The sequence below is a fragment of the Tenacibaculum salmonis genome, from assembly GCF_041053065.1.
Taxonomy (GTDB): Bacteria; Bacteroidota; Bacteroidia; order Flavobacteriales; family Flavobacteriaceae; genus Polaribacter; species Polaribacter pacificus_A.
The window spans coordinates 1,580,172-1,637,842 of the sequence record NZ_JBFCVV010000001.1 but is presented as its reverse complement, the minus strand read 5'-3'; the positions used below and the strand labels follow the sequence as shown (position 1 = coordinate 1,637,842).

The 57,671-nt window shown below is 28.9% G+C and carries 45 protein-coding genes (2 of these 45 cut by a window edge); 33 read left to right on the top strand and 12 right to left on the bottom strand.

Annotation, left to right across the window (positions count from 1 at the left end):
• The 4 genes from AB0T67_RS07120 to AB0T67_RS07105 all read left to right on the top strand — a co-directional run.
• Positions 1-24: the 3' portion of an MGMT family protein gene (locus AB0T67_RS07120; RefSeq protein ID WP_369219738.1), read on the top strand. 300 nt of this gene lie to the left of the window's left edge; only the last 24 of its 324 coding nucleotides appear in the window; its start codon lies off the left edge, out of view; the stop codon is at positions 22-24.
• A 290-nt stretch (positions 25-314) separates the two neighbouring features.
• Complete coding sequence (locus AB0T67_RS07115) at positions 315-1,445, top strand: Mrp/NBP35 family ATP-binding protein (protein ID WP_369219737.1); 1,131 nt, start codon at positions 315-317, stop codon at positions 1,443-1,445.
• A 9-nt stretch (positions 1,446-1,454) separates the two neighbouring features.
• Positions 1,455-1,691: a NifU family protein gene (locus tag AB0T67_RS07110; RefSeq protein ID WP_271231162.1), complete on the top strand. Its 237-nt coding sequence runs from the start codon at positions 1,455-1,457 to the stop codon at positions 1,689-1,691.
• A gap of 224 nt (positions 1,692-1,915) precedes the next feature.
• Positions 1,916-2,251 carry a 2Fe-2S iron-sulfur cluster-binding family protein gene (locus AB0T67_RS07105; RefSeq protein ID WP_369219736.1) on the top strand — a complete coding sequence of 112 codons (336 nt, stop codon included), beginning with the start codon at positions 1,916-1,918 and terminating at the stop codon, positions 2,249-2,251.
• On the opposite strand, the gene AB0T67_RS07100 is transcribed toward AB0T67_RS07105, so the two are convergent.
• Together AB0T67_RS07100 and AB0T67_RS07095 are read right to left on the bottom strand one after the other, a co-directional pair.
• Complete coding sequence (locus AB0T67_RS07100; RefSeq protein WP_271231164.1) at positions 2,248-2,769, bottom strand: flavodoxin; 522 nt, start codon at positions 2,767-2,769, stop codon at positions 2,248-2,250. The two genes, AB0T67_RS07105 and AB0T67_RS07100, sit on opposite strands and share 4 nt — an antisense overlap.
• A 16-nt stretch (positions 2,770-2,785) precedes the next feature.
• Positions 2,786-4,357, bottom strand: a complete 1,572-nt coding sequence (locus tag AB0T67_RS07095; RefSeq protein ID WP_369219735.1) for a PepSY-associated TM helix domain-containing protein — start codon at positions 4,355-4,357, stop codon at positions 2,786-2,788.
• 470 nt (positions 4,358-4,827) lie between these two features.
• Between AB0T67_RS07095 and AB0T67_RS07090 the strand changes: the two genes are divergently transcribed.
• The 12 genes from AB0T67_RS07090 to AB0T67_RS07035 all read left to right on the top strand — a co-directional run bounded on the left by AB0T67_RS07090 (position 4,828) and on the right by AB0T67_RS07035 (position 21,281).
• Positions 4,828-7,194, top strand: coding sequence for a TonB-dependent receptor (locus tag AB0T67_RS07090; RefSeq protein ID WP_369219734.1), 2,367 nt, complete (start codon positions 4,828-4,830; stop codon positions 7,192-7,194).
• 26 nt (positions 7,195-7,220) lie between these two features.
• The gene (locus tag AB0T67_RS07085; RefSeq protein ID WP_369219733.1) at positions 7,221-8,429 is read left to right on the top strand and encodes a DUF4374 domain-containing protein; all 1,209 of its coding nucleotides are present in this window, start codon (positions 7,221-7,223) and stop codon (positions 8,427-8,429) included.
• A 254-nt stretch (positions 8,430-8,683) separates the two neighbouring features.
• Complete coding sequence (locus AB0T67_RS07080; RefSeq protein WP_369219732.1) at positions 8,684-9,841, top strand: homogentisate 1,2-dioxygenase; 1,158 nt, start codon at positions 8,684-8,686, stop codon at positions 9,839-9,841.
• A gap of 234 nt (positions 9,842-10,075) precedes the next feature.
• Positions 10,076-11,239, top strand: coding sequence for a 4-hydroxyphenylpyruvate dioxygenase (hppD, locus tag AB0T67_RS07075; RefSeq protein ID WP_369219731.1), 1,164 nt, complete (start codon positions 10,076-10,078; stop codon positions 11,237-11,239).
• Between the two features lie 101 nt (positions 11,240-11,340).
• Positions 11,341-12,261, top strand: coding sequence for a tryptophan 2,3-dioxygenase family protein (locus AB0T67_RS07070; protein WP_369219730.1), 921 nt, complete (start codon positions 11,341-11,343; stop codon positions 12,259-12,261).
• Positions 12,262-12,365: 104 nt separating this feature from the next.
• A complete protein-coding gene (locus tag AB0T67_RS07065; protein ID WP_369219729.1) occupies positions 12,366-13,142 on the top strand; it encodes a DUF3108 domain-containing protein in 777 nt (258 codons plus the stop codon).
• 91 nt (positions 13,143-13,233) lie between these two features.
• On the top strand, positions 13,234-14,493 hold the full coding sequence (locus AB0T67_RS07060; protein ID WP_369219728.1) for a peptidoglycan DD-metalloendopeptidase family protein: 1,260 nt from the start codon (positions 13,234-13,236) through the stop codon (positions 14,491-14,493).
• A gap of 22 nt (positions 14,494-14,515) precedes the next feature.
• The gene (gene pgi, locus AB0T67_RS07055; RefSeq protein ID WP_369219727.1) at positions 14,516-16,084 is read left to right on the top strand and encodes a glucose-6-phosphate isomerase; all 1,569 of its coding nucleotides are present in this window, start codon (positions 14,516-14,518) and stop codon (positions 16,082-16,084) included.
• 138 nt (positions 16,085-16,222) lie between these two features.
• Positions 16,223-18,949 carry a TonB-dependent receptor gene (locus AB0T67_RS07050; protein ID WP_369219726.1) on the top strand — a complete coding sequence of 909 codons (2,727 nt, stop codon included), beginning with the start codon at positions 16,223-16,225 and terminating at the stop codon, positions 18,947-18,949.
• A gap of 123 nt (positions 18,950-19,072) precedes the next feature.
• Positions 19,073-19,483: a hypothetical protein gene (locus AB0T67_RS07045; RefSeq protein WP_271231176.1), complete on the top strand. Its 411-nt coding sequence runs from the start codon at positions 19,073-19,075 to the stop codon at positions 19,481-19,483.
• Between the two features lie 61 nt (positions 19,484-19,544).
• Positions 19,545-20,273 (top strand): lysophospholipid acyltransferase family protein, encoded by a 729-nt coding sequence (locus AB0T67_RS07040; RefSeq protein ID WP_369219725.1) that lies wholly within the window; start codon positions 19,545-19,547, stop codon positions 20,271-20,273.
• Positions 20,274-20,300: 27 nt separating this feature from the next.
• Positions 20,301-21,281: an acyl-ACP desaturase gene (locus tag AB0T67_RS07035; protein WP_369219724.1), complete on the top strand. Its 981-nt coding sequence runs from the start codon at positions 20,301-20,303 to the stop codon at positions 21,279-21,281.
• Positions 21,282-21,330: 49 nt separating this feature from the next.
• On the opposite strand, the gene AB0T67_RS07030 is transcribed toward AB0T67_RS07035, so the two are convergent.
• The gene (locus tag AB0T67_RS07030) at positions 21,331-22,116 is read right to left on the bottom strand and encodes a nitrilase family protein (RefSeq protein ID WP_369219723.1); all 786 of its coding nucleotides are present in this window, start codon (positions 22,114-22,116) and stop codon (positions 21,331-21,333) included.
• Between the two features lie 76 nt (positions 22,117-22,192).
• Here AB0T67_RS07030 and AB0T67_RS07025 point away from each other — a divergent pair, with 76 nt between their 5' ends.
• Positions 22,193-24,958 (top strand): PD-(D/E)XK nuclease family protein, encoded by a 2,766-nt coding sequence (locus AB0T67_RS07025; protein WP_369219722.1) that lies wholly within the window; start codon positions 22,193-22,195, stop codon positions 24,956-24,958.
• Between the two features lie 12 nt (positions 24,959-24,970).
• On the opposite strand, the gene AB0T67_RS07020 is transcribed toward AB0T67_RS07025, so the two are convergent.
• Complete coding sequence (locus AB0T67_RS07020; RefSeq protein WP_369219721.1) at positions 24,971-25,393, bottom strand: molybdenum cofactor biosynthesis protein MoaE; 423 nt, start codon at positions 25,391-25,393, stop codon at positions 24,971-24,973.
• A 118-nt stretch (positions 25,394-25,511) separates the two neighbouring features.
• Between AB0T67_RS07020 and AB0T67_RS07015 the strand changes: the two genes are divergently transcribed.
• The 3 genes from AB0T67_RS07015 to AB0T67_RS07005 all read left to right on the top strand — a co-directional run bounded on the left by AB0T67_RS07015 (position 25,512) and on the right by AB0T67_RS07005 (position 30,124).
• Positions 25,512-26,699: a phosphoglycerate kinase gene (locus AB0T67_RS07015; RefSeq protein WP_369219720.1), complete on the top strand. Its 1,188-nt coding sequence runs from the start codon at positions 25,512-25,514 to the stop codon at positions 26,697-26,699.
• Positions 26,700-26,750: 51 nt separating this feature from the next.
• Complete coding sequence (locus AB0T67_RS07010) at positions 26,751-27,791, top strand: NADP(H)-dependent aldo-keto reductase (protein WP_369219719.1); 1,041 nt, start codon at positions 26,751-26,753, stop codon at positions 27,789-27,791.
• A gap of 149 nt (positions 27,792-27,940) precedes the next feature.
• A complete protein-coding gene (locus AB0T67_RS07005) occupies positions 27,941-30,124 on the top strand; it encodes a DUF5723 family protein (protein WP_369219718.1) in 2,184 nt (727 codons plus the stop codon).
• Positions 30,125-30,221: 97 nt separating this feature from the next.
• Here the strand turns inward: AB0T67_RS07005 and trpS are convergent, their stop codons facing one another.
• The gene (gene trpS, locus AB0T67_RS07000; RefSeq protein ID WP_369219717.1) at positions 30,222-31,190 is read right to left on the bottom strand and encodes a tryptophan--tRNA ligase; all 969 of its coding nucleotides are present in this window, start codon (positions 31,188-31,190) and stop codon (positions 30,222-30,224) included.
• Between the two features lie 114 nt (positions 31,191-31,304).
• Here trpS and AB0T67_RS06995 point away from each other — a divergent pair, with 114 nt between their 5' ends.
• Both AB0T67_RS06995 and trhA read left to right on the top strand, forming a co-directional pair.
• Positions 31,305-32,090 (top strand): lysophospholipid acyltransferase family protein, encoded by a 786-nt coding sequence (locus AB0T67_RS06995; protein ID WP_369219716.1) that lies wholly within the window; start codon positions 31,305-31,307, stop codon positions 32,088-32,090.
• Positions 32,068-32,709, top strand: a complete 642-nt coding sequence (gene trhA, locus AB0T67_RS06990; protein ID WP_369219715.1) for a PAQR family membrane homeostasis protein TrhA — start codon at positions 32,068-32,070, stop codon at positions 32,707-32,709. Before AB0T67_RS06995 ends, trhA begins: the two co-directional genes overlap by 23 nt.
• 2 nt (positions 32,710-32,711) lie before the next feature.
• On the opposite strand, the gene AB0T67_RS06985 is transcribed toward trhA, so the two are convergent.
• Positions 32,712-33,182, bottom strand: coding sequence for a CYTH domain-containing protein (locus tag AB0T67_RS06985; protein WP_369220497.1), 471 nt, complete (start codon positions 33,180-33,182; stop codon positions 32,712-32,714).
• 113 nt (positions 33,183-33,295) lie between these two features.
• Here AB0T67_RS06985 and recO point away from each other — a divergent pair, with 113 nt between their 5' ends.
• The 3 genes from recO to AB0T67_RS06970 are packed head-to-tail and all read left to right on the top strand — an operon-like array spanning position 33,296 to position 36,769.
• On the top strand, positions 33,296-34,018 hold the full coding sequence (gene recO / locus AB0T67_RS06980) for a DNA repair protein RecO (RefSeq protein WP_369219714.1): 723 nt from the start codon (positions 33,296-33,298) through the stop codon (positions 34,016-34,018).
• Positions 34,019-34,021: 3 nt separating this feature from the next.
• Positions 34,022-36,484: a TonB-dependent receptor plug domain-containing protein gene (locus tag AB0T67_RS06975; protein WP_369219713.1), complete on the top strand. Its 2,463-nt coding sequence runs from the start codon at positions 34,022-34,024 to the stop codon at positions 36,482-36,484.
• Positions 36,485-36,496: 12 nt separating this feature from the next.
• Positions 36,497-36,769: a DUF3817 domain-containing protein gene (locus tag AB0T67_RS06970; RefSeq protein WP_271231188.1), complete on the top strand. Its 273-nt coding sequence runs from the start codon at positions 36,497-36,499 to the stop codon at positions 36,767-36,769.
• Positions 36,770-36,841: 72 nt separating this feature from the next.
• On the opposite strand, the gene AB0T67_RS06965 is transcribed toward AB0T67_RS06970, so the two are convergent.
• The 5 genes from AB0T67_RS06965 to AB0T67_RS06945 form a co-directional block, all read right to left on the bottom strand.
• Positions 36,842-37,084 (bottom strand): MoaD/ThiS family protein, encoded by a 243-nt coding sequence (locus AB0T67_RS06965; protein WP_369219712.1) that lies wholly within the window; start codon positions 37,082-37,084, stop codon positions 36,842-36,844.
• Positions 37,085-37,140: 56 nt separating this feature from the next.
• A complete protein-coding gene (locus AB0T67_RS06960; protein ID WP_369219711.1) occupies positions 37,141-39,606 on the bottom strand; it encodes a DUF5686 family protein in 2,466 nt (821 codons plus the stop codon).
• A gap of 99 nt (positions 39,607-39,705) precedes the next feature.
• Positions 39,706-42,342, bottom strand: coding sequence for an AsmA-like C-terminal region-containing protein (locus tag AB0T67_RS06955; protein ID WP_369219710.1), 2,637 nt, complete (start codon positions 42,340-42,342; stop codon positions 39,706-39,708).
• Positions 42,343-42,507: 165 nt separating this feature from the next.
• Entirely contained in the window at positions 42,508-43,152 is a 645-nt protein-coding gene (locus AB0T67_RS06950; protein ID WP_369219709.1) for a PAS domain-containing protein, read from the bottom strand.
• Between the two features lie 121 nt (positions 43,153-43,273).
• Positions 43,274-43,906, bottom strand: a complete 633-nt coding sequence (locus tag AB0T67_RS06945; protein ID WP_369219708.1) for a PAS domain-containing protein — start codon at positions 43,904-43,906, stop codon at positions 43,274-43,276.
• A 147-nt stretch (positions 43,907-44,053) separates the two neighbouring features.
• On the opposite strand from AB0T67_RS06945, the gene AB0T67_RS06940 reads away from it, so the two are divergent.
• From AB0T67_RS06940 to AB0T67_RS06905, 8 genes are all read left to right on the top strand, one after another.
• Positions 44,054-46,336 (top strand): NADP-dependent malic enzyme, encoded by a 2,283-nt coding sequence (locus AB0T67_RS06940; RefSeq protein WP_369219707.1) that lies wholly within the window; start codon positions 44,054-44,056, stop codon positions 46,334-46,336.
• Between the two features lie 54 nt (positions 46,337-46,390).
• Positions 46,391-46,972: a Holliday junction branch migration protein RuvA gene (gene ruvA, locus AB0T67_RS06935; protein ID WP_369219706.1), complete on the top strand. Its 582-nt coding sequence runs from the start codon at positions 46,391-46,393 to the stop codon at positions 46,970-46,972.
• A 6-nt stretch (positions 46,973-46,978) separates the two neighbouring features.
• Positions 46,979-54,124 carry a T9SS outer membrane translocon Sov/SprA gene (gene sov, locus AB0T67_RS06930; protein ID WP_369219705.1) on the top strand — a complete coding sequence of 2,382 codons (7,146 nt, stop codon included), beginning with the start codon at positions 46,979-46,981 and terminating at the stop codon, positions 54,122-54,124.
• A gap of 24 nt (positions 54,125-54,148) precedes the next feature.
• A complete protein-coding gene (gene gcvH, locus AB0T67_RS06925) occupies positions 54,149-54,529 on the top strand; it encodes a glycine cleavage system protein GcvH (RefSeq protein WP_271231197.1) in 381 nt (126 codons plus the stop codon).
• The gene (locus AB0T67_RS06920) at positions 54,495-54,878 is read left to right on the top strand and encodes a VanZ family protein (protein WP_369219704.1); all 384 of its coding nucleotides are present in this window, start codon (positions 54,495-54,497) and stop codon (positions 54,876-54,878) included. Before gcvH ends, AB0T67_RS06920 begins: the two co-directional genes overlap by 35 nt.
• 64 nt (positions 54,879-54,942) lie before the next feature.
• Positions 54,943-55,665 (top strand): energy transducer TonB, encoded by a 723-nt coding sequence (locus AB0T67_RS06915; protein ID WP_271231198.1) that lies wholly within the window; start codon positions 54,943-54,945, stop codon positions 55,663-55,665.
• 104 nt (positions 55,666-55,769) lie between these two features.
• Positions 55,770-56,534 (top strand): energy transducer TonB, encoded by a 765-nt coding sequence (locus AB0T67_RS06910; protein ID WP_369219703.1) that lies wholly within the window; start codon positions 55,770-55,772, stop codon positions 56,532-56,534.
• Between the two features lie 46 nt (positions 56,535-56,580).
• Positions 56,581-57,162, top strand: a complete 582-nt coding sequence (locus AB0T67_RS06905; protein ID WP_369219702.1) for an acyltransferase — start codon at positions 56,581-56,583, stop codon at positions 57,160-57,162.
• An 83-nt stretch (positions 57,163-57,245) separates the two neighbouring features.
• Here the strand turns inward: AB0T67_RS06905 and AB0T67_RS06900 are convergent, their stop codons facing one another.
• Positions 57,246-57,671: the end of a mannosyltransferase gene (locus AB0T67_RS06900; protein ID WP_369219701.1), read on the bottom strand. The gene runs 948 nt beyond the window's last position; the window shows 426 of its 1,374 coding nt (coding positions 949-1,374); its start codon lies off the right edge, out of view — the gene reads right to left on this strand; the stop codon is at positions 57,246-57,248.

Sequence of the window (57,671 nt, the reverse complement as noted above, 5' to 3'; positions counted from 1 at the left end):
TGGAACCCTATCGATGAGTTGTAACATTTTTTTTTCTTCTTTTTGAATATTACTGTTGATAATTCTCTTTTATCAGTATAAAAATCAGTAAATATTCAATTTATAGATATTTTTTGAAATGTAAAACAGCACTATTTTATTTTTAAATAGCGTTGTTAACCTGTTTATTTGTTTGATTTTAGCTATTGTTACAATAAAATCGTTCAAAATTGATATCTCTTATCTTACTATAAATAAACACAATCTAAACACTTTATTTTCTGACGGCTAAAATGTATCTTTGTACCTTAGAATCAATTAAATTGAATACTCTAATGAGTTTTAAAAAGCAAGATATTTACAAGGCGTTAGAAACTATAACGGCACCAGGAGAAGGTAAAAGTTTAGTTGAAAGCGAAAACATAAAAAACGTAGTTACTTTTGGTAAAGAAGTAATTGTTGATGTAACCATTTCAAACCCATCTTTACAAGCTAAAAAGAAGGTAGAAGTTGAAATAACCAAAGCAATTCATACAAATGTTGATGATACTATCGATGTAAAAGTGAATGTAAAAGTTGAGGTTCCTCAAAAAGAAAACCCAAATCAAATTAAAGGAAAAGAAATTCCTAATATCAAAAATATTATAGCGATAGCTTCAGGAAAAGGAGGAGTAGGGAAATCTACTATTACTTCTAATATGGCGGTTTCTTTAGCTAAAATGGGCTTTAAAGTAGGTGTTTTAGATGCTGATGTTTACGGACCATCGCAACATTTAATGTTTGATGTAGAAAAAGAAAAGCCATTATCTGTAAAAGTAGATGGACGTTCTAAAATGAAACCTGTTGAAAATTATGGTGTAAAATTATTATCATTAGGATTTTTTACAGACCCTAATCAGGCAGTAATTTGGCGTGGACCAATGGCTTCAAAAGCATTAAATCAATTAATTTTTGATGCAGATTGGGGAGAATTAGATTTCTTATTAATCGACCTTCCTCCAGGAACAGGAGATATTCACTTATCAATAGTACAAGCCGTGCCTATTAGCGGAGCTGTAGTTGTAAGTACTCCTCAAAATATTGCCTTAGCAGATGCTAAAAAAGGAGTAGCAATGTTTCAACAAGAAAGTATAAACGTACCAGTTTTAGGTATTGTTGAAAACATGGCGTATTTTACACCTGCCGAATTACCAGATAATAAATATTATATCTTTGGTCAAGGCGGAGCTAAAAACTTAGCTGAAGATATTGAAACAAGCTTTTTAGGTGAAATACCATTAGTACAAAGTATTCGTGAAGCAGGAGACGTAGGTCATCCAGTTGCTTTACAAGAAAACACACCTTTAGAAAAAGCATTTACCGATGTAACTAAAGAAATGGTTGCACAACTATTAAAAAGAAATAACAATTTACCAGCTACTGAAGTAGTTCGTATAACTACAATGAGTGGTTGTAGCACAAAATAATCAAAGATTATGACAGCAACAGAAATAAGAGATAACGTAGAAAAAGCTTTAGAAGAAATTCGTCCATTTTTAATAAGCGATGGCGGAAATATTAAGCTTTTATCTATAGAAAAAAATATTGTAAAAGTTCAGTTAGAAGGTGCTTGTAGTGGATGTTCTGTAAATCAAATGACGTTAAAAAACGGAGTTGAAGCAACCATTAAAAAATATGTTCCAAGTATTGAAGAGGTAATAAACGTAGCTTAATAAACTTGTTTTAACTTTTTTTTTGGGCGTTCGGGCGTGCTTTCGCTACTCGCTTTTTTTAAATAGAAAAAATTTAAAAAAGAGCTCAAACAAACCGCTCAATCACTAACGCAACTAACAGACTTTAAAATAAAAACCTCACTATTTTTTTAAATAGTGAGGTTTAAAAAAATATATAACAAAATATACAATTTTAAAGGTATATAGTTTTAATCAAATTTAAAATGGAAAGTCAAGATATAACTCTAAAAATAACTGACAGAGAAGGAGTACTACACGAAATTGTTGCACCAACAGATATGGCAATGAATTTAATGGAAGTTATTCGTTTATATGAATTAGCTCCTGAAGGTACAATTGGTGTTTGTGGAGGAATGGCAATGTGTGCATCTTGTCAATGTTATATAAAATCTGACCATGAATTACCTGAAATGGGTGACGATGAAGATGCAATGCTTGCAGAAGCTTTTGATGTAGAAGACAATAGTCGTTTAGGATGTCAATTACCAATAAAACCAGAAATGGATGGTTTAGAAATTGAATTAGCTCCTGAGAGCTAATTCAATAATTTTGAAAATTCATTTTCTAAAATTGAAAGCCAATCTGTAATTCTTTTTTGTGTAAGTTCTGGCTGATTATCTTCATCAATTGCCAATCCATAAAACAAATCATTATTATAAATGGCTTTCGATTCTGTAAAATCGTAACCATCTACTGACCAAAAACCAGTGATTTTTCCTCCATTTTTTAAAATAACTTCTGCCAACATTCCTACGCCATCAATAAAGTATTCACCATAACCATATTGATCTCCTAGCCCATAAATTGCAACTGTTTTATTGGTGAAATCGATAGTTTTAAATTCATCAAAATAACTTTCCCAATCACTTTGTAAATCGCCATCATACCAAGTTGAAAGCCCTAAAAGAAGAATATCAAATTGCTCAAAATCTGATTTTTTAACTTCAGATACTTCCATTACTTTTATATCGCTAAGATTCCAGTTATCTACAATAGAATTGGTGACTTCTTCTGTCATTCCAGTATCTGAACCATAAATTAAACCGATTGTTTTCATAGTTTATTTTTTAATATTATTGTTTTATAAAAGTTGTTTTTCTCCATTCGTTTAAGTTTACAACTAAAAGAACACTTGCAATTGCTGTAAGTAGTAAGACGAGTATTTTTGATAGTTCATCAGGATGCCCTATTATTTCTTCAATTACATGATAACAATTAAAAATTGCAACAATGATTCCCCATATTAAGGATGTTATTTTAAACCATTTTTTTGATAATTGAATTGTTAATAAAGCGAATAAAAAAGCAGTACCTTCCATTAAAATACGCCATTGATGTGCCCAAAATGGCGTTTCGCCAGTTGATCCATCAATAAAAACAGTTTGATTAAAAAATACGGTTGCTAATCCGTAAATATGATGAAAAATATATCCGAAGATAATTAACATCCAAAGGCTAATAATTTTTGTTTTCATAGGTATTGTATCGTTTTTAAGTGTGGTTTTTTTTGGAATGATTACTCTTTTCTTTTGTTTTTTCTTTCTGCTATGTAACCATAACATTGTTCCTGTTACAGGAAGTGAAGCGCCTATTAAACCTGCTAAAAAAACAAGAATTTTTCCACTGATACCTAAAATACTTCCTGTATGAATATCGTAGTATAAAGAATGTAGTTTTTCTCCTGTATTTTTTTCTTTATCAAGTTTACTTTTGATTAAATCGCCTGAGTTAGGATGTATGTAATAGTGATCAGAACTACCGTAACTATCATCATTAGGATATGCTGTTATTTTAAGAGGAATAGTGTCTTGTTGTGGTAAATAATAAATAAATAGATTTCTGTTTTTTTGATTTTTATTTAATTGATTTTTAGCATTGATTAATGAGGTTTTCAAAAACTTAGTACTATCGATACTAATTTTTTGTTCTTCTTTTTTACTTTCAAAAGTAACTAAGGTATATAGTGCGTCATCCACCCAAGTAAAAGACCAAGCAACACCTGTAATTGCTAATATCAATAAAATAGAAGCGCCATAAAAGCCTAAAACACTATGTGAATCAAAAACTACTTTTTGTTTTTTTGCGTTTGTTTTTATCGAAAATTTAGATTTCCTTCCTTTTTTAGTTTTAAAAACTTTGCTGTTTTTGGGAAACCATAAAATCAATCCTGTAATTAAAGAAATAATAAACAATATTACAGACCAACCTATAATTTGAGCCCCTAATTGACCAAGTAATAAATTTTGATGTATGTATAATACGATTATAAAAAAATCATTATTTAGGTTTTTTTCTTTGAGTAATTTCCCTGTGTAGGGGTTTATGTAGCTGAAATAATAACCACCTTCTTTTTTGGAAAGAAGAATGGTACTTCTATCGGTTTCAGTAAAATCATATATTCTAAGAACATCGTTATCTGATTGCTCTTTATAAATTGTAATTATGTTGTCTAACGGTTTTTTCTGTAGATTTTTAGCAGTGTTCTTAACGGTATAATAAGGATACGCTGCTAATCGAATTTCTTTTTGAAAAGCATAAATACAGCCTGTAATACAAACTATAAAAATAATTAAACCTGATGATAAGGCTATCCATAAATGGATTTTTCGAATGGTATTTTTAAAATTCAATTTTTTCAATTTCATTTGTTTTAAAGACAAAACTCTGACTTTTACATCAGAGTTTTGCTGTATTTAAAAAACTAGTAATTCAAATAGAATACAACACAATAAAAAAGTTGGGGGACTTTATTATTTTATAAAAACAATATTATTTTTTTAATACTGTTCAATTACTTATTAAGATTAAATAACAATAATAGTTGACAAAAGTATTTACAAAAAATGGAATACAAAAATTATTTAGAATAATTTTAAATAAATTTATTGAAAATAAAATAACTATTATATATTTTATTTAGAATTAAAATAAATAGATTTGAAAGTATGATTATTATATTTTAATACTTATTTTATTATTAATTCATCATATTAATGTTGTTTTTTGTTAGTTTAGTTGAATTGTTTCAAAAAAACAGAAAACAATACTACCTAATAAAAATATTATTTTACTTTTGCTATTATATTTATTAAATCTAAATAAGCTTTTAATTGCAATGAAATATATAATAATATTCTTAATCTATTTTTTACAAATAATATCATTAAATGCTCAAAATGATAAAATATCAGGTTGTGTATATAACGAGTTTAAAGAACAATTAGCAAATGCACATGTAACGCTTTTGGATCAAAAAAAAACGATTGTTACAGATACCAAAGGTTGTTTTGAATTTTCGATTTCTAATTTAAAAAATTTCACATTAAAAATACAATATGTAGGATATAAACCTTTTTATAAAAAATTCACAAGTACTTCTAAAAAAACAAAGCTCTCTTTTTATCTAGAAGAAAACGATAGTACTTTAGATGAAGTTGTAATTCAAGGAAAATCTAAAGCTGAAAAAATAAGAGATAAAGCCTATGCTGTAAATGTTATAGAAACCAAAGTTTTTAAAAACACAGCAACAAATATCAGTCAGGTTTTAAACAAAGTACCTGGTATTGTTATTAGAGAAGAAGGAGGTTTAGGCTCTGATTTTAATCTGTCTTTAAATGGGTTTTCAGGAAAGCAAATAAAAATATTTATAGACGGTATTCCGATGAGTTATTTCGGAAAATCATTAACCTTAAATAATTTTCCGTCTAACATTATAGCATCGATAGAAATTTATAAAGGAGTAGTTCCTATTTATTTATCTTCAGATGCTTTGGGAGGCGCTATTAATATTATTACAAAAAAAGGAGTAAATAATTATTTAGATGCATCTTATTCTTTGGGTTCATTTAATACACATAAAGCAGCTGTTAATACTCAGTATTACGATAAAAATAGTGGATTCACAGCACGATTAAAATCATTTTATAATTATTCAGATAACGATTATGCAATAGATATAATTGTACCAGGCGAAGGAGGTAAAATAACAGATGAAACGACTAATGTAAAAAGGTTTCATAATGCATATACTTCAAAAATGGGGCAATTAGAAGCAGGGATTACCAATAAAAAATATGCCGATGAATTATTAGTTGGTATTTTATTTTCTGATAATTATAAAGAAATACAACACGCAAGGTTTCCTCTGAAAATGATCAAACCTTTTGGAGAAGTTTTTGAAAAAAATAAAAGTAGAATCAGTACTTTAAAATATGCCAAAAAAGGTGTTTTTAAAAACTTAGATGTTCGTTCTTTTATAGCTCTTGTAGATAACGAACGCAGATATGAAGATAAAAGTAATCATAGATATTTTTGGAATGGTGAAATTGAATACGATGACCATTTATCCACAGGAGAGCAAAGTAGTAGAAAAACCGAATTAACCTTATCACAAGAAAATATATTATTAAATTTTAATTTACAATATCACCTTCCAAAACAGCAAATTATTGCGGTAAATTTTTCTTCGGATAATTTTAAAATGGAAGGGAATGACCCTTTACACCCTAGAAACAATACGCAATTTGGTGAACCAAGTACAGTTGATAAAAAAGTAGCAGGATTGTCTTATTCATTTAATCTTATTGATAAAAAATTAAAAGGAATTGCATTCGGAAAAAGATATAATTACAGCATCAATTCTTTAACGACTAATTATTCAGGAACTACAAAAGAAAAGAAAAATATTTTATCTAATTACACAGGGTATGGAGGTGCGCTAACTTATTTATTTACAAAAAATACACAAATAAAAACTTCTTTTGAAAATGCAATTCGTTTTCCTGAAAACTCAGAAATTTTAGGAAATGGAATGGCAATTTTAACCAATATTGATTTAAAACCTGAAACAAGTACGAACATTAATCTTGGCTTTAGAACAAATCAATATTTAAGCGATAAACATAAAATTCATTTTGAAACCAATACTTTTTTAAGAAGCTCTAAAAACTTTATCTATTTACGTCCAGAGTTGGTTTTTCAAGTAAACGATAATTTAGAAAAAGTACTAACAAAAGGTATAGAAGGAGCGCTTGAATATACCTTTAATGATGCCTATAGTATTGGAGTAAATGCTACTTATTTAGATATTCGAGATAAAAGTAAATATGTGAAAAATAGCACACAACCTAATCCATATTTAAATTCTAGAATACCCAATGTACCTTATTTATTTGGAAATATAAAGTTAAATTATAACACCAAAAATTTATTTAGAAAGGATGATATGTTTTCTATAAGCTCTTTTCAAAATTATGTACATGGCTATTCGTTATTTTTTGCTAAAATCGGAAATAGAGATAGAAAATTAATTAAAAATCAATTTACACAAAATATTGAAGCTATTTATTCTCTTCAAAATGGAACTTACAATATTTCGGTAGCGGCTAATAATATTTTTGATGCTAAAGTTACCGACAATTACAATCTTCAAAAACCAGGACAAAATTTCAGTTTAAAGTTAAGATACTACTTATCAAATTAAATCAATATTATAAATTAAAAACAATTATGAAACAATCAATTTTATCAATAGGGTTATTATTTACAATGAGTTTTTTTATCTCTTGTAATGATGATTCGCCAATGCAACCAAATAGTACTTCAAACTTAGCCGTTGCTGTTGAAACGACAGGAGAATCTCCTACGGATGTAGTTTTAGGTGTCGATAATTTTATAAATTCTGAAATATCACCAATAGGAAAAGGTATTCAGCAAGATGGAAAAAGAAGTTACTATTTTTTAAATGAAACACTTATCAGCTCAGGATATAAGGCTACAAACTGTATAGGTTATAATATTCAAAATGGAGAAATTACTAAAAAAGGAGAGTTTGCTTTTCCTGTATCTTTTGATTTATTAGGAAAAGGAGATGATAATACGATGATTGCGGTAGAAAGTCCTAGAGCTGGTTTTGAAAATAAAACTATTTTTTTAGTAGATACTGACGAAATGCTAATCACTAAAACATTAAAAACAAAAATAGATGAAAGAACTGAGGAAGGTTTAATGTCTTGGCCTACTGGTATTGCAGTAAAAGGAGGTAAATTATTTTTATCGTACTATTTAACTAGTTCTGATGGAAAATGGAAAACACCAAATTCGAATGAAGCAAGAATTGCAATATATAGTTACCCTGAGTTAGTTTTTGAAAAATTAATAAAAGATACTAGAGGTTCTGATATCGGTTTTTATGGAAATTATAACGGATTGGTAAAAGATGAAAATAATAATATTTATACAGCATCTACTTCTTCTTTAGCTTGTGGATTTGAACCTGCTCCAACAAATAAATCAGCAATTTTAAGAATTAAAAGCGGTGCTACTGATTTTGATACCGATTATTATTTCGATTTTGAAGCTGCTTCAGGAGGAAATAAAATCAACTTTTTACATTATGTAGGAAACAACAAGGCTGTTGTAAGAATGATTACAGATGATTCTGTAAAATGGAGTGCATTTGCTCCTACATCAGAAAATCCTAATTGTAAAATTGCAGTGGTAGATTTAATTGCCAAAACGGTAACAGAAGTTACAGATATTCCATTACACGGAGGTCAGTGGGCTACTCCTGCATTAAATAGCAATGGAAAAGTATATATGAATGTAAGTGATAATAATGGTGCTTACATTTATGAAATTGATGTAAATACAGCAACTGCTAAAAAAAGCCAAAAAGTTGAAGCTGCTGCTGTAAAAGGAATTTTTGATTTAAATTAATCAGTATTTTTTATTTTAAATTTGTAAAAGTCGTCTTGAAACATAATGTTTTAAGACGATTTTTTGTGTTTAAATTGTTTTTTTTATTTGTTATATTTGTAAGGAGGCAATAAAAAACAGATAAATATGCATTATTGGCAAGGTCTTTTACCACATTTAAAATATATGATAAAACGCAAACCTGAATAACTGTTTTGTGTAGTAATTAAAGAGTTTAAAATATTTTTAATTTCATTTTAATTAAATCATTTCAAATGCCATTTTATCATAAATTAGGAAAAATACCACCAAAACGTCATACACAATTTCGCAAAGAAGACGGAACGTTGTATTACGAACAATTATTTGGAACTATTGGTTTTGACGGAATGTCAACCAATTCTTATCATGAGTACAGACCTACTATGGTCAAAGAAATTCGCAAACAATATTCCGTAAAACCAAAAATTGCTAAGGCAAATAATATTCAATCGTATCGCTTTCGCGGATTTCAAGTTCCGTCAGAAAATGATTATCTAGAAAGTAGAAAAATCGTTTTAACAAATACTGATTGTAACATTATTTTATCAGCTCCAAAAACATCAACAAAAGAATATTTTTATAAAAATACAGATGCCGATGAGGTAATTTTCATCCATAAAGGAACTGGTAAATTACGTACCATGTTAGGGAATATCAATTTTAAATATGGCGATTATTTAATAATTCCAAGAGGTATTATTTACAAATTAGATTTTGATGATGAAAATAACAGACTTTTTATTGTCGAATCTTATTCGCCTGTTTACACGCCTAAACGATACAGAAATCATTTTGGACAATTATTAGAACACGCTCCATTTTGTGAACGAGATTTAAGAAGACCAGAAGAATTAGAAACCTATAATGAGTTAGGCGATTTCTTAATCAAAGTAAAAAAACAAGGCGAAATTATAGAAATGATTTATGCTTCGCATCCTTTTGATGTGGTTGGTTACGATGGTTATAATTTTCCGTATGCCTTTTCAATTCACGATTTTGAGCCTATCACTGGGCGCATTCATCAACCGCCACCAGTGCATCAAACTTTTGAAACCAATGCCTTTGTAATTTGCAGTTTCGTGCCTCGTTTGTACGATTATCATCCAAACGCAATTCCTGCGCCTTACAATCATAGTAATATCGATTCTGATGAGGTTTTGTATTATGTTGATGGCGATTTTATGAGTAGAAACGACATCGACCAAGGACATATTTCGTTGCATCCTTCAGGAATTCCTCATGGTCCACATCCAGGAGCAACCGAAAGAAGTATCGGACATACCGAAACCGAAGAATTAGCCGTTATGGTTGATACTTTTAAACCCTTGAAAATTACCGAAGAAGCCATGAAAATTGCCGATGAAAATTATTATAAATCGTGGTTAGAATAATAAAATCAGATTCATAAAAATAATTATTAGAAGCTAATCCTGCTTTCACTACTCGCTTTTTTTTGAAGAAAAATCAAAAAAAGAGCTCAAACAAACCGTTCAATCAGGGCTAAACTCATTTACGAAGTTTAGTACTAATTTAATAATTTATCATTTATAGAAAAATAGGCATCTATAAAAAAACAAAGATTTTACAGATTTTAAAAACCTGTGAAGTCTATAAAAACATAACGCATGAGTAAAAAAGAAGTAACATCAGTAAACTACGGTTTAGAAAAAATATTTGAAGGAGCACAAGATTTTTTACCACTTTTAGGAACAGATTACGTAGAGTTTTATGTTGGAAATGCAAAACAAGCGGCACATTTTTATAAAACAGCTTTTGGTTTTCAGTCACACGCCTATAAAGGTTTAGAAACAGGTTCGAAAGATTCTGTAAGTTATGTATTAAAACAAGATAAGATTCGTTTAGTTTTAACATCACCATTAAATAGTAAATCATCAATAAACGATCATATTGTAAAACATGGCGATGGTGTAAAAATTATAGCACTTTGGGTTGATGATGCTCGAAAATCTTATGAAGAAACTATTAAAAGAGGAGCAAAATCATATTTAGAGCCAACCGTTGAAAAAGATGAACACGGAGAAGTAATTCGTGCAGGTATTTACACTTATGGCGAAACAGTTCATATATTTGTAGAAAGAAAAAATTATAAAGGCGTATTTTTGCCAGGATTTACAGAATGGAAGTCAGATTACAATCCGCCAAGCGCAGGTTTAAAATATATTGACCACATGGTTGGTAATGTTGGTTGGAATCAAATGGATGTTTGGGTAAAATGGTACGAAGACGTTATGGGATTTGTAAATTTTTTATCATTTGATGATAAGCAAATTCATACCGAATATTCTGCTTTAATGAGTAAGGTTATGAGTAACGGAAATGGGCGAATTAAATTTCCTATTAACGAACCAGCAAAAGCAGCAAAACGTTCACAAATTGAAGAGTATTTAGATTTTTACGAAGGTGAAGGCGTACAACACATTGCAGTTGCTACCGATGATATTATTAAAACAGTATCACAATTAAAAGCAAACGGAATAGAATTTTTACCACCGCCACCACAAGCATATTATGATGGGATTCCTGAGCGTTTAGGGGAACATATGAGTATGATGAAAGAAGATATTTCTAAGTTACAAGAATTATCAATAATGATTGATGCAGATGAAGAAGGCTATTTATTACAAATTTTCACAAAGCCAGTTGAAGACCGTCCAACGTTATTTTTTGAAATAATTCAACGAATGGGAGCTCGTGGTTTTGGAGCAGGAAATTTTAAAGCCTTATTTGAATCAATAGAAAGAGAACAATCAAAAAGAGGAACTTTATAATTATAAATAGTAATTATAAGAAAAATAAATCACCATTTTAATAAGTGCAAGTACTTATTAAAATGGTGATTTTAATAATAATTTTTATATAAAATATAAAAATGGATAAAGAAGCGCTTTTAATAGCAATAGAAGATAAGTATAAAAAATTAGATGTTCCGTTAGAAACAATGCTGGAAGGCTTACTTCATAGCAAGCCTATTACTTATTGGGATTATATTCAAACGGATGCTTTATTAGCATTACAAACTCCTAGAACAACAGAAAAAGATGAAATGGTTTTTATCATGTATCATCAAGTAAATGAATTGTTGTTTAAAATGATTTTATGGGAACTTAATCAAATATCAGAAGCTGAAGATGCAATTACTGCTGAAAAATTTTCGAAACATTTAATGCGTGTTAGTAATTATTTTGACATGCTTTGCAATTCTTTTAACGTAATGCAAGATGGAATGGATATTGATCAATATTTGAAATTCCGAACTGCTTTAACGCCTGCAAGTGGGTTTCAAAGTGCACAATATCGTCAAATAGAATTTGCATCAACAGAAATTATTAACTTGATAGATGCGCGTTATAGAGCTACTTTTGATGTAGATTCTTCGCTTGAAAATACTTATAATCATTTGTATTGGCAAGCGGCAGGAGTAAACCATAAAACAGGAGAAAAATCAACTTTAATTAAATTATTTGAAAAAAAATATAAAAAGGAGTTTATCGATTCTATAGAAAATTATAAAAGTTGTAATCTTTCTAAAAAATTTAAAGAATTACCTAAAGAAGTACAACAAAGTGATGAGTTGATAAAAGCAATGCGTCATTATGATTATACCGTAAATATAAAATGGGTGATGGCTCATTACGATGCAGCAGGAAAATATTTAGGTGGTGGCGATAAAGATTTAGAAGCAACAGGAGGAAGTAACTGGCGAAAATATATGCATCCAAAATATCAACGAAGAATATTTTTTCCTTACTTATGGAGCGAAGAAGAATTAAAAAACTGGGGTGTTTCTTAATATCAAAATAACAATAAAAAAAGACTGTTAGAATTTTAAATTCAAATAGTCTTTTTTTAGTTTGGAACAATAATTGTCTAACTATTTTCATAAGTTTGAATATTATGAAAAAACTACTATTTTTTATTTCCGTATTATTTTTGACCTCAATTACGTTTGGTCAACAAAAAGTAAAACCATTTAAAGATGGTGAATGGCTTCAGTTTAAAATGAGTTATAGTGGTTTTTTAAAAGCTGGAAATGCTACTTTATCATTAAATGAAGAAAATTTAAAAGGAAAAAAAGTAGTGCATGCAACCGCTAAAGGTTGGACTACTGGTATGATTAAATGGTTTTTTGAAGTAAATGATAATTATCAATCTTATTTTGATAAACAATCAGGAAAACCTTATTTATTTAAAAGAAAAATAGACGAAGGTGGTCATAAAAAAAATAAACACATAACCTTTAATCAGGAACAAAATACAGCTCATGTTGAGGATTTTATCAAAAAAAAAGATACTGTAATTAGTGCTGTAAATGTGCAAGATATGATTTCTTCTTTCTATTTTTTGAGAAGTTATAATACTCAAAACATGGCAAAAGGAGAAGAGATAAAAATTGATATGTTTTTTGACAATCATACGTACCCTTTTAAATTGCGTTTTTTAGGGAATGAAACGATAAAAACGAAATTTGGAAAAGTTAAAACACAAAAATTTAGACCGATAGTAAAGGCAGGAAGAGTGTTTAAAGCGCAAGAAAGTGTTACGGTTTGGATTACTGCTGATCAAAATAAAATTCCAATGAAAGTAAAGGCTTCTTTATCAGTAGGTTCACTTCGTGCAGAGTTAGATGCTTATAAAGGATTAGCAAATCCGTTTGAGATTGTTTTTGATTAAACAGAATAAGTATTTTAGTTATTGCTAAAGTTCAATAATCAATAGTTTTTATTTGTACTTTTGCGAGTACACATATTTAAATTATCTTTTTTTGAAAAAATATATTCTTTTATTATTAGCTTTTTCTCTGTTTTTTTCTTGTAAAAAAGAAGATGAAAAAAAGGTGAAACTTCCTGTTAAAATATTAAAACCAAAATCAGTTTATGCCTATGGTTTTAATTTAGATAATTTTAAAATAATTAATGATACTATAAAAAAAGGAGAAAGTTTTGGTGTTATTTTAGATAGACATCATGTTATGTATCCTAAAATAAATCAAATAGCAACAACTATTAAAGATACTTTTGATGTTAGACGTATCCGTTCAGGTAAAAAATATACAGTTCTTACTTCAAAAGATTCTTTAGAAAAAGCACGTGTTTTTATTTATAAACATAATAAAGTAGATGCAACAGTTATAAATTTTAATGATTCTGTTGTATCAGCTTATAAGGTTCATAAAAAAATAACAACTCTTGAAAAAGAGGTTACAGGTAAAATTTCATCAAATTTATCAGTAACGATGGATAGTTTAGGTTTAAAAGCATCTTTAACAAATAAAGTTGCAGATATTTATGCTTGGACACTTGATTTTTATAATTTAAAAAAAGGAGATAGTTTTAAATTAATTTATGATGAAAAATATATAAATGATACTACTTTTGTTGGTTATGGAGCTATAAAAGCAGCTGTTTTTAATCATAAAGGAGAAGATTTATATGCTTATAAGTTTGTTGGAGATTCTATTACTAAAATTCCTGAATTTTATAATGAAAAAGGAGATATGCTTCGTAGAGCATTTTTAAAATCACCTATTAAATTTCAATATAGAATATCATCACGTTATAATTTAAGAAGAAAAATTGCCCTTTATGGAAGAGTTCGTCCGCATAAAGGAACCGATTTTGCTGCAAAATATGGTACTCCAATAATGACAACCGCAAGCGGAACTGTTGTTGCTTCTGCAAGACGAGGTGGAAATGGAAATTATGTGAAAGTTCAGCATAATACTACTTATACAACACAGTATTTACATATGAAAAAAAGAAAGGTAAAAGTAGGTGATTATGTAAAACAAGGTGACATAATAGGTTGGGTAGGTATGACAGGAAATACTAGTGGACCTCATGTTTGTTATCGTTTCTGGAAAAATGGTAAACAAGTAGATCCGTTTAAACAAAAATTACCTACAGCTGAACCTTTAGACGCTAAAATTAAACCAAAATATTTTGAGTTTATAAAGCCATTAAAAAGAAAATTAGATGTTATAACTTTATCTGAAAAAGATACAGTTTATAATTCTTCCAATTAAAAAAATTAGCTACACATTAATTATGCCTTTACAAAACATTAATCCGACTCAAACCGAAGCTTGGAGTAAATTAACAAATCATTTTAAAGAAGCTAAACTGTATGAATTTAAAGAACTTTTTCTTAAAGATAAAAATAGAAAAGAACGATTTTCTATTTCTTTAGATGAACTAGTTGTTGATTATTCTAAAAATCATATAACTCAAGAAACAATTGATTTATTGATTTCTTTAGCAGAAGAATCAAAATTAAAAGATGCTATTGATAAATATTTTTCAGGAGACAAAATTAATGTAACTGAAGAAAGATCTGTATTGCATACAGCTTTAAGGAGTAATTCTACTACAGCTGTTTTAGTTGATGGAGAAAATATAAAACCGAAGATACAAGCTACACTAAGAAAAATGGAAAACTTTAGTAATAAGGTTATTTCTGGTCAATGGAAAGGGTATACGGGAAAAGCAATTACTGATATTGTTAATATAGGTGTAGGAGGGTCTGATTTAGGACCGAGTATGGTGGTAGAAGGGTTACAGTTTTATCGAAATAAACTAAACTCACACTTTGTTTCAAATGTAGATGGAGATCATGTGTTTGAAGTTTTAAAAAAACTTAATCCAGAAACTACTTTATTTGTAATTGTCTCAAAATCTTTTATGACTGATGAAACTATTACAAATTCAAATACTATTAGAAAGTGGTTTTTAAAATCGGGAAGAGTTACTGATGTATCTAAACATTTTGTAGCGGTATCATCTAATATTGAAGAAGCAATAGATTTTGGAATTAATGAAGAGAATATTTTTCCAATGTGGGACTGGGTTGGAGGTAGGTTTTCATTATGGTCAGCAGTAGGACTTTCTATTAGTTTATCTATCGGATATGATAATTTTAAAGAATTATTAAATGGAGCAGAAAAGATTGATGAGCATTTTAAAACTACTGATTTTGATAAAAATATCCCTGTAATATTAGCTTTATTGGGTATTTGGTCTAATAATTTTTTTAAATCAGAAACTGAAGTAATTTTACCTTATAGTCAATATTTATATAAATTACCAGCTTATTTGCAACAGGCAATTATGGAGAGTAATGGAAAAAGTATTGATAGAAATGGTCAAGAAATTAGTTATCAAACAGGTGGTGTTATTTGGGGAGGTACTGGTACTGATATTCAACATGCTTTTATGCAGTTATTACATCAAGGAACAAAACGAATACCTGCAGATTTTATCGGTTTTGAAGAATCTTTACATGGTTTAATAGATCAACATAAAAAATTAATGGCTAATTATTATGCTCAAATGGATGCCTTAGCTTATGGTAAGACAAAACAAGAAATACATTTAGAGTTAAAAGTAGCAAATAAATTAGATAAAATAAATCAATTATTGCCTTATAAAATATTTGAGGGTAATCGACCAAGTAATTCTCTTCTCTTTAAAAAATTAACGCCAAAATCGTTAGGAATGCTTATTGCAACCTATGAACATAAAATTTTTACACAAGGTGTTATTTGGAATATTTATTCATATGATCAGTTTGGAGTAGAGTTAGGTAAAGAACTAGCAAAAAAAATGTTAATTAATTAGATAAAATATTTTAAAAAAAACAGCTTTATTTCTTTTTTTTAGTTAAGTCATAGTTAAAAAAGTTAACACTAAGTTAATATTTATAAAGTGTAAAAGGAACACCTTTGTACTTGCATTTAATAACAATTTAGATTTAAAATGAAGAAAATTAAAAATGTTTTATTAGTGGTAATGTTCTTTGTAGCAGCTACAGTTTTAGGACAAACAAAACTTACTGGAAAAGTAATTGACGAAACAGGTGAACCATTACCTGGAGCTAGTGTTGTAGTTAAAAAAACTACAAACGGAACTGCAACTGATTTTGACGGAAAATTTCAATTAAATACAAAATCAAATTCAGGTGTTATTATTGTGTCTTTTATAGGATATGTTAATAAAGAGTTGACTTATGCAGCTTCGAATGGTAATTTAGGAACTATTAAATTAGCTCCTTCAAATGTTTTAGATGAAATTGTAATTATTGGTAAAGGAGTTATTGATTTAGCTGGAGGTAGAAAAACACCAGTTGCAGTTTCTACAATTAAAGCTGCTGAGATTCAAAAAAAGATAGGAACTCAAGATATTACCATGACTTTAGTGAATACACCTTCTGTATATGTCGCTGGACAAACTGGAGGTTTTGGAGATTCAAGAATTGCGGTAAGAGGTTTTGGACAAGATAATACTGCATACTTATTAAATGGACAACCAATTAATGGTATGGAAGATGGTAAAATGTATTGGTCGAATTGGTCAGGAATTAACGATATTGCAGAAGCAGTACAGATTCAAAGAGGTTTAGGAGCTTCTAAATTAGCTATTTCTTCTGTTGGAGGTACAACAAATTTTGTTATTAAAACAACAGGTAAAAAAGAAGGTGGTTATGTTTCTGGTGCAATTGCAAATAATCAGTACTATAAAACTACAGCTTTTTATAATTCAGGAGTAAATGATAAAGGGTTTGCGGCTTCAGTAATGTTATCTCATTGGCAAGGTGATGGTTATATGGATGGAAATAAAGGAGAAGGACAAACTTATTTTATTTCTTTTGGATACAAACCAAATGAAAAACATAATTTCAACTTCTTATTAACAGGAGCTCCACAACAACATGATCAAGCTTTCAGTGAAAAAATTGAAACATATTTAGAAAAAGGTACAAGATATAATAGTAATTGGGGTACTTATAAAGGAGAATATAAAACTGAAAGAAGAAATTTTTATCATAAACCTATTGCTAATATTAACTGGGATTTTAATATTAATGAAACATCAAACTTATCTACAGTACTTTATGCTTCTTGGGGACGTGGTGGTGGAACAGGAGGTAGAGGTAATAAAATAAAAACTGATTCTGGAAATGTTGATTATGATGCTATTTATGCTAAAAATGCAACAGCTTTAAACGGAGCAGGAGGACTTTATGCTGCCGGAAATGGTTATGCTACCAGAGCTAGTATGAATATGCATGATTGGTATGGTATGGTATCTAATTTTGAAAAAGAACTTTCAGAGAACTTAACATTCAATTTTGGAGTAGATTTAAGAACTTACCACGGAAAACACTATAGAACTATTGCCGATTTTCATGGTTTAAAATCTTGGCAAGAAAATATTCAATTATTAGATCATACAATAGAAGGACATCCTAAAGTGGGGTCTTACGGAGATTATAAAAATGTAGTAGTTACAGAATCTTATGCTGCAAATCCTTATCAAGCTTTATTTAATTCTTATGATAAAAAACAAAGAATAGCTTGGGATTACGATGAAACTATTTCATATATGGGAGCATTTACTCAATTAGAGTACGCAACAGATAAATTTTCTGCATTTTTCCAAGGAGCAATTTCAAATCAATATCATGATAGAACAGATTATTATCAGTATGCTGATCAATCATTAGTTGATGGAACTTCTTCACAAGCTACAGGTGATTTACCAAGTCATATAACAACTGATGGTACAAAAGCTGAACGTGTTGAGAATTTAGGATATAACGTAAAAGGTGGATTAAGTTACACTATTAATGAAGCAAATAAAGTTTACGTAAACTCAGGATATTATTCAAGACAACCATATCATGATAATATTTATTTAAATTATTCAAATTACGTAAACCCTGCAACAGAAAATGAAAAAATATTAGGTATCGAAGCAGGTTATGCATATAGTTCTTCTAATTTTTCAGCAAATTTTAACTTATATAGAACTTCATGGAAAGATAGAGTAACTTCTGCAAGTAAAATTGTTGAAGATGTTTTACAACTTACAACAAATTATGGAGTAGAACAATTACATCAAGGGGTTGAAGTTGATTTTACATATAAGCCAATTGAAGATTTAAAAGTTAAAGGATTCGGTTCTTATGGAGATTGGAGATATAAAGGAAAAGGATTGACACAGGTTGTTGATGAGGATCAAAATTTAATTGATACAGGAGAGGTTGATTATGATGGAGGAGAAGTAGGCGATGCTGCTCAAACAACTCTTGGATTAGGTTTAGATTATAGAATCACTGAAAATTTATCAGTTGATACTGATTACCGTTATTATGATAGATTGTATGCTAATGTAGGAGCTCAAAAAGAAAACTTACAATTACCTTCTTATGGATTACTTGATTTAGGTATATCTTATCATTTACCTTTAGCAACCGAAACTCAAAGTATTGATTTTCGTTTTAATGTAAATAATGTTTTAGATACAGAATACCTTTCTGAATTACAGTCAAGTATTAAGGCAGATGATTTGATTGATTCAGATGATGCTTCTAAAGGAACTTATAGATCAAATAACATGTTACATAACGGAATTGCTACAGCAAATAAAGGTTTCTTCGGATATGGTACAACTTGGAACTTTAGTCTTAAATATAATTTCTAATAATCAGTTTTTTATTAAATATTATTATATAATAAAATTTTTAAAACCACCTCAATTGAGGTGGTTTTTTTATGCATAAAATTCACTAAATTTGTCATCAACAAAAACTAACACAAACACATCATGATTAAAACATTACACTCTTATTGGGCATATATAGTCGTAGCCGTATTGGTTTTTACGGTAATAAATGCGATTGTAGGATTAGTTCAGAAAAAAGAATTTACACACAAAGAGTTTCGTTTAGGCTTATTTAGTTTAATAACAACTCATATTCAATTATTACTAGGTTTTTTAGTATACTTTGTTGGAGGTTTTCAAAAAGGATTAGGAGATATGAAAGATTCTAGCGTAAGATTACTTGCTTTAGAGCATCCATTAATGATGATTATTGCTATTGTATTAATCACCATCGGATGGTCAAAACATAAGAAACAAGTAAAAAGTGAAACCAAATTTAAAACCTTTGCTATTTTTTACGGAGCAGCATTAGTACTAATATTATCAAGAATTCCTTGGAGCAATTGGTTTTAATTGAAAAATATACTCCCGCTATCGCGGGATTTTTTATTTTTGCAAACATTAAATTATAATAATGAAGCTTTTAAGTTATATCATCTCATCTATATTTGCGGTAGTTTTCTTTTCACTACTATTAATATTTCATCCTATACAATGGTTAGGACTGAAGTTGTTTGGTCAAAAAGGACATCAGAATGTTGTAAATATTATGAATTGGTTTTTAATTCAATCATTATTAGTTTTAGGAGTTCGTGTTCAAGTAGAAAATGAGCAAAAATTACCAGAAAATACTAGTTTAATATTTGTATCAAATCATCAAAGTACTTTTGATATATCGCCTATTATTTGGCATTTTAGAAAATACAATCCTAAATTTGTATCTAAAAAAGAATTAGGAAAAGGTATTCCAAGTATTTCATTCAACTTAAGACACGGAGGAGCTGCTTTAATTGATAGAAAAGATGCAAGACAAGCATTAACTGAATTGGCTAGTTTTTCAAAAAGAATAGAAAAAAATAATTGGTCTGCTGTTATTTTTCCTGAAGGAACAAGAAGTAAAACAGGAGTGCCTAAATCATTTTCACCAAATGGTTTAAAAATGATTACAAAATACAATCCTGAAGCATATGTTGTTCCGTTAACAATTAACAATTCATGGAAAGTATTTAAATACGGGAAATTCCCATTAGGATTAGGAAGTCCTATAAAAATTATAACACACAAGCCAATAAAATTAGATGGTTTACCGTTTAATGAGTTGATAGCTAGTGTGGAAAGTACTATTAAAGAATCAATTTTATAATCACTTATAAAATATAATTATATATTTATGTCAATACAAAATATCCGAAAGGAAGTTATGAAAACGCTCGAAAAGAACATCGATATTTTCGTAGATAAGTTTTTAATCCCTGCTGAAAAAATTTGGCAACCAACTGATTTTTTACCAAATTCACAACAAGATACTTTTATTTCTGAAGTAGAAGAAATCAGAGAATTATCAAAAGAATTAGATGATGATTTTTGGGTTGTATTAGTAGGAGATACTATTACTGAAGAAGCTTTACCAACTTATGAATCTTGGTTATTAGATTTAGACGGAGTTACACAACACCCTGACAATGGCTGGGCAAAATGGATTCGTGCTTGGACGGCAGAAGAAAATCGTCATGGAGATGTTTTAAATAAATATTTATATCTTTCAGGAAGAGTAAATATGCGTGAGGTAGAAATTACAACACAACATTTAATTACTGATGGATTTGATATTGGTACAGCTAGTGACCCTTATAAAAACTTTGTATATACAAGTTTTCAAGAGTTAGCAACTTATATTTCTCATTTAAATGTAGGAAAAATAGCAAAGAAACATGGCCATAAATCTTTAGCAAAAATGTCTAGAATTATTGCTGGAGATGAAATGCGTCATCATTTAGCATATACCGAGTTTGTAAAACAAATTTTTGCTATTGACCCTAGTGAGATGATGTTAGCTTTTCAACACATGATGAAACACAAAATTGTAATGCCTGCATATCATTTAAGACATTCTTTTGAAGCAAAAGGAAGTTTATTTGATGATTTTTCGACAGTAGCGCAAAGAGTAGGTGTATATACTGGTTTTGATTATGTAGATATTCTTAAGAAATTAAACGAAGCTTGGGAAATCGATAAAATTACAGGTTTAACACCTGAAGCAGAAAAAGCCCGTGATTATTTAATGAAATTACCAGCTAGAATGTATCGAATTACAGAACGTATTACAGTTCCTGATACAAAGTTCGAATTTAAATGGATGATTCCAGCATAAATAAAAAACAATTAAAAAAGCAACCTTAGGGTTGCTTTTTTATTAAAAATTAGTTAAAAACAATAGTATCTTTATCATTTAAAAATCCAAATTTATTACGGATTTTATTTTGTTCTTCTTTATTTAATTCGATGTGTAAAGATATTTCTTTACTGTTATTATTTTTATCGATACAGTTTCCAAGCATATCATAACAAACAGAATTTCCATTATATTCATGTCCATTGGCATCAATTCCAATTCTATTTACACCAATTGTAAAACTTATATTTTCAATTGCACGAGCTTTTAATAAAGTGTCCCAAGCGTCAATTCTTGAAGTTGGCCAACTTGCTACGTATAGTAATAAATCGTAATTTTCGGTGTTTCTTGCCCATGCAGGAAAACGCAAATCATAACAAATTAACAGACAAATTTTCCAATCTTTGTAATTAACAATATTTTTTTTAGTTCCAGCGGTAAATATTTTCTGCTCGCCAGCAAGGGTAAATAAGTGTTTTTTATCATAAAAATCAATCTTACCTGAAGGATGTACAAATAATAATCTGTTAAAATAAAGTTCATTTTCTTTGATAATAATACTTCCTGTAATGGCGCATTTTTTTTCTTTTGATATTTTTTGCATCCAAATAATGGTATCACCATTCATGGTTTCAGCTAATGAATTTGGATTCATAGTAAAACCAGTTGTAAACATTTCAGGCAAAATAATTAGGTCTATATCCGAAGAAAGTTTATTTATTTTTTCTTGAAAATTTTTTCTGTTTTCTTTCGGATTTTCCCATACAATATCAGATTGTACAAGTACTGTTTTAAGTTTATTATGAGTATGCATTATTCAAAAAATGAAGTGGTTATTCTTATCAAAAATAAGATAAAATTTGTACTTTGGGTTGATTAAAAAAAAAGCTATGAATTCGTTTATTTCTGAAACTTTAGAGGCAATTTTAGAAACCACTAAATCATTTGAAGATGTTGTATTTATTCTTCCTTCTCAAAGAGCAGGAGTGTTTGTAAAACAAACATTTAAAGATAAAATTTTTGCAGGTTTTTTGCCTGAAGTTATTAATATTGGAGATTTAGTTGAAGATATTTCTGAAATTACAAAAGTAGATTCGGTACAATTATTATTTCATTTTTATACGATTTATAAAGAAGCAGAAGAAAAACCAGATTCGTTTGATATATTTTCTACTTGGGCTTTTACTGTTTTGACCGATTTTAACGAAATCGATCAGCATTTAATTGATCCGACTAAAATTTTCGTGTATTTACGAGATATTCATCGCTTAGAAAAATGGTCGGTAAAAGGAGAATTTAAAGAAACAGAATTGATAAAAGATCATTTTTCTTTTATAGAAAGATTAGAGAAGTTTTATACAGTTTTTTATAAGTTTTTACTTGAAAATGAAATAGGTTATCAAGGAGTTTTGTATCGCGAAGCAACTAAAAAAGTTGTGAGTTTTCTCGAAAAAAATCAACATAAAAAATATTTTTTCATCGGATTTAATGCCTTAAATACTGCCGAAGAATTCTTGTTTCAAGCTTTTTTATCCGAAGGAAATACCAAGGTATATTGGGATGTAGATAAATCATTTTATCAAACAAATCATCAGGCGGGAAGTTTTCTTAGAAAGTATAAGAAAAACTGGAAATTTTATGAGAAAAACACAGGGAATAAGTTAGAAACAATCAAGAATTATTTTGCTGAAACCAAAAATATTCAAATTATAGGTGCTTCTAAAAATATAACACAAGTAAAACATGCAGGTGAAATTTTAGCAAAATTATCAAGTCATAACAATACAGCTTTGGTTTTGGCTGATGAAACTTTATTACCGATTACCCTAAATTCACTGCCAGAAAGCGTGAAAGCAATCAATATTACTATGGGATATCCGTTAAAAGATATTCCTACAACTACTTTAATTTTCGCTATTTTTCAGTTGTTTAATAATCAAGAAAAATTACAAAAACAAACCGAAAATTTATTTTATCATAAAGATGTGGTTCGTTTTGTAAAAGATGCATCAATATATAAATTATTACAAATTAATGAACTTGAAAATATAGCAGAAATTATTTCATTAGCTATTGTTAAAGAAAATAATACATTTATAAGTCGTGCTAAAATTAATGATTTTTTAGTGCCTTTAGATGATGAAATTAAAGAAATTATTGGGCTTGTTTTTTCAAAATTTTCAACAATATCAGAATTTTTATCAAGAATATTACAGTTAATAAATGTTTTAAAAGATAGAGCAAACGATTTAGAAAAAGAATATTTATTCCGTTTTTATACGGCTTTTACGCAATTACAAAATTTACATAACGAGTTTAATTATGTACAAGATTTAAAAACGTTACATCAGTTTTTTAAACAATTAATTCAATCTGAAAGTTTATCATTTCAAGGAGAACCACTTCAAGGATTACAATTAATGGGAGTTTTAGAAACCCGAATGTTAGATTTTGAAAATGTAATTATTACCTCGGTAAATGAAGGCGTATTGCCTGCAAGTAGTCAGCAAAACACGTTTATTCCTTTTGATGTGAAAATTGAATTTGGGTTGCCTACTTACAAAGAAAAAGATGCGCTTTTTTCATATCATTTTTTCAGATTATTACAACGAGCTAAAAATATTTTCATCCTATATAATACAGAACATGATGTTTTTGGAAGTGGTGAAAAAAGTCGTTTTGTAACACAATTAGAAATGATGCGAAATGATATTACCGAAAAAACAATCAGTCCTAAATTAGTAACATCACCTGTAAAATTAAAAGAGATTAAAAAAGATGAAAAAGCTTTAGAATATTTGAGAGAACTTGCTCAAAAAGGAATATCTCCTTCGGCTTTAACTAATTATTTATACAATCCGATAGCATTTTATAAGCAGAAAATTTTAAAGATAAACGAGTTTGAAAATGTTGAAGAAACCGTTGCTTCAAATACGATGGGTAACGTAGTTCATGATGTTTTAGATGCGTTGTATAAACCGTATGTTGGTGCGTTTTTATCAGTTGCCGATATTGATAAAATGAAAGTCAAAACAAAAAAATTAGTAGTTTATTATTTTTCAGAACATTTTAAAAATGGAAATATTACTACAGGAAAAAATAGATTGATTTTTGAAGTAGCAAATCGTTTTGTCGAAAATTTTTTATCCAAAGAAAAAGAACTGTTAAAGGATGAAAATAATCGCCTGAAAATTATAGGAGTAGAAGATTTTTTATCAACTGAAATTATGGTTGAAGGAATTGATTTCCCTATAAAAATACACGGAAAAGTAGACAGAATAGACGAGTTAAATGGCGTTATTCGAATTATAGATTACAAAACAGGAATGGTAAATTCGGCTAACTTAAAAGCTTCTGATTTTACGAATATTCGAGATATAAAACATCATAAAGCAATTCAAGTAATGCTGTATGCTTTTTTATATACTAAAAATAAGAATTTTGATTTTTCGAAGAATTTAGAAGCAGGAATTATATCTTTTAAAAATTTAAATAATGGATTTTTGAAGATGAATTTTTCACCTAAAAGAGGAGGTGTTGATAACTTAGTTACAGAAGAAAAATTAGCAGAATTTATGGATGAAATAAAAATGTTTTTAATCGAAATATATAATCCTGAAGTTGATTTTATTGAACCAGCAGATTTGCCTTATTAAATATTTTATTTGCTAAGGATGTGCATTTACCCAAACTTCCCCATCTTCAAAATATTCTTTTTTCCAGATTGGTACGGTTTCTTTTAAGGTATCAATTGCAAATTGACAAGCATCAAAAGCAGCATTTCTGTGCGGAGAAGAAACAGTAATAATTACAGGAATATCTTTTATCTGTAGTAAACCTTCTGCATGATGAATGGCTATTTTTTTGATGCTAAATTTGGCTAAGGCTAACTCAGCTATTTTTTGCATTTCTTTAATTGCCATCGGTTTGTAAGTAGAAAAATCTAATTGAGTTACGTTTTTATTTTGGGTTGAATTTCTAACAGTTCCAACAAAACAGGCAATTCCACCGCAAGCAGAATCTTCTACAAAATCATAACATTCTTGTAAATTTAGTTTTTCTGAAGTTACTTTTATATAAATTCTATTCATATCAAATAATAAGCATTCACAAATATATATGTTTGAAAAGTTAAATAGTACAAACGAATAAGATTTAAATAATTATTTTTGTAACATAAATATAAGACGATACTTTTTAATAAAAAATATGAAAACACTAAACGATTTTAATTTCGAAAATAAAAAAGCATTAATCCGTGTAGATTTTAATGTGCCTTTAAATGATGCATTTGAAGTAACAGACGCTACCCGAATTCAAGCAGCAAAATCAACAATTATCAAAGTTTTAGAAGATGGAGGTAGTTGTGTATTAATGTCGCATTTAGGAAGACCAAAAGGAAAGGAAGATCAATTTTCATTACGTCATATTATTGCCGAAGTAACAAAAAATATTGGCGTTCAGGTTAAGTTTGTAAACGATTGTATTGGTGATGAAGTTGCTGATGCTGTAGCAAATTTAAAAAGTGGAGAAATTTTATTGTTAGAAAACTTACGTTTTTATCCAGAAGAAAAAGCAGGAGATGTTTCTTTTGCTGAAAAATTATCAAACTGGGGAGATATTTATGTAAACGATGCTTTTGGTACGGCACACAGAGCGCATGCTTCTACGGCTGTAATTGCTCAGTTTTTTACTAATAACAAATGTTTTGGTAATTTATTAGCTACTGAAATTGAAAGTATTGATAAGGTTTTAAATGATTCAGAAAAACCTGTAACAGCTATTTTAGGAGGTGCAAAAGTATCATCTAAAATTGGAGTTATTGAAAATATTATTGAAAAAGTAGATCATATTATTGTTGGTGGTGGAATGACTTTTACTTTTATAAAAGCTTTAGGTGGAAACATCGGAAATTCATTAGTTGAAGATGATAAATTAAGTTTAGCATTGGCTATTTTGAAATTAGCAAAAGAAAAAAATACAGAAATTCACTTACCTGTAGATGCTGTAATTGCTGATGCTTTTTCTAATGATGCAAACATTCAAGTTGTTGATACTACAAAAATTCCTGAAGGATGGATGGGACTTGATTGTGGACCAAAAACTTCTGAAAATTTTGCAGTAGTAATTGCAAAATCTAAAACTATTTTATGGAACGGACCTTTAGGTGTTTTTGAATTAGAGAATTTTTCAAAAGGTACTATTGAATTAGGAAATGCTATTTCAAAAGCAACTGAAAACGGAGCTTTCTCTTTAGTTGGAGGAGGAGATTCTGTAGCCGCTGTAAAACAGTTTGGTTTTGGTGATAAAGTAAGTTATGTTTCTACAGGTGGAGGTGCAATGTTAGAAATGTTAGAAGGAAAAACATTACCAGGGATTGATGCTATTTTAAAATAAGCTATCTTTTAAGTGTAGCTAAAAAATATTAATATTAATCAAATTGATAAAATGAAATATACAACACTACCAAATACAGATATCAAGGTTTCTAAAATTTGTTTAGGAACAATGACTTGGGGAAATCAGAACACAGAAACTGATGGACACGAACAAATGGATTATGCTTTAGAGCAAGGTGTAAATTTTTTTGATACTGCCGAATTATATTCAGTTCCTGCAACTCCTGAAACTTACGGAGCAACGGAAAAAATTATAGGTTCTTGGTTTAAAAAAACAGGAAATCGTGATAAGGTAGTGTTAGCAAGTAAAATTGCTGGTGGTGGCGATTATACCAAACATATTCGTACTAGCGGATTTACAAAACAAAATATTATTGATGCCGTTGAAGGAAGTTTAGGTCGTTTGCAAACCGATTATTTAGATTTGTATCAATTACATTGGCCTTCTCGTGGCGTAAATTGTTTTGGAGTGCGTGATTATCCGTATAAAACATCGGCAAAAGAAGCTGAAAATCATTTAGAAATTTTAGAAACTTTAAATGATTTAGTAAAACAAGGAAAGATAAAACATATCGGTTTATCAAATGAAACTCCTTGGGGAACAATGAAATATTTGCAAACCTCTGAGCAACATAATTTACCAAAAATGAGTACAATTCAAAATTCGTATTCGTTAATTCATAGAGGTTATGAAGTTGGAATGAGCGAGGTTTCTATGCGTGAAAATATCGGTTTATTGGCATATTCGCCATTAGCACAAGGTGTTTTATCAGGAAAATATTTAGAAGGAAATCTTCCTGAAGGCGCACGAGGAACATTATTTCCAAGGTTTATAGCACGTTATATGAATGAAGGTTCATTAAAAGCAGTTTCAGAATATTTTAAAATTGCAGAGAAACATGGTTTAACACTTGCTGAATTATCATTAGCATATATTAATCAATTACCTTTTGTAACAAGTAATATTATTGGAGCTACGAAAATGCCTCAGTTAAAAGAAAATATCAATTCTATTAATATTGATTTATCCGAAGAAATTTTAATCGAAATTGAAGCTGTTCATGCTTTAATTCCGAATCCTGCGCCTTAATAATTACAGTTTTAATAGATGAAAAAATCCGAAGTAATTATTACTTCGGATTTTTTTTTATTCTAGTAAATTTTTCTAGTTTAGAATTCTATTAATAAAGGTGTGATTGAAATATAATGTATATTTTTGCTTCAAAATTTAAAATAAAAATGAAAAAAATAGGACTATTCGGATTTCTTTTATTTAGTAGTTTAGTTATGAAAGCACAATCTTATGTTGGTTTTCATTCTGATAACTATAATGGTGTACACAGTGTAATTTTTAATCCTGCAAATATTGTAGATTCTCGTTTTAAAACCGATATCAATATGGTATCAGCAAGTTCATTTGTAGGTAATGATTATTTTGCTGTTGATTTTGGTAAAATAGGTAGCAATAATTTTGATGAAGATAAACATACTGTCAAATCACCAACAAATAATAATAATTTGTTTGCTAATATAGATGTTATGGGACCTTCATTTATGTTTAACATCAATAAAAATAATTCGATAGCTATTTTTACTAGAGCACGATCGGTTGTAAATATAGCTGAAGTAAATGGTGAACTTTTTGATGAATTGAGTAATGATTTTGATCAAAATAAAGACTTTAATATTAATGAAGGAGACTTCAGTGGAAATGCTCACGCTTGGGCAGAAGTAGGTATTTCTTATGCAAAGGTACTACTGAATAATGAACAACACTTTTTAAAAGGAGGTTTATCATTAAAGTATCTTCAAGGTTTAGGATTTTATAGTGCTCAAGGTAATAATGTTAATTTTGACTATGATTTAGATGGAACTGTTTTACCAAATGGGCAAACTACTGGATCTATTGATTCAGAAGGGTCAGTATCTTATTCAAGAAGTAGTAATTTAATTGATGATTCAGCAGATTTTGAAATTGTTGATGGCGCTACTAGTTTTGGTGCTGATTTTGGTTTTGTATATGAATGGAGACCTGATTATAAAAGTTATGAAACAAGTAATAAAAGTGGAAAATCACTTAATTTTAAAGATAAAAATAAATATAAATTAAAAGTTTCATTATCGGTTACTGATATAGGAGGAATATCTTATAAAGCATCAGAAAACAATAATTATAATTTATTAGGATTTAATATTAATGAAGATACTTTTAATAGTTATGATGATTTAGAGGCTGTTTTAGAAAATATTTATACAGAATCAAACACAATAGAAGATATTCGTATTTCGCTTCCAACAGCTTTACATACTGCGGTAGATTATAATATTAATAATAAATTTTATGTAAACTTAAACTATGATGCAAGTTTAAGAAAAGTTACAGAAAATGCCAATAGTATTGCAAGTAGTCTTACGTTAACACCACGATTTGAATCAAAATGGTTTAGTTTTTATTCTCCTATCGGAATTAATAAATACAGTAGTTTTTCATGGGGAGCAGGACTTCGTGCAGGTCCTTTATTTGTTGGTTCTGGATCTGTTTTATCAAATTTAATTTCAAAAGAATCTAAAGCTGCAGATGTATATATCGGTTTAAAAATCCCTATTTATCAAGGAAAATTAAAAGATAAAGACAAAGATGGTATTTTTGATAAATTAGACGAATGTCCTAAGCAGGAAGGTCCTATTGAAAATGATGGTTGCCCTTGGAAAGATACAGATGGCGATAGTGTTTTAGATAAAGATGATGCTTGTCCAAACAAAGCAGGAATACCTGAAAATAAAGGTTGTCCTTGGAAAGATACAGATGGCGATACAGTTTTAGATAAAGATGATACTTGCCCAGAATTAGCAGGAACACCTGAAAATAATGGTTGTCCTGATACTGATAAAGATGGAATTTCTGATGATAAAGATGTTTGTAAAGAAGTTGCAGGACCTATAGAAAATAAAGGTTGTCCATGGGCTGATACAGATAAAGATGGTGTTGCTGATAAAGATGATAAATGTCCAAATGTAGTAGGTTTATTAGAAAGGCAAGGATGTCCTGAGGTAGTAATTACTAAAGAAGCAAAAGCTAAATTAGATGAATTTGCAAGAGCTATTTATTTTAACTCAGGTAAAACAACTTTTAAACAAGGAGTTACATCAAAATTAGATTTAATGGCTAAAATTATGCAAGAATATGCTACTGCAAAATTTAACATTGAAGGACATACAGATAGTGTAGGTTCAGCAGTAACGAATCAACGTTTTTCTGATAAAAGAGCTAAAGCAGTTTTAGATTATTTAGTGAAAATAGCAGGAATTAAAGCTGATAGATTAACCTCTGTAGGTTATGGTGAAAACAATCCGATTTCAACAAACAAAACAAGAACAGGAAGAGCAGAAAACAGACGTGTAGAAATAAAATTAGTAAAATAATTATAACATTTTACTTTATAAAAAAAGCCTTGAAGAAATTCAAGGCTTTTTTAGTTTATGATAATAGATTTAAAACTATTACTTTGAGATAGTAAAATTAATATCCTATTTTTTTACGAACTCTTTGTAAAACATCAGTAGCTACAGTTCGAGCTTTTTCGGCACCAATTGCTAATGCTTCATCTATTTCATTTCTGTTTTCCATATAGTGTGCATATTTTGCACGAACTTCAGCAAACTCTTCAATAATTAGTTCGTATAATGCTTGTTTTGCATGACCGTAACCATAATTTCCACCTTCATAATTAGCACGCATTTCAGTGATTTGAGCATCCGAAGCTAATAATTTATAAATAGCAAAAACATTATCTGTATCAGGGTTTTTAGGTTCTTCAAGGGCTTTACTATCCGTTTGAATTCCCATTATTTGCTTGCGTAATTTTTTATCTGCTAAGAAAATATTGATGAAATTATTTCTTGATTTACTCATTTTTTCACCATCAGTACCAGGAACTAATTTGGTGTTTTCATTAGTTTTTCCTTGAGGTAAAACTAAAGTTTCGCCAACAGTATTGTTTATTCTACTAGCTACATCACGAGCCATTTCTAAATGTTGTAATTGGTCTTTTCCTACGGGAACAATTTCAGCATCGTATAATAAAATATCGGCAGCCATTAACATCGGATATGTAAATAAACCACTATTTACGTCTGATAAACGGTCAGATTTATCTTTAAAACCATGTGCCAATGTTAAACGTTGATACGGAAAATAACAACTCAAATACCAAGATAATTCTGTTACTTGAGGAATATCACTTTGACGATAAAAAACAGTTTTGTTGATGTCAATTCCACAGGCAAGCCAAGTAGCAGCAACACTGTAAGTGTTTTCTCTTAATTCGTTTCCATCTTTAATTTGGGTTAACGAGTGCATATCTGCAATAAAAATATAAGATTCATTTTTAGCATCGTTCGCCATTTCAATAGCTGGTAAAATGGCACCTAATAAGTTACCTAAGTGCGGAGTTCCTGTACTTTGTACTCCTGTTAAAATTCTTGACATATGGTTGTTTTGAAAAATTATGTAAGCAATCATAACGATTGCTAATACGACTTGTATACTAGCAAAAATAAGCTTAAAATTGTTCAAACAAAAGAAATTACTACATTCGCATATATGAAATACATACTTTTTCCTTTTCGATTAATTTGGCGAATCTGGTTTTATCTTCTGATGATTGTTTCAGTGGTTATTATATCTCCTTTTGTATTGGTTCTTTTATCCGATGAAAAATATTACGGTTCTTTTTGGAAATTGATGAGAGCTTGGTCATTTTTCTTAATTTACGGAATGGGTTTTAGGCTCAAATTTGAAAGACAAGAAAAATTAAATCCTGATAAAAGTTACATATTTATAGCAAATCATACTTCATTATTAGATCCTTGGATAATGATTGCATCTAGCAAAAATCCTATTTTATTTGTAGGTAAAATTGAATTAACAAAATTACCATTGTTTGGTTTTTTCTATAAAAAAGCTGTGATTACTGTTGATAGAAAAGATCCAAAAAGTAGAAGAGAAGTATATGGTCGCATAAAAAAAAGATTAGATACAGGCTTGAGCATTGCCATTTATCCTGAAGGATTAGTTCCTACCGAAGATGTTGTTTTAGCTCCTTTTATGAATGGTGCGTTTAATTTAGCGATACAATATGAAATGCCAATTGTACCACAAGTATATTTTGATGCAAAACGCTTATTTTCTTGGAATATTTTTAAAGGACATCCAGGGGTTTTTAGAGTAAAACAATTACCGTTTATACAGGTTGAAGGTTTAGTATTGAAAGATAGAAAAGTTTTAAATAAACAAGCTTTTGATTTGTTAGAGAACGAATTATTAAACGATAAACGATATATGAAAGATACTAACAGACCAAGTAATGAGCGAGAAATTAAATCATAATTATAGGAATACCGAAGAGAAATTAAATGTTTTAACGCATGGTTTTGGTTTGTTATTATCAATAATAGCGTTGCCTTTTTTAATTTTAAAATCGGTAAGTTATCAAGGGTTTTGGGAAGTTGCTAGTTTTAGTATTTTTGGTTGTAGCTTGATTCTTTTATATGCCGCTTCAACTTTTTATCATGCAGCTAAAAACGCTAAAATCCGCCGAAGGCTTAATATTTTTGATCATGCTGCAATTTACGTGTTAATTGCAGGAAGTTATACGCCGTTTTGTTTGGTAGTATTGCCGGAAAAAACAGGCTGGTATTTGTTTGTTTTTGTATGGTTATTTGCCTTAATAGGTGTTGTTTTAAAGCTTTTTTTTACAGGGAAATATGATAAATTATCAACAGCTTTATATTTGATAATGGGCTGGCAAGTTATCTTTTTAATAAATCCATTAATAGAAAACTTACCATATAACGGCTTATTTTATTTAATTGCAGGAGGCGTTTTTTATACGGTAGGCGCTATTTTATATTCGATTAAAAAAGTGCCTTATAATCATGCTATTTTTCATGTTTTTGTGCTTTTAGGAAGTTTTAGTCATTTTTGGGCAATTTATAAATATGTGTAATTTTACCACTTAGAAAATGGAAGTTTACTTAAATTCGAATTATAATATTTTACTGTTCCTGTAACTTCTTTTCCTAGCCAATTTGGTTTTTCAAAAAGTTCATTTTCTTCGGATAATTCTATTTCGGCAACTACTAAACCTTTATTATCACCTAAAAAATCATCGACTTCATATATATGATTATTTGATTTTACTAAATAACGATATTTTTCAATAATTCCTTTTTCGCATAAATTGAATAAATCTTGAGCTTCTTTTAAAGGAATCTCTTTTTCCCATTCAAACCGAGTCGTTCCGCTTTTGTTTGATGCGCCTTTAATAGTTAAAAAACCGCTGTCATCTTTTATTCGAACTCGGACAACACGTTCTTTTTTAGAGTTTAAAAAGCCTTGTTTTATATAGTTTTTTTGATAAGCTACTTGTTTATAAGTATCGGAATTTACTAAGAATTTACGTTCAATTTCAAAAGTCATCATAAAATTTATAAGAAGTTAAATCATATTTGTACGAATGTATCATTTTTGTTGATATTATTAAATATCTTTGAAGATATATTGTTCTTATTCATTTTTAAACTTTTAATTTAATGGCATTAATTACAACAAAAGCAATTGTTATTAGTGCGTTTAAATACGGAGATACTAGTTTAATTGTAAAGTGTTTTACTTTTGAAGACGGAATTCGTTCGTATATGATAAGAGGCGTGTTAAAATCGAGAAAAGGGAAACTTAAAAAAGCCTATTTTCAACCACTTACACAGTTAATTATTGAAGCAAATCACAACAATAAAAGTGCATTAAATTCGATAAAAGAAGCGCAAGTTATTCATCCTTATGAAAATATTTATACTTCGGTAATAAAGCAATCTATTGTACTTTTTTTATCAGAAATACTTTCAAGTATTATTAAAGAAGAAGAAAAAAATGAAGTGTTATATGAGTATATTGAAACAAGTTTAATTTGGTTAGATACTCATAATACTGTTGCTAATTTTCACTTACTTTTTTTGTTGAATTTATCAAGATATTTAGGTTTTTATCCAGATGTTTCTAAAGCTCATAAACCTGCTTTTAGCTTACTTGAAGGACAATTTACAGATGCAACTTATGAAAAATTATTACTTACAGGAACTGAATTAATTCTCTTTAAAAAATTATTAGGTTTAAATTTAGATGAAATACATACTATTTCCTATCATAAAAGCGAAAGGCAAATAATCCTTAGAGCTATAATTAGATATTTTGAATTACATTTGGAAGGTTTTAAAAAGCCAAAATCATTAGATATTTTAGAAACCGTGTTTAGTTGATCTATGAAGCAAATTATAACCTTAATTTTTTTCTTTACAATCACTTTTGTTTTTTCGCAAAAGCTTACTTTAATTGATGCTAAAACTGGTAAAAAAATTGATGGAGTTGCTGTATTTAATAAAAATAAAACAATAGCCGAAGTTAGTAATATTGATGGATTTGTAAATGTTTTTAAATTTAAAGAAGATGAAGTTATTGTTTTTTCACATGTAGCTTATGCTGATTATCAAGAAAAAAAATCAACTTTAAAAAAAAATAAATATCAGGTTTATTTATCAAAATATTCGGAACAATTAGACGAAGTTGTTGTTTCTGTATTTAAAAATAAAGAAAAAACTAATAGAATAGCAGAACAAGTTGCTGTTGTTTCTTTACAAGATATTCAAAAAGTATCACCACAAACATCAGCAGATTTATTAGCAAGTATTCCTGGAATTAAAGTGCAAAAATCACAATTTGGAGGTGGAAGTCCTGTACTTAGAGGGATGGAAAGTAATCGTGTTTTATTGGTTGTTGATGGCGTACGAATGAATAATGCAATTTATAGAAAAGGACATTTACAAAATTCAATTACAGTAAATCCAAATTTATTAGAACGAACCGAAGTAGTTTTTGGTCCTTCATCAGTTATTTATGGTTCTGATGCGCTTGGTGGTGTGATTCATTATTATACGAAAACACCAAAACTGTCGAATAAAAATATGATTACAGGAAGTAATTTTTTACGATATAGTTCGATAAATAATGAAGTAACGAATTCGATATCTGCAGAATTACAATTTAAAAAATGGGCATCTTTAACAAGTATATCACATAGTAGTTTTGGCGATTTAAAAATGGGTAAAAATAGAACTCATGGCTTTAATGATTGGGGAAAAGTGTTTTTTTATTCAGATAATTTAAATGGAAACTATACTGAAAATCCGAAGAAAAATAAGGATGTAAATTTGCAGAAAAATACAGGATTTAGTCAAACTGATTTTTTACAGAAACTATTTATTCCTTTATCAAAAAATACCGATTTAAAGTTTAATATTCAATACTCAACATCATCAGATATACCAAGATTTGATAAGTTGACAGAGTTAAAAGATGGTGATTTAAAATTTGCAGAATGGTATTACGGACCACAAAATAGGTTGTTAATTTCTTCTCAGTTAGATATCAATCCGAATAAAAAATGGTTAGAAAAAGGAACAATTACTGTAGCGTATCAAAATATTGAAGAGAGCCGTATCCAAAGAAAATTTGGAAGTTTAGAGCGATCTTATAGAAATGAAAATGTACAAGTTTATAGTGCTAATGCTGATTTTACAATCCCTTTAGCAGAAAAACGTGATTTAGGTTACGGTTTAGAAGTTGCATATAATGATGTAACATCAGAAGCTTATGGAAAAACACTAAATATCGTTAATGGAGAAATAACAGGTTTTGATGCTGATTTTATAGTACAATCTCGTTATCCTGACGGAGGAAGCAGTTATTTTAGTACTGCAATGTATTTAGATTATCGCCAAGATATTACGTCAAATTCAACTTTAAATACAGGAATTCGATTAACAAATACACAGTTAGATGCTCGTTGGATAGATGAAACATTTATAAAATTACCAAACAATAATATTAGTTTGAACAATACCGCATTAACTGCAACTGCGGGTTATGTTTATAAACCTTTTGAAAATTGGCAATTAAATGCTGTATTATCATCGGGATTTCGTTCGCCGAATATTGATGATGTAGGTAAAGTTAGAGAAAAAAATGGCGAAGTAACCGTACCAAATATTAGCTTAAAACCAGAGCATGCTTATAATGTTGAAATTGGTGCTCAAAAATATTTTAATAATAAAAAATTTCAAATAGGAGCAAATGTGTATTATACTTTATTGAATAATTATATTTATCGAGAAGCTTTTATGTTAAACGGTAGCCCTACAATTCCTTATGAAGGAGAAGAAAGTATTACTGTAGCAAATGTGAATAAAAGAACGGCTTATATAACAGGTGTAACGGTCAGTTATCAAGGTGAATTTTCTAAACATTGGAAAACATCAGGTTCTTTTACTTATACAAAAGGGAAGGCTTATGATACTACTTTGCCATTGTCATCAATTCCGTCATTATTTGGTCGTTTTGAATTGAATTATGCTAATAAAAAATTTGAAAGTGGTGCTAATTTTATCTTTAATGCAAAAAAAGATATTTCAGATTATAATTTAGAAGAAGGTATTGATAATCATCAACAAACACCAGTTATCAATCAAAATATAACAAACGATATTGATAAATATTACGGAACGCCAAGTTGGATGACTGTTGGTTTATATGCTAAATATACGTTGAATAAAAATATTTCAATACAAACGCAGTTTAGTAATTTATTTGACACTCATTATAAAGAATTTGCTTCAGGAATTTCAGCTCCAGGACGCAATATTTCAATATCATTATTAACTAATTTTTAAACACACAGAAAAATGATAAATATATTTAAAATTGTAAGTTTATTAGAAGGGATTTCTTACATATTATTACTTTTTATAGCAGTGCCTATTAAGTATCTTCAAGGAAATGCTGAGTATGTAAAAATGCTAGGAATGCCTCATGGAGTATTATTTGTAGCCTATATAATTATAGCAATTATGTTAAAATTCGAATTAAATTGGAGTGCTAAAACTTTCGGAATTGTTAGCATATTATCAATTTTACCTTTCGGGACTTTTTTTGTTGGAAAGTATTTAAAAGCGTAATATTAGTAGTTTTTAAGAATAATATGGTAATATATTTATCTTTTAAAAGGTAAATATATTACCATATTATTACTACCCACCACTAACAGGTGGAATAATAGCTATTATACTGTTTTCTTTGATGATAATATCATCTTTAGCGTAACTTTCGTTGATAGCTACAGCAAATGAGCTCATGCTTTTTAGTTCAGTGTGTTGTTTTACAAGTAATTCTTTAAAATGGCTGACACTACAATTAATAGGAAGTGTTACTTCTAAAGAAGAACTTCCTATTAAATCTGTAGCGATACCAAAAAGTAGTACAGTTATGTTCATATTAGTATTTGAGGATTTTTCGCTTATAACCTCTATAAGTAGATTAAAAGTCTAATTTACAATTTAATTCCGAAAACTATTCTATTTTCAGCTTTTCCGTTAAAATTAGACTTAGCAAAATCGACACGTAAAAAACGCCACTTCCCAAAACCGATGTTATCCAAACCAACAGCAAATTCAGAATAAGGTTTGTTTTCAGCTGTAAATAATCCTTTTACACCAGTAACTAAATGAAGATTTAATTTATTAATTAATGGAATTTTACTTAGCAAAGCACCTTTAAAATTATATTCTCCATGTAGTTCTCCATATTTATCATTAGTACTTAATTGATAATAAGGTAGCATATAAAAGTTATCTAAATAATTATCTTTTGGAGCAATTAACAAACGATTTCCATTAAAATGAACATAATCAATAAACGGAATGTCTTTTTTCTTTAAAAATACGCCCCCTTTAGCTTTATATTTAAATTCTCCCCAATTACTTAAATTAATTTTTTGAGTTAATTGAGAATAGAACATATCAGAATTTAATGTAGTATTTCCTGAACCAAAATTTTTAGTATATCCGACAAATAAAGTAGGATATTTATTAGTTCCTACATTGTATTTTCCATCAGGATATGACATATATTTTTGTTCGAAATTAATATTTGCTCCTAACTTAAATGACCAGATATGATGCGGTGTAAATGAACTTGTGAAATTTGCAGGTTCTTGCGGATTGTTAGCTGTATAATTAACATTTTTATTAGAAAACATCACATAATCACTTGTATTAAATAAAGGTTTTCTATCTGCATATTCTAAGGAAGAATATAAACGAATACCATTATTTATTTCTTCTGAAAAAGCAATTTTAGTAAATGTTTTCTCATAAATTTTAAGGTAATTTCTTTCAAATAAAACCGAACTTATAGTATTCCAAAACTTTGAAATAGGTTTTTGGGCATTAAATTGAGAAGTAGTAATACCTACTGAAGCAGTTAAAATAGGTTTATTTGTATTATTCCATTTGTAAAAAAAGTTTGCTGTTGGTCGTGCTTTTTTATCAGAAAAACCATAATTTATTTTTGTACCAATATTAAACTGTTCTCCTTTTTTATTAACTGATTTCGAATATTTAATTCCAATTGATGAGTTCCAACCTTGTACCGTGTTAAAGTTTAAATCTTCAATAGGAGAAGAGATATCGATATTCCATTTATCGTAGGTATTATGATAAGAATATCCTGAAATAATATTTATAAGATTAAATTTATTATCTTTTGTATCTGTAGAATCTAAATATTTTTTAGAATTTCGGACAGTTTTAATGCTGTCTTTTAATTTATAATCTGCATTTTCTTCGGATGTTAAAGTAACTGGACGAATTTTATTCCAATATAAACTATCTTTTTCGGTGGCGTTTTTCGCAAAAGATAAAACTTCATTACTAAATGATTTTTTAGTGAAATTAGGTGCGAAATTATAATTTGAATATGCTGCCGAAAAACGACCATTAAAATTAAACCCAAAGATACCAGCTTTAAAATCGATTGTTTGTGTAACAGGAATCCAAACTTTGTTTTTTAACGAATAATTATAACTTTGTTTGATGAGTAAAGTATCAATCATAGGTGTATTTGCTTGTGCACCTGTAACGAAAACATCAGTTCCGTAAATAGCCCAATCGTCTTCGGATATATAAATAAATCCGCTAAAAACACGGTCGTTTTTTCTTTTTGGAAGTAATTTTATTTTACTGATTAATTTTTCGTTTTTATCATAAAAACTTCCAGTTAATTGATACTTGTAATAATTAAATGCTTCGTTTGCAATTGGCGAAATCATTTGAGCATCTGCTAAATTAAAGGAGTTTTTATAAAAGTTAAAATCAACTTCTTTAGCTTGATTAAAACTAATTCCGTTATTACTTCCCGAAACTTTAGAAGCAATAATATGTTCTTTAAAATTTGTTGGCTTTTTCTGATATGAAATTTTAGAAATAGTTTCAGAAAGATACACAATTCCACTTCTTGTAGAATCTAAACCACCGCCCATATCATCAATTTTATTACCTAGAAATTTTTTGGGAAGATTTTTTACTTTAAATAATCCACGAGAATAAAAATCGGCTGTGTATTGAGAAAATTTAGCTGTATTTTTCTTTTTAGATGCAATTACATTTCGAATAATTTTATTTGCAGGATTTTCTTCGGATGAAATTAAAACTTCATCTAAAGTAACTTCTTCTTCAGAAAGTGAAGTATTTAAAATAAAAGGAAACTTGGTAATTGTAATATTTTTCTTAATTGTTTTGTATCCTAAAAGTTGAAAAATAACGGTGTATTCTCCTTTTTTATTTACTGATAATTCATAATCACCATTATTATTTGTGGTAGTTCCTGTAATTGTATTTTCTAAATAAATACTAACAAAAGATAAAGGTTGATTATTTGTATCGATAACTTTTCCTTTAATTTGAGCAATAGCGATATTAGTAAATACTACAAATAATAGTATAATTAATCTTTTCATGTTTTTTACTACAAACATAAAAAAAACAGGTTTCAACTAACTGTTAAAACCTGTTAAATATTTTATTTAGAGTGTTTAAGATCTAAAGTCAATGTTTTATTATTTCTTCTTTTTTCCAAATAATCCGCCTAAAACATCTTTTACTTTTTTAACAGTTTCTGTTGTTTTTTCTGTTTTAGTGGTGGTGGTTTTGGTTGAGTCTGTTTTTTTATTACCTAATAAATTATTAATAGTATTAACGGCATTTCCAGTTTTATTTCCTGATATTTTACCAATTGCATTGTTAATTAAATTGTCTTTTTGCTGTTGAATTAATTTTTGACTCAATTTAGTTACTGATGATGATAAATCTGTTTTTACAGAAGGATTTTTCATATTTCCTGTAATATTAGCAGTAACAGGTACAGTTGTATTTTGGTCTTTTGTACTTACTTTAGAAAGTAGTCCTTGAACTTCGCTTCCTAAATATTTAGCAGGCACATCTAAAGTTACGTTATAATTCATCTTTTGATCAAAACTATGACTTCCGCCAACATTTATATTGATGTCTTTGTATTTCAATTTAAATGGTTTTACAGATACCTGTCCTTTATCAAAAGATAATTTTGTTTTAATATCTGATAAATCTAATTTACTTAAATCGATAAAAGATAATTTATTGTTTAATAAACTTAAAGCTTTACTGTTTTTAGGTTCAATTTTAGTACTTAATAATTCCGCTAAAGCTTTTCCTGAAACAGATGATAAATCAGGAGTAAAATCACTGTTTAAATTCCCTGATAAATTAATGTCAGAATTTAATTTTCCGTTTAAAGCGGTTGCAATTGGGCTAATCGATTTTAATAAATCTAAACCGTTAAAAGATTCTGAAATATCAAAAGATTTCATTCCTAAATTCATGTTGAAAACAGGTGTTTTTTCTTTGGTATTTACTTCACCATTAAAAGAAATTTGACCTTTAAACATATTCGCATTTACATTTTGTAAAATTGCTTTTTCATCTTTTATTAATAAAGTTCCTTTTACGTTTTTTAATGTTAAGTTGTCGTAATAAACTGTTTTTGCATCTGCTAAAATTTTACAATCTAAAAAAGCAGGAATTTTTAAAGCCGTAGTAGGTTGTTCTTCTTGAGTAGTATTTTCTTCTTCTTTTTGATTATCATCAGTGCTTTCTTGCATGAAGTCACTAATATGAAAAGCATTCGATTTTAAGTTGAAAGTTCCTTGTAATTTTTTATCAGCAAGTAAAAACCCTAATAAATTTTGAATATTTCCAGTAGCATTTAAATCACTTTTACCAGTAGTTGCATTAAATTTATTTAAGGTGATTTCAGTAGGAGTAAAACTTACTTTGGTACTTTTGATACTAATAGGATTAGCAATGTCTTTAGATGCGTACACAAAATCGTTTAGTTCAATATTTCCATTGTTTTTAATACGATTTAAGGTGTTATTTTCAATTGCTTTTAAATCGAACTTAGTATGTAAATTAGCTTTTAAAACCCCTTGTAATTCATTTTCTAAATCAACAGGATATGCTTTATTGATGTTTGCTAAATTTAAAGTTCCATTTAATTTAGCATCAATAGTTGGGTTAGTTGTAATATTGTAAGCTTTTCCGCTACCAGAAAAAACATCTTCATCAATTTTAAAAGATAACTTGTTAATATCAATAAAGGTTTTATCAAGATAACCGCTTGTGTTTTTTAATTGTACATCGATATTAATATCACGTACAGTTTTAGGTAAATAAGGATATTTAAATGAAGCATTGTTCGATTTAAGACTGATATCTAAAAGCGGAATTGTATTGTTTGTAACAAGTCCTTTAACAGTTCCTGCAACACTAAAATCACCACTTGTTTTTACATTTTCAATACTTTTAGTATATGTTTCAGGTACTAACCCTAAAAAGTTTTTAAAGTCTGATGAAGGTGTTTTGAAACTAAGGTCTATTTCTTGATTATTCTCATTTATTTGAACGTAACCATTAAATATTAAAGGTAAATTATTAAGTTTAGCTTCGTTTTTTAAGAATGAAAATTTGCTATTAACTAAGTCCATTCCTAAAAGAGCATCTAAAGTTATTTTTTGATTTTTAGCATATGAAGCACCATCCATTTCAAAAGAAACTAATGTTGATGTACTTGTGTTTAATTCTGAATTAGTTTGAGAAAAATCGCCACTTCCGTTATGATTAAAATCAGTTAATTGTACTTTTAACTTTCCTTTTTTATCATGATATTTTATCAACGCATTATTAATTGCATACGAATTGATAGAAAGCCCAAAATTAGAAGGAGTTTCATCCGTATTTTCAGTTTTGACATCCGAAGGTTTTGCAATATCATAATTTGCAATTCCTATTTCGTTTACTAAAATAGTAAGGTCTGCATCATCAATAGAAAAAGATTGAATGTTAAGTTGTTCTGAAGTTTTTTTGAATAACTCGGTAAGTTTTAATTCTAAGTTAATTTCTTTAGCAAATAACAAAGTGTCTCCTTTAAAAGGTTTTCCGTTGATAATTGAAACATCAGAAAGTTGTAAAGATGCATTCGGGAAATCTCTTAATAAACTAAGATTTGCATCTGAAAAATCTAACTGAGCAGTAATGTTATTATTAACTGTTTTTTTAACCAGATTAATAATTTTATCTTGAAATAAAAACGGTGTTAAAATTAGTATCATTAACAAAGTAACAAATATGGTTAACAGTATTTTATATATTTTTTTCATGAATAATAAATTATTTAGAATGTTATTATAGTTTGCTAAGTTCTGTAATTATTTGTTAAGGAAAAGATAATAAATTATAACTTTTATATTTTTTAGATAGAAGAAATTAAATTGTAAAAAAAAAGTTATCTGATTTTTATTTCAGATAACTTTTTTGAGTTGTTTTTATAAAAAATCACCGAAGAAAAACCAATTTAATCCTTTTTTAATTTTAGCTTTTCCATTTTCTTCTAGTTTTGGATTAGCTTCTTCTTTTTGTTGTTTTTCTATTTTTAAAGATTCTTCTGTAAATAAATCGACAACAAAATCGTCATAATTTTTACCAATTTCTTCTTTTAAGTACGCATCAAAATATAATTCACTTGCTGCTTGACCTTTTACTTTTTCAATGTTTAAAAGAGTTTCATATAATGGTTTTATCTTTTCGATAACACTATTTGGCACTGCTTTTCTACGTCCTGTATAACCAGTAACATTTCCTTTTTCATCTTTATCAATAGTAAAATCGGTAATTACCCAATAATATCTACCAGTTCTGGTAAGGTTTTTAACAATTGCATGAAAATTATTTTTCTTTTTTAAATTATCCCATAATACTTTAAAAACAACCTTAGGCATGTCCGGGTGTCTGATAATACTATGTGGTTCACCAATTAACTCTATTTTATTATATTCTGAAACTGTTTCAAAAGTGTCATTCATATAAAGAATTGTACCAGAAGCATCAGTTTTACTACTAATGGTTTGTGTTTTGTCCCATTTTATTTCTTCATCAATAATTTGTTGTGGACGTAGGGGATTTTTTATCATAAAATTTTAGCTTTTAAAGCTACAAAATTATAACATTCTCTTAATATAATAGTGTTAAAATAGTTTAATAAAATCAAAGGCTGTCTAGTTTGTCTAACCAGCCTTTTTTCACCTTGTTTATTTACAGAAAGTCACCAAAGAAAAACCAATTTAACCCTTTCTTTATTTTACTTTCTTGTTCAATTGCAATTACAGTTTCAACTTGAGGAGATGTAGCTAGTTGTTTCTTTTTTGCATTTTTTAGAGATTCTTCCTTAAATAAAGAAACAACAAATTCATCGTAACTTTTGCCTACTTCTTCTTTTAAAAATCCTTCAAAATACAATTCACTTACTTTTTCACCTTTTAGCTTTTCTATTTCTAAAAGTGTTTTGTATAAAGGTTCAATTTTTTCAACAACACTGTTTGGTACTGCTTTTCTACGACCTGTATATCCAATGATTTTTCCAGCATCATCTTTATCAATAGTAAAATCGGTAATAACCCAATAGTATCTACCATTTTTTGTTAGGTTTTTAACAATTGCATGATAATTTTTTCCTTTTTTTAAGGCATCCCATAATGCTTTAAAAGCAACTTTGGGCATATCGGGATGTCGGATAATATTATGAGGTTCGCCTATTAATTCAATAGTGTTGTACTCGCAGGCTTGGGTAAAAGCAGTGTTTGCGTAAAGAATAGTTCCGTGAATATCTGTTTTACTAACAATTGTTTGGGTTTTATCCCATTTAACTTCTTCATTGATTACTTGCATCGGGGGAATTTTTATGGTTTAATTTTAAAAGTTACGGCAAATTTCTTAACTAAATTATACTTAAAATATGATTTTAGTCATGTTTTAAATTTTAAACTAAATAACAAAAATGTATATTTGTGAGTTCAAACAAACAACAACGAACCTATGAGTGATTCTAGAAAAAGACGTGAAGCTTTGTTATATCATGCCAAGCCAAAACCAGGAAAAATAGCAGTAGTACCTACTAAAAAATATGCAACACAACACGATTTAGCGTTAGCATATTCACCTGGGGTTGCAGAGCCTTGTTTAGAAATAGCAAAAGATAAAAATAATGTTTATAAATATACAGCTAAAGGAAATTTAGTAGCTGTTATATCTAACGGAACAGCTGTATTAGGGTTAGGGGATATAGGTCCTGAAGCTTCTAAGCCAGTAATGGAAGGAAAAGGATTGTTGTTTAAGATTTTTGCAGATATTGATGTTTTTGATATTGAAGTAGATGCTACTGATGTAGATAAATTTGTAGAAACAGTTAAAGCAATAGCCCCAACCTTTGGAGGTATTAATTTAGAAGATATTAAAGCTCCTGAAGCTTTTGAAATAGAAAGAAGATTAATTGAGGAATTAGATATTCCTGTAATGCATGATGACCAGCACGGTACGGCTATTATTTCTACAGCAGCTTTAAAAAATGCCCTTGAAATTATAGGTAAAGATATTGCAGACGTAAAAATTGTAGTAAACGGAGCTGGAGCAGCAGCTATTTCTTGCACACGTTTATATTTAGCATTAGGTGCTAAAAGAGAAAACGTAGTAATGTGCGATAGTAAAGGTGTTATCAGAAAAGATAGAGGTAACTTAACTTCTCAAAAAGCAGAATTTGCAACCGATAATGATGTAAATACTTTAGAAGAAGCAATGCATAATGCTGATGTTTTTATTGGTTTATCTAAAGGTGATATAGTAACACCTGAAATGTTATTAGTAATGGCTAAAGATCCTATTGTTTTTGCAATGGCAAATCCAGATCCTGAAATTGAATACCAATTAGCTGTTGATACTCGTGATGATATTATTATGGCTACTGGAAGATCAGATCATCCTAATCAAGTTAATAATGTACTTGGATTTCCATTTATTTTTAGAGGTGCTTTAGATGTTAGAGCAACTAAAATTAATGAAGAAATGAAAATGGCAGCTGTACATGCTTTAGCTGATTTAGCTAAAAAATCAGTTCCTGAGCAAGTAAATATTGTATATGACGAAGTAAGTCTTTCATTCGGTAGAGAATATATTATTCCAAAACCATTTGATCCAAGATTAATTTATGAAATTCCTCCAGCAATAGCAAAAGCTGCAATGAGTTCTGGCGTAGCACAAGAGCCAATTACAGATTGGGATGCTTATAGAGAAGAATTAATGGACAGGTCTGGTAGTGGAAATAAAGAAATAAGGTTATTACATAACAGAGCAAAAAAAGATCCTAAACGTATTGTATTTGCTGAAGCAGATCATATAGATGTTTTAAAAGCAGCTCAACGAGTTTCTGATGAAAAAATAGGAACTCCTATTTTATTAGGTAGAAAAGAAGTTATTTTAGAATTAAAAGAAGAGCTTGGTTTTGATGCTGAGGTTGTTATTATTGATCCTAAAACAGATGAAGAAACAGATAGAAGAAACAGATATGCTGAATTTTTCTGGAAAACAAGACAACGTAAAGGAATTACTTTCTTAGAGGCACAAAAGTGGATGCGTGAACGTAATTACTTTGCTGCAATGATGGTAAATACAGGTGAAGCTGATGCTTTAATTACTGGGTATTCAAGGTCGTATGCTTCTGTAGTGAAACCAATGTTAGAGTTAATCGAAAAAGACAAAGGAGTTACTAGAGTTGCAGCAACAAATATGATGCTTACCAAACAAGGACCAATGTTTTTGGCTGATACTACAATTAATATAAATCCAACAGCAAAAGATTTAGCTAAAATAAGTCAGTTAACATCTGGTTTAGCAAAAATGTTTGGTATGACACCACATATTGCAATGTTAGGTTTTTCTAATTTTGGATCATCAAAAGCTGAAAGTTCAGTAAAAATAAGAGAGGCAGTATCTTATATACACCGTAATCATCCAAATGTAATTGTAGATGGAGAGTTACAAGCAGATTTTGCTTTGAACCCTGAATTGTTAGCAAAAGAATTTCCTTTTTCTAAGTTGAATGGTAAAAGAGCAAATATTTTAATATTTCCGAATTTAGAATCGGCAAATATTACTTATAAATTAATGAAAGAGACTGAGGGTGTAGAATCTATCGGACCTATTTTATTAGGAATGAGTAAGCCTGTACACATTTTACAATTAGGTGCAAGTGTAGATGAAATGGTTAATATGGCAGCCGTGGCAGTTGTAGATGCTCAAAATAAAGAAAGAAAAAATAAAATCTAAAGGATTTAATACTAAATAATTTGTCTACTTTTAGACATGTTAAAATTCAATTAAATGATAACACAAATAAAAGGGAAACTTGTAGAAAAAAGTCCTACAAATGTGGTAATTGATTGTAACGGAGTAGGCTACTTATTACATATTTCTTTACAAACTTATTCGTTGTTACCTGTGGATGAAAATGTGTTATTATATACTCATTTATCTATTCGTGAAGATGCACATACTTTGTATGGATTTTTTAATAAAGTAGAACGAGAAACTTTTAGATTGCTTACTTCAGTTTCTGGAGTAGGACCAAGTATTGCCAGAACAATGTTATCATCAATGACTACTGAAGAGATACAACAAGCTATTGCTTCAGAAAATGTAAAGGCAATACAATCGGTTAAAGGGATTGGAATAAAAACAGCACAACGTGTTATTGTTGACCTAAAAGATAAAATTGTAAAGATTTTTGATTTAGATGAAGTTTCAATTACTCAAAACAATACAAACAAAGAAGAAGCGTTATCAGCTTTAGAAGTTCTTGGTTTTTTACGTAAACAAGCAGATAGAGTTATTGGAAATATACTAAAAGAAACACCTGATGCTAGTGTTGAAACACTAATAAAAAAGGCGTTGAAAAACTTATAAAACGGATTGAAAAAGACAGTCATTAATATATTCTTAACAACACTTACTTTATTAGTAAGTGTTGTTTCGTTTTCGCAAAACACAGTAAGTAATAAAAAAAATGCTGTTAAAAAAGATACCGTTATACCTCTTAAGTATAATTTTAGTAACAATCAAAAAGGAGGTCTTTTTTTAAATAATCCAACAGAAAAAATTGTCAGCTATGACAAGGCTATTCATAAATTTGTATTGGTAGAAAAAATTGGTGATTACTATATTGGTACACCTATTTTTATGACTCCAAATGAATATAAAAAATATCGCTTAAATAATGATTTGAAAGATTATTTCAAAGAAAAAATAGATGCGACTAACCCGAATAAAAAAGGAAGTAAAAAAGCTAGAAAAAATTTATTGCCAAAATATTATGTGAATTCTAAATTTTTTGAATCTATTTTTGGCGGAAACACAGTTGATGTAAAACCTACAGGTCAAGTAAATATAAAATTAGGAGGAGTTTATCAAAAAAATGAAAACCCTCAAATATCTATTGAAAATCAAACTAGTTTTACTTTTGATTTTGATCAGCAAATAAGCCTTGGTTTACAAGCAAAAATTGGAGAACGATTAAAGGTAACAGCAAATTACGATACCCAATCTACTTTTGATTTTCAAAATATTATTAAGTTAGAATACGCCCCAACCGAAGATGATATTATACAAAACATTGAAGCGGGTAACATTAGTATGCCAATTAAAAACTCCTTAATAAACGGAGCGCAAACATTATTTGGTGTAAAAACAGAATTACAGTTTGGTAAAACATTTATAACAGCTGCATTTTCACAGCAAAATTCACAATCTAAAACAGTTGTTGCAGAAGGCGGTGCTACCATTGAGCCATTTGAATTACGTGCTTCCGATTATGATAATGATAGACACTTTTTTTTAGGACAGTATTTTAGAGAAACTTATAAAAAAGCATTAGGTAATTATCCATTAATAAATAGTCCAATAAATATTACTCGTGTTGAGGTTTGGGTTACCAATACTTCGCAAAATGTAACTGATTATCGTAGTATTGTAGGACTTGCCGATTTAGGTGAATCGAACACAAAAAGCACATCAAATAACTTAGTTAATGATGAAGTTGAAGACTTAACTATAAATCCTGCAAAGGCAAACGGGTTTAACATACCTGATAATAATGTTAATAATTTAAAAGGTTTATTAGCTGAAGATAGTAAAATTAGAGATGTAGCAACTGTTGATGCTGCAATTAATGAGTTAGGTATTCCTGCTAAACAAGGATATAATTATTCGTATTTGCAAAATGCAAGAAAGCTACAACCAAACGAGTTTAAAGTACATAATCAATTAGGTTTTGTATCTTTAAATAGAAGATTAAATGACGGAGAAGTTTTAGCCGTTGCTTATGAATATACTGTTGTTGGAGCTTCTAACGGAGAAACAGTATTTAAAGTAGGAGAGTTTTCTAATGATGGAGTCGTAGCGCCATCAAACTTAGTAGTAAAATTATTACGTAGTGAAATTTTAAATACGATTCGTCCGAATACAAGTGCACCAGGGTTTTTAGGAGTAGCATTTCCGACTTGGCAATTAATGATGAAAAATGTATATGCTTTAGGTGCTTTTCCGTTACAGCGTGAAGGTTTTCGTATTGAATTACTATATCGTGATGACCAAACAGGAACATTACAAAATACTTTACAAAAAGCATTAACGCCAGATGTATCAGAGAAACCACTATTGCGAATATTTAATCTAGATAAATTAGATCAAAGTGAGTATGCTGTACCTGAAGGAGATGGTTTTTTTGATTATGTAGAAGGAGTAACAGTTAGTTCAGAAAGAGGTTATGTTATTTTTCCTGAGCCAGAACCTTTTGGAAATGATTTAAAAGGTGAACTTACAAATACTACAGATCAAGAAAAATATCTTTTTGAAGAATTGTATTTAACGACTAAAATTCAAGCAAAAAATGAATATCAAAATAAAGATAAATTCTTTTTAAAAGGATATTTTAAATCAGCAACAAGTAGAGGTATTTCTCTTGGAGGATTTAATATTCCTAGAGGATCTGTTAGCGTTACTGCTGGTGGACGACAATTAGTAGAAGGAATTGATTATGTAGTAGATTATCAATTAGGAAGAGTACAAATTTTAGATCCAGGTTTAGAAGCATCAGGAATTCCTATAAATGCAACTACAGAAAGTAATAATTTATTCAGTCAACAACGAAAAACATTTATCGGTATTGATGTAGAACATCGTTTTTCCGAAGATTTTACTTTAGGAGGAACTTACTTAAATGTAAGTGAAAAACCAATAACACCAAAAGTAAATTTTGGTGGAGAACCTATCAATAATACAATGTTAGGTTTAAATTTAGATTATTCATCAGAAGTACCTTATTTAACAAAATTAGCAAACAGATTGCCGTTTGTAGAAACGGAAGTTCCTTCAAATGTATCGGTTAGAGCAGATTTCGCATATTTGATACCTGGTTCGCCAAGTGGAATTGATATTGATGGAGCAGCAACATCTTATTTAGATGATTTTGAAGCATCAGAAATACCAATAAATTTAAGCTCACCACAACAATGGTTTTTAGCAAGTACACCAGAATCTCCAGGTTTTAATGGAGGGTCAGGTGATTTATCATATAATTATAACAGAGCAAAAATAGCTTGGTATAATGTAGATCAACTTTTTTATGCTAATGGAAACAGACCTAGTAACATTGATGAAAATGAACTATCAAGAAATGAAGTTCGTCAGATTCGTTACAACGAATTATTTCCAAATACTGATTTAGATATAACTCAACAAAACTTAGTACGAACTTTAGATTTAGCTTATTATCCATCAGAAAGAGGTCCTTATAATTATAATGTAAGCCCAGAAATAGCTGAAAAACGTTGGGGTGGAATTATGCGCCCGTTAACAACTAATAATTTTGAACAAGCGAATGTAGAATATATTCAGTTTTGGTTAATGGATCCGTATGAAAATTATTCAATTACAGAAGCAGAAGGTTTACCAGCAGGTGTCAATCATCAAGATTTAAGTAATCAGGTTGGTAAATTATTCATCAATTTAGGAAATGTTTCTGAAGATATTTTAAAAGATGGTCGAAAACAATATGAAAATGGTTTGCCTGAAGATGGAGTTAAAACAGACGAACTTAACGTAAACAAAACTGCTTGGGGTAATATACCGATTAATCCATCTATTTTGTATGCCTTTGATAATGATGATGGACATAGAACAAATCAAGATATTGGTTTAGATGGATTGAATGATGAAGATGAAAAAACACATCTTAAAGAACGTCATAGTTTTACTGATACTCAAATAGCTACTTTTGGAGATGATCCTGCGGGAGATAATTTTCAATATTTTAGAGGTGGAGCTATTGAAGCATCAAGTCCATCTATTTTATCACGATATAAAAATTTTAACGGTACACAAGGAAACTCGCCAACGGCATCGCAATCAACAGAGTCGTATCCTACTTCATCAACTGCATATCCTGATACCGAAGATATTAATAAGGATCAAACAATGAACCCTGTTAATAGTTATTTTGAATATGAAATTTCATTAAATCATGATGATTTAAAAAAAGGTCAAAATAATATTATTGATGCGAAAAGCGAACCAATTACTTTGGCTAACGGAACAACACGAAATACTACTTGGTATCAATTTAGAATTCCTGTTAGAAATGATGCTAAGGCAATTAATGGAATTTCTGATTTTAATAGTATTCGTTTTATAAGAATGTTTTTAACCGAATTTAAAATACCAGTTGTTTTACGATTTGGTGAATTAGAATTGGTTCGTGGAGATTGGAGACGTTACACTAAAACTTTTCCAGAAACTGGAGTTCCTGAAAATTTAAAATCAGAAGAACTTAATAAGTTTGAAGTAGGTGTAGTAAGTATTGAACAAAACCAAGAAAAATATCAGTTACCGCCAGGAATTACACGTGAAGAATTACAAGGAACTAATAGAATTCAACGTCAGAATGAACAATCGGTTACTTTAAAAGTTACTGATTTACCTGCAGGTGAAAAAAGAACTATCTATAAAAATATAAGTATAGATATGCGTAGGTATAAAAAATTATTGATGTTTCTACATGCTGAAGCACCAACAGGTTCTAGAACAGATAATGATGATATGACTGCTATTATTCGTTTAGGAACTGATTTGAATGATAATTATTACGAAATTGAAAAACCATTAAAATTATCAACCTCGAATGCTACTTCACGAGATGTTTGGCCAGAGGTAAATGATTTAGAAATTCCGTTGGAAGAATTAGCTAATTTAAAACTTGAACGATCAAGTGTTGGCGATGTTTTTTCATCAACAAGTTCTAATGGTTTAAAAATATCAGTAAAAGGAAACCCAACATTAGCACAGATAAGAACGGTAATGCTGGGGGTAAAAAATAATTCTAATATAGAAGAAACTGCAGAAGTTTGGTTTAATGAACTGCGTGTAGTAGGTTTTGATAATAAAGGTGGATGGGCTACTGTTGTAAATGCTGATGCAAATCTTGCCGATGTTATGGATTTATCTTTAGCAGGAAAAATGTCAACTATTGGTTTTGGTAGTATTGAAGACAGAGTACAGCAAAGAAGTATTGAAGAAATTAAACAATATAGTGTTGCAACGAATATTCAGTTAGGTAAAATGATGCCTAAAAAATGGAATATGCAATTGCCGATGAGTTATAGTTATGGTGAAGAATTTAGAGATCCTAAATATGATCCTCAATTTCAAGATATCGAATTAAAAAATGCTTTAGATAAAAATCCGAATAGTAAAAATGCGCAAGATTATACTCGTAGAAAAAGTATAAGTTTTATCAATGTTAAAAAGAATAAAAACTCTGAAAGTAAAAAAACACCAAAGTTTTATGATGTAGAAAATGTATCAGTTTCTTATGCTCATAATGAAGAACTTCATAAAGATTATAATATTGAAAAATTTGAAAATAAAAATGTAATGGCATCGGCTAGTTATAATTTTAGCTTTAAGCCTTTTGTTATTGAACCTTTTAAAAAATCAAAATTATTTAAAAGTAAGTATTTAAAAGTGGTAAAAGATTTAAATATAAACCCTGTCCCTAAAACACTGGCTTTTAATTCACGTATTAATAGAAATTATAATTCTCAGAAATCAAGAAATTTAATTGAAGGATTAAGTGAACAAACAGAATTAGTTCAGCGTAGGTTTTTATTTAATTGGGATTATACTATCGGTTTTGATTTAACAAAATCATTACAGTTGAATTTTAATGCAACCAATAACTATATTTATGATAGTTTTGGAAATGATGAAGATTTAGAAATATATGATCAGTTCTTTACTCTAGGACGACCTGATAATTATCATCAAAAATTAAATGCAACTTATAAATTGCCTCTTAAAAAAATACCATATTTAAATTTTATAACAGCAGATTATGGCTATACAGCAGATTTTGACTGGAAAGCTGGTTCACAGAGTATTGTAAATCAAGTAGATGAAGCCACAGGAGAAACGACAGTTCTTGATTATCAGGATGTAGTTGGTAATATGGTTCAGAATGCGAATACACATAGTTTAAATGCGAATATTAATTTTGGTCGTTTTTATAAAACCTTGGGTATTGATAAATTATTATTAAAAGGAATTAAAAAGCAACCCATTAAAAAAGGACAAGCTACTTTAGGATCAAACGCTTCTGTAAAAAAGGCAAAGCTGAAAAAGAATGCCTCTTTTGGTCATAAAATATTGAAAGGTACATATGATGTATTAACATCAATAAAAAAAGGTAAAATTAGTTATTCTGAAAATAATGGAACTTTATTACAAGGATACAAACCTTCTGTAGGTTTCTTAGGAAGAAATAATTTTGAAGGAGGTTCTGCACCATCTTTAGGATTTGTTTTTGGTAGTCAAACAGAAATTTTAAATACTGCTATTCAAAACGGATGGTTAGTAACAAGAGATACAGATGATCCTTATTATAGTAAAAATTACGGAAAAACCAGATATAAAAAATTAGACTATACTGTTTCTGTAAAACCATTTAAAAATTTATCTATTGATTTAAGAGGAAATAGAATTCATACTAGTAATTTGAATCAACAGTTAGATGTAATTTCAGATGGTAATGGTAATTTTGAACAAAATCCAGCAATTAAAGTCTTTGAAACAGGTAATTATAGTATTAGTCATTTTATGTTAAGTACTGCTTTTACAGATAGTGAAGCTTTATATGAAACATTTTTAGCAAATAGAGCAACAATTTCAGAACGATTATCTGCTGCATCAGGGTTACCAAATAATGATGATGGAGCCGGATACAAAACAACAGGACAACAAGCAATGTTACCCGCATTTATTGCTGCTTATTCAGGTACTAGTGCAACTTCTGTAAGTACAAATGTGTTTAAGAGTATTCCAATTCCAAACTGGACATTACGTTTTAATGGGTTAATGAAGTACAAGTGGTTTAAAAAATCATTCTCTTCTTTTACGGTGTCTCATGGTTATAAATCATCATATACAGTAGGTAATTACACAAATAACCTACAATATGACACTTCTACACCAACAAATACAAATAATTCTGGTAATTATCAGTCAGAACTATTACTTTCGTCGGCAACTTTAATTGACGAGTTTTCTCCATTGGTAAAAGTTGATTTTAGAATGAAAAATGACTTTTCATTTAAAGGAGAAATAAGAAGAGATAGAAGTTTAACATTAAATTTCAATAATAATACTTTAACCGATGTTAAAGGAACAGAATATGTTGTTGGTTTTGGTTATAAAATTAAAGATGTTAAATTTGTAACCAGATTTACAGGTAAAAAACAAACCTTAAAAGGAGATGTGAATTTAAGAGCTGATATCTCTTTAAGAGATAATTTAACATTAATACGAAGTGTTGATAAAGAAAATAGTCAGATAACAGGAGGAGAGAAATTATTTGGGTTAAAATTTATAGCTGATTATAATTTAAGTAGTAGTTTAACAGCGTCGTTTTATTATAACCATCAAACGTTTCAATATGCGGTGTCAACTACGTTTCCAAGGCAATCTATCAATGCAGGAATCAATATTATATATAACTTAGGAAATTAAAACAAACACAATAAAAATAGTACAATGAACATTCCATCAGAATTAAAGTTTACAAAAGACCACGAGTGGGTTAAGATAGAAGAAGGTGTAGCTACAATTGGTATTACTGATTTTGCACAAGGAGAATTAGGAGATATCGTATATGTAGATGTTGATACTTTAGATGAAACTTTAGATATTGAAGAAGTTTTTGGTTCAGTAGAAGCAGTTAAAACAGTATCTGACCTTTTTATGCCTTTATCAGGAGAGGTAATCGAATTTAATGAAAAGTTAGAAGATGAGCCAGAATTGGTAAACTCTGATCCTTACGGTAACGGTTGGATGATAAAAATTAAATTATCAGACGATTCACAAGTAGCAGATTTATTAAGTGCTGAAGGGTATCAAGAGCTTATTAAAGGATAATTTAACAAAAATAGCAATACTAATAACCATTAGTATTGCTATTCTTAGTTTAATTAAAATTGGAAAGCAACCAGCTATAATTCAAATAAATCATTTAGATAAATACGAGCATGCATTTGCTTATCTTGTTTTATGCTTTGTTTGGTTATTGGCTTATAGTAAAACAAAAAATAATAGTTTTATAGTTGTTTTTTGCTGCGTATTTTACGGCATAATTATTGAAGCTCTTCAAGTTACAATAACTACATACCGTTCAGGTGATGTTTTAGACATTGTAGCAAATACGACGGGTATTTTAATAGCTTATATTACGTACTTTCTTTTTTTTAGAAAAAATGTAACTATTTAAAGAATTAGCTTGTAAAAGTTGAAATAAATTAATTAAATTAGCGAACTATTAAAAAACATTTAGGATGGAAATTAAGAAGAATCCAAAGTCAAACTTAGAGAATTATAGTAAACTGTTTATGCAGTTAGGTTTGGTTTTAGCTTTATTTGTAACATATGTTGCAATTGAAAATAAAACATATGATAAAACATATGGAGATTTAGGTGAAGTGACTATGGCTTCTGAAATTGAAGAAGAAACAATAGAACTTAATATTGAACCACCAAAACCAAAACAAAACACACCTCCACCACCAGCACCAGAAAAAATAGAGGTTGTTGAAGATGAAAAGGAAGTTGAAGAAACCGTTATTGAATCGACTGAAACTGATGAATCTGAAGCTGTTGAAGTAGAAGATATTGAAGAGGCTGTTGAAGAAGAAGAAGTTGTAGAAGATGTACCTTTTTCTATTATTGAAGAAGTGCCTATTTACCCTGGATGTACAGGTTCTAAAGCTGAGAAAAAAGCTTGTTTAAATAAAAAATTACAAAAGCATATCCAACGTAATTTTGATGCTGAATTAGCAAACGAATTAGGGTTATCTCCTGGTAAGAAACGTATTTATGTTCAATTTAAAATTGATAAAGACGGATCTATAACAAGTGTTAATGCAAGAGCACCTCACCCAAGATTAAAAAAAGAAGCTATTCGTATAGCTAAAAAGATACCTAAAATGAAACCAGGTAGACAAAGAGGTAGACCAGTAAGAGTAGGGTATACATTACCTATTACTTTTAATGTAGAATAATTTACTTCTAATTATAATATAAAAAAAGCAATCCAATTTGGGTTGCTTTTTTTATTGGCATACTTCTTGGTTTTAACAGTGTATTAACTTAAAAATTAATTACTATGAAAAATTTAAAGAATACGTCAAACAAAATTTTAAAGAAAAACCCAAGAAAACAATTAGAAAAATTTTCTTCTATTTTTATGCAGCTAGGTTTAGTACTTACATTATTTGTTGTTTTTATTTCATTAGAACATGAAACAGAAAAAAAGACAGCCGATGTATTTATTCCTTTTGAAACAAATCAATCTACTGTTTTTACTTTTTCACGTTCTGTGGTTATCAAAAAAGTAGAAAAAAAAGTAGTTCCTGTGGTTAAAAAACGAGTAGTGAAAATAATTAGTACCCCAGTAATTGTTAAAAATACTAATGTTATTGAAGAAACAATTATAAAATCAACAAAAGAAAATAAGAAAACAACAATTAAATCGATTATAAAAGAACCGAAAATTGTTGAAATAGTAGAGAAAACAATATCTATAAATAATGTTCAAAATGCGCCAGTTTTTAAAGGTTGTGAAGGTTTATCCGAAGAAGAAAATAGAAAATGCTTCGAGCGTAAAATACAACGACATGTTCAGCGACATTTTAATTCAGAAATAGCACAAGATGTAGGATTAAGTTCTGGTAAATATAAAATATTAACTCAATTTATAATAAATAAATCAGGAATAGTATCTGATATCAAAATTAGAGCTCCTCATAAAAAATTAGAAAAAGAAACAAATAAAGTAGTGCGTAAAATACCTAATTTTACACCAGGAAAACAAAATAAGAAAGCTGTAAAAGTTAAATATACCTTACCGATTACTTTTAAAGTAGAATAAAATCAAAAACTCAACTATTAAGGTTGAGTTTTTTACTTTTGTATATATGGATAAAACGAACTCTTATTTTTCTCACGAAACAGCTATAATTGATGATGATTGTAGTATTGGTAAAGAAACCAAAATTTGGCATTTTAGTCATATAATGTCTAATTGTAAAATTGGTAATTATTGTAATATAGGTCAAAATGTAGTGATTTCTCCAGAAGTAATTTTAGGAAATAATGTGAAAGTGCAAAATAATGTATCTATTTATACAGGTGTTATTTGTGAAGATGATGTTTTTTTAGGTCCATCAATGGTTTTTACCAATGTAATAAATCCTAGAAGCGCTATAAATAGAAAAGATCAATATTTAAAAACTATAGTTAAAAAAGGTGCTAGTATTGGTGCTAATGCAACTATAGTTTGTGGTAATAATATTGGTGAATATGCATTTGTAGGAGCAGGAGCAGTGGTTACAAAAGAAGTACTTCCTTATGCTTTGGTTGTAGGAAATCCATCTAAACAAATAGGATGGGTTAGTGAATATGGACATCGATTAGAATTTGATGAGAATAATGAAGCAATATGCTTTGAAAGCTTTCAAAAATATTATTTAGAAAAAGATAAAGTAATTAAATTATAATTTTTTAATGTCTAATTACTTGTGTATTAGATATAACTTACTTATATTTGAGTAGTGGTTTTAAAACCACTACTTTTTCTTTTTCATAGCAATTTTTCCCACTCAATTTTTTGAGTGGGTTTTTTTATGAATAATTCCCAAATTAAATAACCATAAACAAATAGATATTCTAAACTAACAAACCATAAGTTTTCTTTCCATGGTTCATTTGAATATGCTTGATAACTTAAAATTATAACAATACTCCAAATTAAAGGAAATCGATATTTAGTAAATACAGATAATATTAAAAGTGTTGCGATGTACCATGGATGCATTGTTGTTGTTGTAAAATAATAAAAAGATAAACCAAATAACATTGCTGTAATTAATTCTATCATTGATTTATTTCTTCTAAAAAATGTAATCCCTATTAAAAATAAAATAGTTAATAAAGGACCTATTTTTCCTATGATTGCTATTTCGTTATAACCTCTAAATAAATAACCTATTTCTCTAGCGATATAGTA

Bases quoted from the DNA above. Each gene is read 5' to 3' on its own strand.
- AB0T67_RS07030 (WP_369219723.1), bottom strand. From the start codon at position 22,116: ATGCATACTCATAATAAACTTAAAACAGTACTTGTACAATCTGATATT.
- AB0T67_RS07065 (WP_369219729.1), top strand. From the start codon at position 12,366: ATGAAAAAACTACTATTTTTTATTTCCGTATTATTTTTGACCTCAATT.
- AB0T67_RS06905 (WP_369219702.1), top strand. From the start codon at position 56,581: ATGGATAAAACGAACTCTTATTTTTCTCACGAAACAGCTATAATTGAT.
- AB0T67_RS07070 (WP_369219730.1), top strand. From the start codon at position 11,341: ATGGATAAAGAAGCGCTTTTAATAGCAATAGAAGATAAGTATAAAAAA.
- AB0T67_RS07095 (WP_369219735.1), bottom strand. From the start codon at position 4,357: ATGAAATTGAAAAAATTGAATTTTAAAAATACCATTCGAAAAATCCAT.
- AB0T67_RS06970 (WP_271231188.1), top strand. From the start codon at position 36,497: ATGATAAATATATTTAAAATTGTAAGTTTATTAGAAGGGATTTCTTAC.
- AB0T67_RS06995 (WP_369219716.1), top strand. From the start codon at position 31,305: ATGAAATACATACTTTTTCCTTTTCGATTAATTTGGCGAATCTGGTTT.
- AB0T67_RS06915 (WP_271231198.1), top strand. From the start codon at position 54,943: ATGGAAATTAAGAAGAATCCAAAGTCAAACTTAGAGAATTATAGTAAA.
- AB0T67_RS06965 (WP_369219712.1), bottom strand. From the start codon at position 37,084: ATGAACATAACTGTACTACTTTTTGGTATCGCTACAGATTTAATAGGA.
- trhA (WP_369219715.1), top strand. From the start codon at position 32,068: ATGAGCGAGAAATTAAATCATAATTATAGGAATACCGAAGAGAAATTA.
- ruvA (WP_369219706.1), top strand. From the start codon at position 46,391: ATGATAACACAAATAAAAGGGAAACTTGTAGAAAAAAGTCCTACAAAT.
- AB0T67_RS07110 (WP_271231162.1), top strand. From the start codon at position 1,455: ATGACAGCAACAGAAATAAGAGATAACGTAGAAAAAGCTTTAGAAGAA.
- AB0T67_RS06950 (WP_369219709.1), bottom strand. From the start codon at position 43,152: ATGATAAAAAATCCCCTACGTCCACAACAAATTATTGATGAAGAAATA.
- AB0T67_RS06955 (WP_369219710.1), bottom strand. From the start codon at position 42,342: ATGAAAAAAATATATAAAATACTGTTAACCATATTTGTTACTTTGTTA.
- hppD (WP_369219731.1), top strand. From the start codon at position 10,076: ATGAGTAAAAAAGAAGTAACATCAGTAAACTACGGTTTAGAAAAAATA.
- AB0T67_RS07040 (WP_369219725.1), top strand. From the start codon at position 19,545: ATGAAGCTTTTAAGTTATATCATCTCATCTATATTTGCGGTAGTTTTC.
- AB0T67_RS07045 (WP_271231176.1), top strand. From the start codon at position 19,073: ATGATTAAAACATTACACTCTTATTGGGCATATATAGTCGTAGCCGTA.
- recO (WP_369219714.1), top strand. From the start codon at position 33,296: ATGGCATTAATTACAACAAAAGCAATTGTTATTAGTGCGTTTAAATAC.
- AB0T67_RS07050 (WP_369219726.1), top strand. From the start codon at position 16,223: ATGAAGAAAATTAAAAATGTTTTATTAGTGGTAATGTTCTTTGTAGCA.
- trpS (WP_369219717.1), bottom strand. From the start codon at position 31,190: ATGTCAAGAATTTTAACAGGAGTACAAAGTACAGGAACTCCGCACTTA.
- AB0T67_RS07005 (WP_369219718.1), top strand. From the start codon at position 27,941: ATGAAAAAAATAGGACTATTCGGATTTCTTTTATTTAGTAGTTTAGTT.
- AB0T67_RS07100 (WP_271231164.1), bottom strand. From the start codon at position 2,769: ATGAAAACAATCGGTTTAATTTATGGTTCAGATACTGGAATGACAGAA.
- AB0T67_RS07015 (WP_369219720.1), top strand. From the start codon at position 25,512: ATGAAAACACTAAACGATTTTAATTTCGAAAATAAAAAAGCATTAATC.
- AB0T67_RS07035 (WP_369219724.1), top strand. From the start codon at position 20,301: ATGTCAATACAAAATATCCGAAAGGAAGTTATGAAAACGCTCGAAAAG.
- pgi (WP_369219727.1), top strand. From the start codon at position 14,516: ATGCCTTTACAAAACATTAATCCGACTCAAACCGAAGCTTGGAGTAAA.
- AB0T67_RS06910 (WP_369219703.1), top strand. From the start codon at position 55,770: ATGAAAAATTTAAAGAATACGTCAAACAAAATTTTAAAGAAAAACCCA.
- AB0T67_RS07085 (WP_369219733.1), top strand. From the start codon at position 7,221: ATGAAACAATCAATTTTATCAATAGGGTTATTATTTACAATGAGTTTT.
- AB0T67_RS06940 (WP_369219707.1), top strand. From the start codon at position 44,054: ATGAGTGATTCTAGAAAAAGACGTGAAGCTTTGTTATATCATGCCAAG.
- gcvH (WP_271231197.1), top strand. From the start codon at position 54,149: ATGAACATTCCATCAGAATTAAAGTTTACAAAAGACCACGAGTGGGTT.
- AB0T67_RS07115 (WP_369219737.1), top strand. From the start codon at position 315: ATGAGTTTTAAAAAGCAAGATATTTACAAGGCGTTAGAAACTATAACG.
- AB0T67_RS07090 (WP_369219734.1), top strand. From the start codon at position 4,828: ATGAAATATATAATAATATTCTTAATCTATTTTTTACAAATAATATCA.
- AB0T67_RS06960 (WP_369219711.1), bottom strand. From the start codon at position 39,606: ATGAAAAGATTAATTATACTATTATTTGTAGTATTTACTAATATCGCT.
- AB0T67_RS06985 (WP_369220497.1), bottom strand. From the start codon at position 33,182: ATGACTTTTGAAATTGAACGTAAATTCTTAGTAAATTCCGATACTTAT.
- AB0T67_RS06975 (WP_369219713.1), top strand. From the start codon at position 34,022: ATGAAGCAAATTATAACCTTAATTTTTTTCTTTACAATCACTTTTGTT.
- AB0T67_RS07105 (WP_369219736.1), top strand. From the start codon at position 1,916: ATGGAAAGTCAAGATATAACTCTAAAAATAACTGACAGAGAAGGAGTA.
- AB0T67_RS06945 (WP_369219708.1), bottom strand. From the start codon at position 43,906: ATGCAAGTAATCAATGAAGAAGTTAAATGGGATAAAACCCAAACAATT.
- AB0T67_RS07010 (WP_369219719.1), top strand. From the start codon at position 26,751: ATGAAATATACAACACTACCAAATACAGATATCAAGGTTTCTAAAATT.
- AB0T67_RS07080 (WP_369219732.1), top strand. From the start codon at position 8,684: ATGCCATTTTATCATAAATTAGGAAAAATACCACCAAAACGTCATACA.
- AB0T67_RS07020 (WP_369219721.1), bottom strand. From the start codon at position 25,393: ATGAATAGAATTTATATAAAAGTAACTTCAGAAAAACTAAATTTACAA.
- AB0T67_RS07025 (WP_369219722.1), top strand. From the start codon at position 22,193: ATGAATTCGTTTATTTCTGAAACTTTAGAGGCAATTTTAGAAACCACT.